Here is a 48,421-nt window from a genome sequence, read left to right as displayed (position 1 = left end):
GTAACCAACAAACAGATTCAAGAAATAGAGCATAATTTAAACTCAAGGCCCAGGAGGTGCCTTGATTACAAAACTCCATTTGAAATCTATAATGAAAAAGTTGGTGCACTTCCAAGTTGAACCTGCCGGTTTGACTTTGAAAATGAGTGCCTCCTAAGTGGTTGAAATTTAAGGTTCACATGAATAAAAAAGCGTAAGAAATAATACAGAAATAACACAGACACCCACTCCAAAACTTATCTGCCACTGGGTGTCTGCGTATTTTCTCAGATGTAGAACAGTTTTTGATTGGGTGTCCGTGCTATTTTATCCCTGGTGCGTTGGGCAAGGCGTAAGTTTAAGGCCCTGCGCAGACACAAAACCCGAGCCTCGAAGTTTCTCGAAGGGATAGCAAAGAAAAACCCGAGGTTGTTTGCCCATTGGGGGGCAGGAATGGCAGGAGCGTTTGCTTGATGGGAGCGGTATGAATTGAGAGGTTCACGTACCGTTCTGCGAGAGGCTGCGGGGGAGGTTCCCGCGGCCTAATCACCACAGTCTTCATTGGTGTCTGGATGTGGCAATGAATGAAGATGGTTGCCGTATACGCCGCGACGGTGCAGCAGAAGTGTTTGCTGGTGTAAGACATATTGCATTGAATTTATTAAAGAAAGAGACATCCTTTAACAAAGGTGTTCGCGCTAAACAGCTAAAAGCCGCTAGAAACGAGTGCTATCCAGAAAGGGTATTGAATAGCAAGTGATTTTTCATGCTCTTGCCCTGGATGGTTACCAGATTGAATTGCTTGCATGGTATATAAATACTCCTTTTGCTATGCAAGCTGTAAAACACAGCAATTAGTGCGCCAAGGTATAGATCTTTATAAATTTTTATAAAATGAGCGTTGGTACACGGATAAAATGTATGGCTAATGTATGAATACGTATCGAAACCAAAATTGAGATGGATATTTATGAAAAACCGGATTATTTTAGATCCGATGGAATAATTAATTGTTACCCTTTGCTGTTAATCCTCGTTGGTCATGATGCCAAATCTGAGCAAAAGCAAGCTTTCGTGTGGTTAGCTATCAAATAGTAGAAATGGGATGAAATATGTATGCTGACAAAGGGCACCGCAAGGATAACAAACACAAAGCGGGTGCAAATTCATTAGCTCAAAAGAAAAGTGATGTTAAGCGCGGTTTTGCGCTTGTGGATAATCGTGCAAAAATAGCAGCGCTAGGACCAACGTCACAAAACTCAGGCAATCCGCCGTTACAACAAAAACAGGTCTCAAACAACAGGACTGGTTTACCTGATGACTTGAAGCTTGGGATTGAACGCATGTCGGGTTATTCAATGGATGACGTTCGAGTCCATTACAATTCCGACAAGCCCGCTCAACTGCAAGCGCACGCCTATGCTCAGGGCAATGATATACACATCGCGTCGGGACAGCATAGCCATCTGGCCCATGAAGCATGGCACGTAGTACAGCAAAAGCAGGGGCGTGTAAAACCAACCACACAGCTGAAATCTGAACAGGGCAGCGGTGTTAGCATAAATACCGACAGCGCACTGGAAGCCGAAGCCGATGTTATGGGCGCAAAGGCAGTGCAATTGGCACATCATCAAATATGGCCTACTGGCGAAGGTGCAGTTCAAAAAAACACTTTCAGCGGCTCGGTCCTGCAAGGAGCATTCACTTATGCTGCTGCGGTATCGTTAGATAGAGCGAATAAAGCGCAGGATACCCGAACGCATGATCTGCAGGTTGACCGCATAGTGTTACCAGAATCTTTTCGTCCTCCAACACAGTACGGCGATACTCAGCAGGCTCACTCTGTTAGCTGGACGTTGCTTAAACGTGGTTACACCAATGTAAAGAACTTAGGTCTGAATGATTTTATCGATCACTATTTAATACATGACTGGCAAGCGTTGCGAACGCAACAGAGCCACATGAATCCAGGACTTGGCAGTAACGCTTATAAAGAACTAAATCGATATTTGGCAATCTATAACAATAATTATTTCAATAACCTGAAGCAGGACAACGAGTCATCGCTGGAAATTCACAATAAGATTAGACGAGCCATATCTGATTATTTTGTTGCATTGCAGCTGGCGCCTTTGTCTACTCATACAGGCTACATGGTCGATTTAGCCGGCGGCCAATTAATTGACCACCGACCAGTGTCGCACGGTGAACCTGCAGCCAATAAAAAACTCAGCAAGATTGAAGACGCGTTGGATCAGTTTTCAATGTACACAGTTGATCAAAAAAATGAGGTAGTTAATAAAGCGAAAGCATACTGGGATACCGGCGTAGGCAAAAGTGGCGGTATCAATGACCCAGGCGCCATAAATATAATCGCTCAAAAGTATGAAACGGCATTTGCACGCGCTTATCCAAAGATTTGGAGCTTATATAGCGCCGATATCAAAGCTAACGTACTGGCACCTGAAGAGGCCGCAGCACAAACTGTTGTGGGAAATTCCCCGGCACTGGCCAACGATCCCGCTGCAATTAAAGTAACAGATCAGGCTTTGGCAACTAAACCAGTTGCTTTTCATGCGCAGGTACACATTAGTGATATTCGTGCTGCAAATGCCCAGCCTGCTAAATTGTCTGTTAATGAACTCGCGATTGCGTCAATTTATTTGCCTGATGATCGACCCTTAACTCAGTACGGAGATGAGGGGCAGAAATCACACACTGTTGCATGGACCTTGACTTTAAAAGCCATCACTAAAGCGGGTTATCACGCTAACTTGAAGTCGTTTCTTTTGTATATGGAGCATCGTTGGCAGGCGTTGGCAGCACAAGATTGGGCGGACATAACAACAAAAGATAAATACGGAACATCAGGTTCATCGAAAAAAGTGAATAGGCAAAGAATTGCTTTGCTGCACAATTTAATTGCTCCCGCCATACAGGAACTGAATACCGTTGTGGGTAACGTTCAAAAGTCTGAATTAGAATGGACCCAATTGCTTCAAAATACACTTTCTCAATATGTTGAAGTGTATGCCAGTGCACCATTGACAACATATAAAGATGGGCAGGCTACCGGGCATGGAGAGCCTGATGCAAATGAACACCTCGGGGATTTGGAAGGAAACATTGGCGGACACATAAGTACAGACAAATGGAACAATAAATTCAAAAGTGAGTTTGTCTCCGGCCAGTATTGGAACAACCCCACCTTCGGCGGCGATACTGATGATATGCAAACCATTTACGCGAAATTAGCCAACAATACACCACTGAGCGGCGCTGAAGAAGCGCGCAAAAATATGATACTTGTAAGACAACTAGCGCAGAAATATCTGGATATAAAATGGAACGCTTTTATGAAACCAGGATCCGGTGCGGTAGTAAGAGCCGAGACAGATATGACGGCTGTATTACGCGAATGGGAAACGTCTTTTAAAGAAGCATATCCGAACATTTGGAGGCAATATCGAGGGATTGTAATGGAAACGGTGAACAAATACGCACTTTCTGAGTCAATTAAAGCCAGAAATGGCACCAAGGTAGATATGTCTGCCTGGATGGAACCTCATCATGCGAATGATGGGTTGAGGGATGCGCAAAATGGTGACACCGATCAAAACGGTTCAAATTCTTACAACGCCGCAAAACAAGATTATCATGATGGTGTGGTATCGATTCGTGGTGGCAATCAGGCACAGGACGGTAGTGCCGCATTCAATCAGGCAAAACAAGATTATCATGAAGGGGTAGTATCAATTCGTGGTGGCAATCAGACGCGGGACGGCTGTGCCGCGTTCAATCAGGCAAAACAAGATTACCATGAAGGCGTGGTATCAATTCGTGGTGGCAATCAGACGCAGGACGGTAGTGCCGCGTTCAATCAGGCAAAACAAGATTATCATGATGGTGTGGTATCGATTCGTGGTGGCAATCAGACACAGGACGGTAGTGCCGCATTCAATCAGGCAAAACAAGATTATCATGAAGGGGTAGTATCAATTCGTGGTGGCAATCAGACGCGGGACGGCAGTGCCGCGTTCAATCAGGCAAAACAAGATTACCATGAAGGCGTGGTATCAATTCGTGGTGGCAATCAGACGCAGGACGGTAGTGCCGCGTTCAATCAGGCAAAACAAGATTATCATGATGGTGTGGTATCGATTCGTGGTGGCAATCAGACGCAGGACGGTAGTGCTGCGTTCAATCAGGCAAAACAAGATTACCATGAAGGGTTGGTATCGATTCGTGGTGGCAATCAGACACAGGACGGCAGTGCCGCGTTCAATCAGGCAAAACAAGATTATCATGAAGGGGTAGTATCAATTCAGGGCGGTGATCATACCCAAAATGGTCCTTCTGCATTCAATCAGGCTAAGGTGGACTTTTTAGCCAATATCCATTAATAAATAGGTCTTTACCAAGAATTGTCACACTTTCTCTTTTTACAGATTAACCCAATTAAAAGAGACATCCATTCAAAACCAGCGATCAGTTGAGGTAGAAAAACAAGCTGATTAAAACAGTGAATGGTGACAATTAACTTGAAAATCACCGATCTCGTCAGACACCAAGAGAGCTCAGGCGATTAATTCGCGCTTCAAGTTCTTGAATTTTCTGCTGCTCAGACATTAAAGCCTTGGACTAAGGTGTTTCACCACCAAGGTAGCGGCTTCCCAATTTAATTCCTGTGTAAAAGTACGACGTTTTCTGGTCATAGACACCTCTCATTGAATGGTAATAATGCCACTTAAATTAGTGTCCGGTTTTATTGAATCACAACATTTGGACTTTATCTTACAATCAGCTAAGAGCGAAAAGCAGACCTTGGTATTACGATTGATTACTTTTTCCAAACATTCAAATAAAAGCCTCATATGTAAAAACTTATAAGTGGGGCTTTGTGTTTATGTTGTTTTTAATTTAACATATGATATTGCAAATAAAAATACTATTTAGGGAAATATCTAGCTTTATGAGCAAAACAATACCTTTAATTTTCTTGCTGATAGGTCTACTTTTACTATCTGTAAGTGTTTCTGCTTTCAAATCAGATATTGAGCCTTTTACGAGTAAAGCCAAGAATGCAGCACCTAATCATTCGGTCTGGCAAACACAAGGTTATGGTTACATATTAGAAGTCATCGGAGAAGATATACGTTTTTACGATATTACAAAAAACCATTGCATACTCAATAATGTCGAAACAGGTGAATATCCAAGTCGTAACTTGATTGTAGAGGGTGACTCTGCTGAATTAAATTGGTATACGGCACATCCTGTAAAACTAAAAAGGTTGAGCCGTTTACCGACATTATGTAAAAAAAGCTTGCAGTCTAATGCAGGAACTAAAAATACAAAGTTCTCAGCCCCAGAAGTATTTGATATTTTTTGGTTTACCTTTGCAGAACACTTTGCATTTAACGATGAGCTTAACTGGAACTGGCATACCAACTATAAAACTTGGCGAAATAAAATTTCAAATAGTACGAGCGAATCAGCATTGGCTGAAGTAATTGAGGAACTTATAGATGAACTAGGGGACGCTCATGCGTATGTAGAATCAGATGATGACAGCTTCTTTACTATGAACAATATTAAATGGGAGCAGTTCAGAAGTAGGGTTATTGATGAAAGGTTTTCACAACAAACTGAATTTTCATCCTTGCGTGATTTTTATCAAGCACTGAATGAAAAACGCAACAACATAATTTCAAGCTATTTTGACAATCAGCATCTTCCACAGCAATTAAACCGCAGCTTACTTTGGGCTTCATTCCCTCATGAAATACGCTACTTAAGTATTGATGATATGAGTGAATATACTGCTGAAAAAACTGTTCAAGCGGATATAAAAGAAGTAGACAGAGCGATGCAGCATATTATGCCTATGCTCACGAATGCCAAAGGTTTAGTGATCGATTTACGCTGGAATAGTGGTGGATACGACATTGTTTCACAAAGAATATTGTCCTATTTTATTGATAAACCACTACATATCGGCAGTAAATCGTACCGAACTGAAAGTGGTTTTAGCAACCCTGAAAATATTATTGTTTATCCCGCAACGTTTGACCGTTACCTAGGGCCCATTGTAGTGCTTACCAGTGGTATAACCATGAGTGCTGCTGAATCATTTTTACTTGGTCTTGCTGCCAGAGAACAAGTTACCATCATTGGAGAGCCATCTAATGGCGGTTTTAGTGATTCACTTCCTAAGCAGCTCCCAAATGGCTGGTCTTTTACTTTATCTAATGAACGTTATTTTGACCATAAAGGCGAGAGTTATGAATATCGTGGTTACCCAGTAGATAAGAACTTTGAATATTTAAACGACGCTGATTTAAAGGCTGAAAAAGATAGTGCACTCATTGAAGCAATGAAAATTCTTAAATAAAGCTTTTACTGAAGTGAGTATTTTAATTGCACTGTCGGCTGAATATTAATTAAAAACAAGGAAAAATACGTAGAGAAATACGTAGAAGAAATACGTAGACATCCAGCTTTGCCTGTTCCTTTATTGGGTGTTTGGTGAATGAATGCGAGCGCGAAGTTGAGTAAAGAAGCGATAAACTGCAGAGTCGGAACTCATTGATGAGCAGTTTCAGCTCGAACAGTAGTTATTGGGTATTTTGGGGCACAGATAAGCGCTGCCAGAGTGCGACAGTCATAATTTGAGCTCAAGGTAAAGAATACTACCCTAATAAGCGCTTACAATTAGCCAGATTGGGGCGTCGCTTTTTTTGCAGGTGTTCACAGTATTCAGTCAAGACTCGCTGTCTGCCGACTGCACTGTGGAACACTTTGGTAAATTGCGTGGTGAGCTTTAGCCAGTTTTCAGGCTCGATTTGCAGTCGAGCGAGAATAGGCTGGGCATCGCAGATATGACCTCGTTTGTCAGCTCGGATGCATCGTCCTGTGAGTTCAACCAGCTCAATATAGTATTCAAGCTCAAAGGGCAGACCTTTGGGCATGTGTTGTCTTGGGTTCCCGGCAAAGCGCTGTAGGCTCTTGGGCTGCTTTCCGTTATGAACATGTTCAATACGCTTTTTAATGCTGGTGAACTCAGAAGTCTCAGGTGTGCTGGCCATTTTGGCTCGTATAGGATTGAGGTCAACGTAGGCCATACAGGCGGCTAGTGCGGCTTCATCGAGCAATGCTTGAGACTTAAACCTGCCTTCCCAGAATCGGCCTTTGCAGCCATCTTCTTTATTGGCACGCCGGGCAATGTCTTCGTTGAGTACGCGCATAAACCAGCTAATGCTCGCCAGCCGTTCGCGATATTTGTTGAGAATATCGTCGAGCATCATACGCTCGGACGGATTAAGTTTGTTATTTTCAACGAACTTGTGCGTCAGCCAATTTCCCTTGAATAGCTTATGCCAACGAATAACAATGGCTTTGTCGGTCAATCGATTGGCTTTTTTATCATCTACATACAAAACGATGTGAGTATGGTTACTCATCACAGCGTAAGCGCAGATATCAATGCAGAAAATGGATGCAAGCAGGAGTAGCTTTTCTTCAACCCATTCACGGCGGTGTTCATAAGACCGGCCTGTTAATGGGTCTTTACCACATAGAAAGGCTCTCCTGACGCAGCGAGAGGTGCAATGATAGTATTTTGTGTCAACTAAACTGACCAGGCTTTTCCGTGCCGCTGGCATTTGTTTCGTCCTTATCCTTGGAGCAGATTTCAAGCATAGATGATGGAAGTATGGCTGACAAATTTTGGAGTGGGTGTCTACCAGACTCATATTTCCGTGCCGCTGGCATTTGTTTCGTCCTTATCCTTGGAGCAGATTTCAAGCATAGATGGTGGAAGTATGGTTGACAAATTTTGGAGTGGGTGTCTGCCAGACTCGCTGCCAGACTCGACTACCGGACTCATACTAAAAATTCCTAATAGCAAGGCGTTTGGTGCCTAAGTTAATTTTCCATTTAAACCTTTTATTGAATTTTATCGTCTAAAAAAGGATTTCAATGATCTAAAAAGGAAAACGATGAACCGATCAATAACCCAAACTATATCAATAATATTGGCCATTTCATTAATGGCAGCTCTGGCCTCTTGTAAAAGTCATGACGCAACTAATTTTGAATCAAACACGAAACATGAACTCATAGAATTTATTGATGGAAATGTAGGGCAGGTCGTATCAATTTCTGTTGTAAACGCAGAAAATACTTACCAGTATCATTTTGGGACGTTAAGTAATGGTGATACGCCTAACAACCAAACAATATATGAACTAGGCTCTTTAACCAAAACTTATACGGGGCTAGTGGTTGCTGAGGCTATTCTTGAAGGGAAAGTTGAGCTAGACAAAGATATCCGCCATTACCTCAAAGGTAACGAATACAAAAATTTGGAGCTGTCTAACCAATATATAACATTACAACACCTCTTGACTCATACTAGTGGGCTCCCAAGAGATTTTGCTGTCAGTCGCGAAGATATTGAGCAAGGCAGATATTTTGAAAAAATATCAAAATACTCCACAGACGACTACTTTGATGATCTTAAAAAAGTGAAGCTTAGCTCTACACCTGGTGAGGACTATCTATATTCAAGCGTTGGTACTAATTTAGTTGGATATATTCTGGAATCAGTTTACCAAAAACCTTTTGAATTGCTGGTTTCTGAAAAGATCACGAGTAAGTCTGGAGAGCGAGGCACGAAATTCAGACGTACAAATTTCGAGGTAAGTGAAGTTACTGTAGGTACAGATGGAAATGGCAATCAAATGCCTTTGGCTAGTGCATATTGGTTTGCTAGTGGAGGATTAACTTCAGACGTTGATTCTGTCACGCGTTATATGCAACACCAATTATCCTCAGAGCCAGAGGTGGCCATTTCTCATCAAATTTTGGATGAGAGTTGGACAGGTCATGGCTCGGCATTTTATTGGTACACAACTAAAGATGATTCAAATGAACTAATGCTCTATCAAAGTGGCGGCTCAATGGGCACATCTAGTTGGCTGGCCATTTATCCAAGTAAAAATGTTGGTATTTTCATCGTAACAAATGTAGCAGGGGACAATACTCAACCAAAGTTAGAAGTTATTTCAGATAAGGTTTTTGACTATTTGATGGCATATAACAAAGCCTCAAAGTCGGATGCGTAACAGTAGGCATAGTTCCGCTCCGCTGCATACTTGGAGGTAGTGTCGTGGCTTAGTGATATTGGCCACCCCAAAAAACACAAACATCCATTGTAATCTGTTCCTTTCATGGCGCGGCAGGTTCAATTGAAAGTGCACCTGCCTGCATTCGGAAGCTGACTTTAGGAATGAGTGTTTCCCTAACGTCAGGATTGGGTGTCTCTCGAACGCTCCTTCCGGAATGAGTGTTTCCCTAACGTCAGGATTGGGTGTCTCTCGAACGCTCCAGGGTGTCTCTCGAACGCTCCTTCCCAAACGAGTGTCTCTCGAATGTCCTAAATCCGTGGTAAAGTCTCTGAAGTTAAAGAAATATGTTGCATCAGTATCAACCCGTGAAGGATTTTTACCTGAGATGACATTCAAGCATGTCAAAAAAGAAATCACGGTTATGGTTGCAAAAATTCAGGGGTAAACTGATTAAAGGAGTTAGGGTAGATGGTAGCGAAAACGTTTCTATCATTTGTGCTATTGGGTCTCATGGCCTCACAGTCTTGCGCAGAGGAAGCTAATGTTCTTCCCGATGCCTTTGACTTGATATATGAATGTGGTGACAGTGACTTTCGTGGCAGCCTTCAGAGCCATCATACCGTTCTCGAATCGATAGAGGGAGTCGAAGCTTTTTTGAAGCTCAAATTACCAGTGTGGGCGTTTTCACTTGTTAGTGAGGTCGCCGACAGGTCTTATGATAAATACCTTAGGCGAGATGTGTCTATTGACTTGATTGAGTCTGCGCGCGTTTACTTCTTAGAAACTTTGCGCATGGAGCTGGTTAATCGAGCTAAGAGCAAGGGGCTGAAAGTGGGAGACTGTGGAATGGAAATTGCCGACGTTATAGATGGAATAAATCGTGATAAGGTATACCTGCTTCATCATAATAGTTTTCACAATTTTTTTATACGGGCGAATATCCCATCAGAAGTTGTGAACAATGAAGATGCCTCGTTTCTTTTGGTGTTAATGGCTATGCCTCAGGCTAATGCGGCATCTGGGGTGTGTAAAACTTACAGTCAATTGGGAGCAAGAGGAACTTCTCACTTTACCTACTGTAATTAACCTTACACTCAATTCCGGTAACACCTCAAAACCCCAAAAGAAAGACATGGACACATAATGTTAGTACCTCAGGAGTAGGGGTCTCCAGTTTTTATTTTGCAACTGAGTTACAACCCTGATGTAAATGCTTGCGGTATTAACTCTTCATTCGAACTCATCTAAATGTTTACGTACACGCCAACCTGCAAAACAACTTTTGCCAAATCAATACCGTTCACTGTATTATTGTCTATAACTATCTGACTCCAATCTTAAAAGCTGACCAGTAATGCATAGCAGGAAGGAGGGAGTCGAATTATCTGTTAGCCAAAAAAGGAAAATTTTTAACAATGCACATTATCTTAGGTTTGCTCGGAGCAATCATTACAATTTTAATTCTGGCTAATCGACTCAACGATTCTGGAATTGATTTGGGCTGGCTTAATCCTTTTTCATGGCACCGCCGCAGGACTTTTCGCAAAAACCACGATCTTAACCCTGTTTTCAAACTGGACTCTCCGTTGGATGTTGCTGGTTTGCTGGTAACAGGGGTTGCAAAAGTGGATGGAGATATTACAGCGACTCAAAAGTTGGCAATCCTTGAGGTGTTTGAGCAAGAGTTTCACCTTAGCCCTGGGGAAGCAAAAGATATGCTCACCTCCAGTGTGTATCTTATAGGCAATGGTCAGGAGTTTTTCTCAAACCCAGCAAGAAGTTTGGAGAGGGCTTATGACCAATTCAAACCAAATCAGGTAGATTCCATAAAAGATCTTTTACAGAGAGTTGCTGATATTGACGGTTCGCCATCTGGTAAGCAAGCTGAGTACATGAAAAAAGTTCTGAAGGGATTACCTACTGTGCGTCCATCCAAATGGTAGGGCTGCGAGATAGCGGCTTTTCGCTATCTCGTGTGCTCTTTTCCTCATTTTAGCATTTCGAATGCTTGAACCGTCCGTTTTGAATGTGTTGCTCTGACATTAATGAGCAACTCCACTCAACCCAATACAGCTCATTCGTAGATTAGCAAAGCCAGCGTTTTAGTCAGGTTATCGTTGTTTTAGTGATCCAGTATTCAAGCTTTTCGGCAACTTTGGCAGATTCTATGGGCTTGGTTATGTAATCATCCATACCTGCATCCAGGCATTTTTGTTTGTCGCCTTGCATGGCATTGGCAGTCATGGCGATGATGGGAATATCTGCCTGAAGACTTCCAGCCTGTGCCGAACGTATACAGCGGGTTGCCTCATAGCCATCCATTTTCGGCATCTGGCAGTCCATCAGTACAATAGTGTATGGAGTTGAGTCATCAGCATCGCGCAATTTATCTAATGCTTCATACCCGTTTTCGGCAATGTCAGTTGATACCCCTAAATGCTCTAAGATCCTCACAGCTACAATCTGATTTACTTTATTGTCTTCAACAAGCAAAACGCGGGTGTTTTTTGCCCAGCAAGGGGCTGAGATATCGCTATCAGTAAGGTTATTTTGAATGGCTGAAGTGTCAGGAACAGCCTCAGTATTGGCCTTTACGGTAGACAACGCCTTGATGAGGTCGCTTTGAGTTGCTGGTTTGGTGAAGTATCCGTCCAGCTGTTCTGAGCTGGATTCGATGGCTTCGAACTGTTCATCAAGCAGCGTCATCATGATCAATTTTAATCGGCTATGTTCAGCGTTTCTCCGTATCTCACAGGCCATCAGCTCGCTACTCATGGTTGGAAGTGAGCGGTTAAAAAAGACAATATCTATGGTGTTTTCCGCCAGTATTTGCAGTGCAATTTCTGCGTTCTTTGCCACACTCACCTTAACCTGCCAAAGTTCAAGTTGCTTTTTGATGGCTTGATTACTGGATGTGTCCGGGTCAACTAACAGCGCACGAATATTCATAGAATCAAATGCCGGCGCACTCTGCTGAGGCTGGTCGCTTTTGGATACCAGACAAGTAAATTCAAAGCTGCTACCAATACCCACTTTACTAGAAACGTAAACATCTCCCCCTAACAGCTGGCAAAGTCTTTTCGTTATGCTCAGCCCAAGCCCGGTACCGCCATATTTTCTGGTGGTTGACGCATCAACCTGAGTGAAGGAATCGAACAGGCTCGAGAGCATGGCTTCTGGAATGCCTATCCCGGTGTCCTGGATCTGACAACTGAGAGTGTACTGGCCATCACTGGCTGACGGGTTAAGTGAGGCAGAGATGATAATTTCGCCTTCCTCTGTAAATTTAATGGCGTTACTGAGGATATTAGCTGCAATTTGCCTGATCCTGCCAGGGTCGGAATTAATAGTGTTTACGTCAATGCCCGTCAGATCCAAAACAAGGCCGATCCCCTTTGTTTGTGCTGCAAGAGCCATGGATTCTGCAAGCTGTTCAAACAGCTGCCTGACATCAAAGTCAATGAATTCCAGCTCCAGTTTATCGGCCTCAATTTTTGAAAAATCCAGAATGTCGTTAATGAGGCTGAGTAAGGAGTGCGCACTGTTGCTGGCAATTCCCACAGAATGTTCCTGCTCGGGTGTTAACTCGCTGTGTTTAAGTAGCTCCAACATACCCAGTACGCCATTCATGGGGGTTCTGATCTCGTGACTCATGTTGGCCAAAAACTCAGATTTAAGCCGGGTGGCTTCTTCCGCTTTTTTCAGTGCTGCCTCAAGCTCCGTGGCTTGCGACTTTAATGAGGCGGTTTTCTCAGAGACCTGCTCCTCAAGCTGGATCACAAACAGCTTCTGGCGGTCTATCTCAGCTTTTTGAAATCTGGTACGTAAGTAGATCACGCTAAAGATAACCAGTGCGCACGCCAATGCATACAAAGTGTAAGCCCACCAAGTTTTCCACGGAGGCGGGGACACGTGCAGGTTAACAGACAGAATGCTTGAGCCCCATTCACCACGGCTGTTGGTTGCTTTTATCTGAAAGGTATAATGCCCGCCATCTAAGTTAGTGAAAGTTGCGCTATTACGGTTGCCTATTTCTATCCAGTTGTCATCGTAACCTTCAAGCTTATAGGCATACAAATTCTTATTAGGTGAAACAAAGTCCAGGACTGAAAATTCCAGAGAAAAAATGTCATCGAGGTATGTAAGATAAATATCAGTCACATAGGAATAGGGTTTATCCAGCTTAACGGGCTGCCCCATTTTGTTAAAACCGGTCAGGATCAGCGCAGGATCTTTTTGGTTAGCCTGCAAAGGGCGTGTACTGAAATATTCAATGCCACGCTGACTGCTGGTAAATAAGAGATCGTGCCTACCTTTTACCAGGCTATCCGGATAATAGTTTAGCCCGAGCAGTCCATTGTGGCTGTCAAAATTAGTGACTTTACCATCTGCTGGAGAAAACTTGGTGATGCCTCTGTTGGTGGTGAGCCATAAATTCCCCCGCATGTCATCCGAAATCGCACGGATCAGGTTGCTGGGCAGGCCATTTTGCATACTAAAATGCGCAAAGTTATTGGTCTGAGCCTGATAGAGGTTAAGTCCCTGCTGGGTGGCAATCCAGATCTGCCCGTCCTGAGTTTGATGAATATCCTGAACGATACTCCCCAGCAGGCTGTCTTCCCGGTAAATATTGTTTGTAAAGGGCTGAAAAATTTGTTCTTTTTCCAGCCACAGATTAACGCCATTGCCGGTGCCGACCCACATATTATGTGAATTATCTTTATAGATTGTCAGTACTTCCGGATGAGATAAGCCGTAGGAGGGACCAAGGTGTCTGAAGGTGCTTGTATCGGGGCTGTAAATATAGGCGCCATTTTTGTATGTGCCTATCCACAGATCGCCTTGCTTATCGACAGCGAGTGCTCTGATTTCTCTAAATTCTCGGTGGTTAGGGTCATCCTTGGGGTACCGAATGAGCTCAGCTTCATGCGAGTCTAAATCAAATTTCGCCAGCCCTTCATCTTGTGCAATCCACAAATTACCCTGTGTGTCGAGATGCAAAACCGGACGCTCTAACAGCCTGTTTTCATCAAACCCATTGGACTCGTTAAAAATTGGGCCAGACAGGGTGCGCAAGGTTTGCGAAGACACGTCCCATTTTAACAGGTGTGACCTTGAGTTTACTATGAGCAGATCACCATTACTGTCTGAGGTAATGCCATTGGGTGCCTGTAGTTTTGAGCTGTTAATTGACTTAAATTTGCGATGAGGTACCAGTTTGAAAATGCCATGCACCTCGTTAGTTATCCAGAGCGTTCTGGCACTGTCTTCAAAGATAATTCTCATGCCATGACTATGCTCAAGGTCTAGTTGCACTAACTCATCAGTTGAAGGGGTTTTTCTGAATACCCCTTTACTGGTAACAAACCAGATGTAACCCTCCTGATCTTCAATCATAGAATTTACCTGGCCAAGATGACTGCCATCTTGTGGTCCGATTTCCGTAAAATCAGCACTTTCTGGGTCAAATGTGAATGGACCTTGCTGTGTGCCTACATAAAGCTGGTTGTCAGACGCTTTTAAAATATGGCGGATTTCATTTGTGCCGGTTGGGGTGAGATTGGCTGAGTCGGGAAAAAAGTAATGGAAACTTTTGGTGGTTTTATCGTATAAATTTAGCCCATAGCTGGTAGCAATCCAGATGCGGTCCTTGCCGTCATTTTCTATGTCCCAGATCCGGTTATGGGAAAGACCTGTTGCCGACTCAGAAGTTTTCCTGATGTGTTCAAACTGACCTTGCCCTAAGTATCGGTTAAGACCGCTATCATAAGACCCCAGCCAGATAGTACCGTCCAGATCGTGATATAAAGACTGGATCCTGTTTGCGGAAATTGAATCGGCTTGCTTGGGGTCGTGAAGGAAATTTTCAAACTTTCCTGTTTTGGGATCATATCGATTCGCGCCACCACCCCAGGTCCCAATCCAGATGTTTCCATTCCGGTCCAGCATCAGGTTTCCGGCGTCATTATGAGACAGGCCACCAGCATTCTTGCCATCAAACTCAAACAGGGTGACTTTGCGACCATCGTAGCGCATAACCCCGTTTTCGGCCGTACCAAACCAGAGTAGCCCTTGTTGGTCTTGAATTATGGAATAAATTTCTGACGAGACAAACCCGTCTTCAGCGGTCAGTTTTTTCAATGAGTATTGATTGGCAAGTAAGGGAATATTGCCAAAGCAAAGCACAGGTATGACAGCCATCAAGACCAGGAGTGTGTGTATTACAATTGACTGTCTACCCAAATGCATGATTGGCAACCATGAAAAATACTTTAAAAGTGGAGCTCTTGTTAATAGGCTAGTTGAATTTGTGAACGATTTCTATGTATTTAGCTGTTTATGCAGTTAAAATTTTATTGTGTGAGTAAGTCTTTTTTATTCAAAAATCCTTTTACTTTAACCAATAAGATGCCTGCAAATGGCTGAGCTGCAGTTATCAGGCGTGTATTGCTCGTTGGTAAAGGGCGACTTGTCGCCCTTGCTTATACCGGCTCGTTGAGAGAGTGTTCCATCGCTTCGCGCATTTTAAATTTTTGTAGTTTCCCGGTGACTGTCATAGGGTAAGTATCGACAATACGTATGTGTTTGGGGACTTTAAAGTAGGAGAGTTTGTCTTTTAGATAATCCCGTACTGTTTCTTCATCTATGTAATGCCCGGGTTTGAGTTGTAGCCAGGCACACACTTCCTCACCGTATTTTTCATCGTGGATCCCAAATACTGCGGCATCCTGAATGTCGGGATGATGATACAATACTTCCTCTATCTCTCTTGGGTAGATGTTTTCGCCACCACGGATGATCATGTCTTTGATGCGCCCGACGATGGCAACATAACCTTCGTCATCCATCACGCCCAAATCGCCCGAGTGTAACCAGCCGTCAGCGTCTATGGTTGCCTGAGTTTTTGCGTTATCCTGCCAATAGCCCAGCATGACACTGTATCCGCGAGCACAGACCTCGCCTGGTACTCCTTTGGGGGTAAGTTCGCCACTTTCATCAACGATTTTCACCTCTGTATGGGCAATAGCCCGACCGACTGTTGTGACCCGTTTTATCAAAGGAGCCGACACGTCAGTAATATGGTTAATAGGGCTGCATTCAGTCTGGCCGTAGCCAATTAAGATGTCGGTCATGTGCATTTTGGCCTGAACATCTAGCATGACCTTTTCCGGACAGGTGGCACCGGCCATAACTCCGGTTCTGAGTGAGCTCAGGTCAAACTGATTAAACTGCTCATGTTCCAGCTGTGCGATAAACATGGTAGGTACGCCATGCAGCGCAGTACATTGCTCTGCCTCAACGGTTTGTAGTGTCAGAAGCGGATCAAAAGCATCATTGGGGAAAACTGCACAGGCCCCCTGGCTGAGACATACCAGGTTACCCAGCACCATGCCAAAGCAATGATATAGGGGCACCGGGATACAGAGTTTATCATGCTCTGTCAGTTGCATAGTCTGCGCGACCAGGTTGGCATTGTTGAGAATGTTTCGGTGAGTTAATGTTGCGCCTTTGGGGTTGCCGGTTGTCCCCGACGTAAACTGGATATTGATGGCGTCGTCGGGGTTTAATCTGGGCCCGATAGTGCGCAGGGTGTCATAATCTTGTTCTGAGGCGAGTGTAAGCAACCGCTTGAAATCAAACAGCCCTGGCGGGGCCGATTCTCCAGGTTGTGGAATAACCACAACATGGGTCAGATCTGGTAGTCTGGGAGCGTAAAGATCACCAAAAGAGCAGTCTTCCAGGCCCGGGGCAAGTTCTTTGAGCATATCGACATAGTTACTATGTTTGAATTGGGAGGCCATGATGAGCATTTTGCAGCCGGCATTATTGAGCGCAAATTCTAGCTCGGCAGGGCGGTAAGCGGGGTTCAGGCACACCATAATGGCACCAATCCGCGCGGTGGCAAATTGCACCAGCGACCATTCAAGATTATTGGGTGACCAGAGCCCAACTCTGTCGCCTGGCTGGATCCCACAATGCAATAGCGCAGCAGCCAGCTCGTCAATACGAGCCTGGTACTCACGATAGTTAAGACGCTGTTGCTGGTGGCACACAACAATCGCTTCACGGTCCCCAAACTGCTCGACAATGCGCTCCAGATAGCCGCCAATGGTTTGCTCAAGTAAAGGTGTGTCAGAGGCGCCACGATGATAGCTGAGGGTTGGCTTGATTGCTGATGTTGTCATGATCTTTTCCTTGTTGTTGTCATTGCCTGCGGGCACACCCATGAAATCACTAAAGGTGCTTAAACCGTAATAAGCTATAACCCAAAGAAATAGTAAAGTTTACCCCATTGCAAGCCAGAGCCGACGAAATGACATGAAATTAGACTAAAGGCTAAAGACTAAGGGTTTGGAATTAACATCTAACAAAAGAAACAATCACCAAAAATGATCTAACGTGCAGAAGAGAATATCGCGTTGCGTAACAAAAAGCGCCGGTGCTCTTTGAGTCACCGGCGCTTTTATGCTTTGTGGCAGCTTATGCCAAATCTTCTTTAGTATCTACGTGCTCAGTTTTATGTTGCTGCGCAATTTCTTCGCAAAGCTCGTGTTTGGAGCGTTTTTCAGCCACACGTCTTGCGGTTAACCAGTAGAAGAATAAGGGCAGGAAGAATACGGCCAGGAAAGTGGCTGCGAGCATACCACCCATCACCCCGGTGCCGACACTATGACGTGCACCCGCACCAGCACCTGAGCTCAGTACCAGCGGCACTACGCCCAGGATAAAGGCCAGTGAAGTCATAATAATGGGGCGGAATCTCAACCTTGCGGCTTCCAGTGCGGCCGCAGCCGGGCTCCAGCCTTGTTGTGTCTTCATCAGCGCGTACTCAACGATCAGAATGGCATTTTTACTGGCCAGGCCAAGCAAAGTGACCAGACCAATCTGGAAGTAAACGTCGTTGGTTAGACCTGCAACCCAGATTGAGATAAGCGCACCAAAAGTACCAAAGGGCAGTGCCAGCAATACCGAAATAGGCAGTGACCAACGTTCATACAGCGCTGCCAGGATCAAAAAGACCATTACAACGGCCAGCCCCAGTGCGAGACCGGTTGTGCCTGAGCTGCGCTTTTCCTGATACGCGGATGCTGTCCACTCAAAAGTCATATCCGGTGGCAAAACTTGCTTAGCGATACGCTCAAACTCAGCAATGGCCTGGCCGGAGCTGTAACCGGGCGCGGCATTACCCATCAGCTTAACGGCTGACAAGTTATTGTACCTTTGCAGGGTTTCCGGACCCCGGCTGTACTCAATGTCAGTGAACGCCGAAATAGGGACCATCTCACCCCGGTTGTTTTTCACATAAATGCGGCCAACGTCTTCAGGTGACATACGGAACTCAGCTTCGGCTGACAACAGCACCTGCCAGGCACGACCAAACTTATTGAAGTCATTGACGTAGTAATTACCCAGGTTAGCGGCAAGTGCGTTGAACGCCGAGTTGATGTTCACGCCCATGGCACGCGCCTGCTCTCTGTCCATATGGACTTTGAGCTGCGGCGCATCTGGTCGCCAAAGCGTCTGAATACCGGCCAGGATCGGGCTCTTTTGCGCTTCGCCCATCAGCATCTGCATGCCTTGTTTGAGTCGCTCAGGATCGGTGCCTGCCTTATTTTGCAGGTATACCTCGAAACCACCGGTGGTACCCAGGCCAAAGATGGCAGGGGGGTTGAAGGCCAGTACCAGCGCTTCGTTGATCCCGGCGGTCTTCATAAACAGCTCACCAACCAGAGATTTAGTGTCAATTTCGCGCTCATCCCAGTGTTTCTGAGTAATGAACAGGGTCGCTGCACTGTTTTTGTAACCGCCACCGATAAAGTCAAAGCCGGTAAAGGCCACCACGTTTTCATTAGCCGGGTTAGACTGCGCCGCTGCAACTACTTCTTCCACTACAGCAGCGGTACGCTCCAGTGAAGAGCCATCTGGCAGGAACACTGCGGCAATGTAAAAGCCCTGATCTTCATCCGGAACCAAAGATCCCGGTGTTTTTTGCCAGATAAACACGGTTGCGCCAACCATGGAAGCCATAAGCACCAGGCCAAGCAGGCCGCGGCGGATCATAAAGCTCACGGAGCCAACATAACGGCCGGTGACGCGCTGGAACCAGTTATTGAACCGCAAGAAAAACCCTGCAGTCTGCTTGTGCTCATGCTTGAGGATCATTACGCACAGCGCTGGTGTCATGGTCAGTGCGACTACACCCGACAGGCTCACCGAAATCGAGATGGTGATGGCGAATTGTCGGAATAACTCACCGGTTAATCCACCCAGGAATGCGATGGGTACGAACACCGAGCACAATACCAATACAATTGCGACCACCGGGCCGCTTACTTCCTGCATTGCTTTAATCGCTGCTTCACGGGCATTCAGGTGTTGCTCGTGCATGATCCGTTCAACGTTCTCTAAAACGACGATGGCATCATCGACCACGATACCAATAGACAGCACCATACCAAAGAGTGTCAGGGTATTGATGGAGTAACCAAGCATGTACAGGCCGGCAAAAGTACCCAGCAAAGAAACCGGGACTGCCAAAGTCGGAATTAAAGTCGCACGCCAGTTTTGTAAGAACAGGTATACCACTAAAAATACCAGTACCATGGCTTCAACCAGGGTGATCAGTACCTCACGAATAGAAACCTCAACAAAGCGAGTTGTATCGTATGGGATACCGTGGTCCAGTCCAACCGGAAATTGCTGACGTAGCTCAGCAATCACTGATTCTACTTCGTTCGCTACATCCAGTGCATTGGCACCTGGTTGCAGGAAAACACCCAGTAATACCGCTTCTTTACCGTTAAAAGTACCGGCAAAGTTGTAATCTTTTGAGCCCAGCTCGACACGCGCAACATCTTTAAGGCGCAGGGTCGAGCCATCCGGGTTCGCGCGGATGATAATCGCCTCAAATTCTTCAGGTGTAGACAAACGACCTTTGGCTGTCACACTGTACACCAGTTCCTGCGGCTGGCTGCTGGTTGGCGTGGCACCTATAGTTCCCGCTGCATACTGTGAGTTTTGCTCACGGATAGCTGCTGTGATCTCCTCGACAGTTACACCCAGCTGACTCATTAAATCAGGGCGGATCCACACACGCATGGCGTAATCTTTGGCACCGAAAATTTGTACACTGGTAGTACCGGGAATACGCTTAATGCGGTCAAGAATATTCATAGTCACGTAGTTGGACGTCCATAGACTGGAACGCGTACCGTCAGGTGAATAAAACGCATGAACCTGTAAGAAGCTGGATGAACCCTTAGCAACCACAACGCCCTGGCGGCGTGTCTCTTCAGGCAAACGCGCTTCAACCTGTTTGACCCGATTGTTGACGTCGACCGCGGCCTGATCAATATCGGTGCCTATCTCGAAAGTGACAGTGATAGTGGTTGTACCGGAGCTGGTACTGGTTGACTCCATATACATCATGCCTTCAACCCCTGTGATGGCATTTTCTATCGGGGCTGCAACCGTTTGCTCCAATACATCGGCAGACGCGCCCGGGTAAAAGGCGGTTACCTGAACCTGAGGAGGGGCTATTTCAGGATACTGTGCAATGGGCAGGGTGCGCATTGCTGCCAGACCTGCCAGCACAATGACGATGGAGATCACAAATGCAAATATCGGGCGATCGATAAAGTACTTAGAGAACATACAATTATTCTCCTTCACCGCTCACGGAGACAGGCATTCCCGGGAAGAAGATCCTTGCCATGCCTTCAACGATCACGGGCTGGCCGGGTGTCAGGCCTTGTCGTATCACCCACATATTTTTACCATCTAAATTTACCCATTCACCCACCTCGACAGGGGCGGGCAAAGCTACCGTCATACCTTGTTCGTTCTCTGTTGCAATATAGACAAACTTACCTGTGCCGTTATCCAATACCGCACGCTGTGGCAATACGATAGCGTTATTGCGTACCGCGCCTGACAGGCGAACGCGGACAAACTGACCCGGGCGTAGTTCACCGTCGGGGTTATTGATGCGGGCTTGGAGCTCACTGGTACCCGTAAAACGGTTGACTCGCACATCCGAGAAGTCAACTTTGCCGGAGTGCGCATAGACAGAGCCGTCCTGTAGTACCAGGGTGGCATTGAACTCGTTATTTTTGGGCAGGCTGAGCGTGCCGTTTTCGACGTCCTTACGCATGGCCAGTTGCTCTCGCTCAGAAAAGCCAAAGCGGGCGCGCATCATGCCTGTGTCGGTTAATTCACTCAGTAGTACGGTCGGGCCAGAGACATAGCTCCCCTGCGAGACAAATTCCCGGCCCATGATGCCTGAAACAGGCGCTTTTACCTGAGCATACTCAAGATCAAGCTGTGCTTCACTGAGCGCTACTTTGGCTGAATCCAGATTTGCAATGGCCACTTCGTAGGCTGATACGGCATTATCGAAATCCCGCTTCGATACTGAACGTTCGTCTTTCAGGCGCTCAAGCCGGTCTCTTTCGCGCTTTGCCTGCGCCAAATTGGCTTTGGCTGCATTGAGTTCCGCTTCGGCTTTTTCAAGCTCCAGCTGCAATGGACGAAGCTCAATGGTAAACAAAGAACGTCCGGCTTTAACATATTGGCCTTCTTCAAAGTTTCGGGACTCAATAAGCCCCGACACGCGGGCCCGGATCTCCACCTCTTTATCGCCAGCCAATGTCGCTGGCAGCTCGATATTGAATGGTACACTTTGGGTCGTGACTTTGTTGATACTAACCTGTGCGGGTGGCATAGACGGACCACCCTGGCCTTGTGGCGCCTCGGAGCAGGCGGAAATTACGAGTGCAGACAATACCGCTGTTGCCAGGTGTACTACACGACTGCTTTTGTTGGCTGGATACATGTATACTCCAAATCCTGATTAAAATTTTTTATTCCTGAAAGAGACGAATTGGACTCTTAATTCTTGGGTTTACTTTTGCAAATATTCGCTGACGTGTTCACAAACCAATCAAGTAAGTGTAGCACTGCTTTTGTAATTGCGTGTGCCGATTTAATTACTGTAGATCTGGTCCTGAAACCAGTGAACAGATTGTCTTGCGGCGCGCTGCCTACACCAAAACAGCGCAAACCGCGTCAGCATTAAAGCAACCGACTGCTGTTTACCCAAAGGGGTTTTTAGTCAGTTGTACTGTGCTTGGATGAGTCGACAATGTTGCAAGTATACGCAAGTGTATACCTAATTTTTTATTGGGTAAACGGTATAGTATACTTTTTTGATAAATTAGTATACGAAAGCGTTTACTTTCACATTGGGCCTTTTTAAGTTAAACTACTGTTAATTTCACACAGATGTTCGAGTCGATGACCCAGCTTACTGAAAAACAACAAGCAATATTAAGCGCAGCGGTAGAAGAGTTTGCTCAGCGGGGGCTGCAGGCCACCACTATGGAGGCAATTTGTAGTGCAGCAGGGGTATCCAAACGTACATTGTACAAGCATTACGCAACAAAAGAAGCTTTGTTTGATGCAGTAGTCGTTTCGTTAATTGAAAGAATACAACCAATTACGACCATTCAGTTTATCCCAAACTACGATTTTGAAATTCAGCTGCGTCACCTTGCCGACAGCGCTGTTTCCCTGCTGGCGGATGAAGACTACATCAAGCTGTCACGCATCGTTATGATTGAGTCCATGCGCTGTCAGGCTCAGGCTGACAGGCTTAACCGGAAATTCAGCCAGTGCGAGTCTGCAATGAGCCTGTGGTTTGAAGAGGCTTCCCGTGCAGGGTGTCTGGGCACTTTCTCTGCGCCATTTGCCGCTGCTTTTTTTTGGGGGGCGTTGAAGCGGCTGACGTTTTGGGATCAGGCTATCCGCTGGCAGGCCCCCCTTACTGAAGCAGACCTGGATGCTTTTGTGGATCAGGCCTGTCAGTTATTTTGTGGGGGCATAAAATATGCAATACAACAACCGACCTGATCTACATGAGCGCGACTATTCAACACCAATAAAACCGCCCGTTTGATGTGCCCACAATTTCGCATAGATACCGTTTTGTGCCAGTAGGGCATCGTGTGTGCCTTGTTCAACAATCTGGCCTTGATCCATCACTATCAGCCGGTCCATTTGTGCAATGGTCGATAAGCGGTGCGCAATCGCAATCACGGTTTTACCCGTCATCAGACTGTCTAAACTATCCTGAATCGCCGCTTCTACTTCAGAGTCCAGAGCCGCGGTTGCTTCATCCAAAATCAGAATAGGGGCATTCTTTAGCAATACCCGTGCTATGGCAATACGCTGGCGTTGTCCGCCTGAAAGCTTAACACCGCGCTCACCCACCTGAGCATCCAGCCCGGTATTCCCCTGACTGTCTTCAAGTCCTTCGATAAACTGACTCGCTTCGGCTTTATTAATGGCATCCAGCAACTCTGTTTCACTTGCGTCGGGCCTGCCGTACAGCACATTATCACGAACACTGCGGTGAAGCAGTGCAGTATCTTGTGTCACCATGGCGATGTTTGCGCGTAAGCTTTCCTGGTCAACCTGAGCAATGTTTTGCCCATCAATTACAATGCTGCCTTGCTGAACATCATAAAAACGCAGCAGTAGATTGACCAGGGTCGATTTTCCCGCGCCGGAGCGACCGACAATACCGATTTTTTCGCCTGGGGCGATTGTCAGGTTAAGCCCCTGAATGACGGCATGTTGATCGGATTGCTTTTGCCGCCTGTATGCAAAGTGCAGATCGGTAAACTTTATTTCGCCCCGGGTGACGTTTAACGGCGGAGCGTTGGGCAGATCCTGTACGTCTAACGGTCTGGCCAAGGTATTTTTACCATCAATGGCGGTGCCTATATTTTCAAACAAGCTCGAAACTTCCCACATAATCCATTGCGACATGCCATTAAGGCGCAAAGCCAGGGCAATCGTGATTGCAATGGCGCCGCTGCTGATTGCACTGAGTGACCACAGGTAGAGGGAGCCCGCCGCGACACTGAACACCAGCAGGAAATTCAGTGTCTGAATACTGACATTCAACTGGGTTGCCAGCCGCATCTGCGCATAGACGGGTTGGATAAACAGGTCCATACTTTCCCGAGCGTAGATTTCCTCTCGCTTATTATACGAGAACAGCTTGACCGTGGTGATATTGGTGTAGCTGTCAACTACGCGACCTGTCATCTGAGAGCGGGCATCGGCTTGTTTGCTGGCGACCTCTTTGAGTCGGGGAACAAAATAGAACTGCATCCCTATATACAAGGCCAGCCAAATCAGCAAAGGGATCATCAGTCTCTTGTCACTGTCACTCACCAGAGCTAGCATAGCGCCAAAGTACACAATGACATAAACCAGCACATCCAGCAGTTTCATTACCGCTTCTCGGATGGCCAATGCTGTTTGCATCACTTTGGTGGCAATTCGCCCGGCAAATTCATCCTGATAAAAAGAGATACTTTGTTTAAGCAAATAACGATGTGCCAGCCATCGGATAGCCATGGGGTAATTACCCAACAAGCTCTGATGTAAAACGGCACTATGGAAAAATACCAAACAGGGGAGGCCGACCAAAGTGATCAAGGCCATCATGGTGAGCTCCTGGCGCTTAACTTCGAACAACTCAGCAGGCGTGTACGCCTGCATCCAGTCAACCAGCGTGCCCATAAAGCCGAACAACATCACTTCGAGCGTGGCCAGGATGGCAGCCGACAGCGACATCAACAACAGTGGCCACTCCATGCCTTTGGTATAAAACCGGCAAAACGCCAGTAAGCCTTGTGGGGGTTGTGTCGCTGGTCGCGCTGGGAATGGGTCAGTGAATCGTTCGAAAAACTTAAGCATATTGCCTCCTGCATGGTAACAGTGCCGGATCGACCCTGCGCGTTGATGTGGGGTGTGTTCGTCAGTTTGCTCAGAAAAAGCACACACGCCTAGCGTACTTATAACGCAGAACACGGATGAAAACCAAGTGACAAATTGAAAAAAGTGAAATAAGAGAAAGTGTTAGCTGTGTGTAGTGGGATCAAAAAGCCCGGCATGTAAGCCGGGCGAGATGGCTATTCTGCCTGCTCGGCTTCTTCATGACCATACGTTTTACGCATGATGTATACGTAGGCGTTGTGAAATGCTTGTTCCTGATATTTTTTCAAGCCGGTATCGGCGAAATCGACCGGCACCGGGTTGCGTTTCAGCTGCTCTTTGACTTCAGTTGAAGACAATAACTTAACGTCTGTGCCTTCGATAAGCTGCATCGCTGTTTCCATTTTAAAGCCTGCCGCGCTGCCCGCGAACTTGCCTTTATGGGCACGCTGACGAATGGCAATAGAGTCAATTTTGTAATCTTCTACCAGCTTAGCAAAATCGAAGTGGAATTTGCGCATCGCATCTGTGTCCTGGCCAATATTACCAAGCGTGAAGCGCGTCTGGCGAATATCACGGATATCAAAAACGTCTTCTTCTTTGCTCAACAGGCACAGCAGGGCCTCGCTGCCGGTAATCTCTACACCGAGTGTTCTCATTGTTGGTTTCCCATTAACTGGTCAAATAAATCGTTACAGGTAAAGATCATACCACAGCTCGCCAACGCCGAGAACTTATTGCAGCATCATTTCTATGGCAATGGCGGCATGATCGGAATAGCGAATGTCTTCTTCATCCCGTTTGGGGTCCAGGTGCGACGCATAATTGTGATAGGTGAGGCGTCTGACCTTGCTGTGCTCATGGTTTGGGTTGAACTCTTTAGAGGCTAAAATATAGTCGAGCGTGTTGCCTGTACCCTGATAGTAGTGAGTAGGTGGCTTCTGACCAAAGCTGAGTTGATTGTCCGCCAGGCAAAAACTATCGAATAGTCCGACGCTGTTAAAGTCCTGATGGATAGCACTGGTCGGAAACTGCTGAGTCATAAAAGACAGTGCAGGGCTGGCAATATGGTCGTTAAAATCACCCATGACGAGTGTTGCGGCGCCTTTCTCGCGCTGTGTTTTGAGGGCATCGTAGTAAACAATAGAGGCCTCCAGCGAGCGGGAGATCTGCGACTGCATGGTGCCGACGGTCTGGTGCAATAAAGTGAGCAAGGGATCTTCGACGGAAGCATTACCCAGCATGTGGGCCATCGAATGGACGCGTTGGGATTTAAAATGCACTGCATAGACGGTTGTCAGGCCAAAATCGGGTAGCTCAAAACTGCATTTGATCGGAGTTCGGTTGAACTTAAACTGGTGTTGGTTATTGAGGTATTCCAGTAACTCGGGGCAGGGCTCCAGCGGGGTAAAGCTCTTAAAGGGGAATTTGCTGGCAATGGCGACAATGGGATTAAACAGCACATTGGGATAGACCAGATCAGGTTTAGGCGTGTCTACGGTGGCAAAATACGGTAGACCCAAATCTTCACATAAGGTAGCCAGCGTTTCGGGGCTAAACACTTCCTGAAACACAATGACGCTTGGGTCCATATGCTGGATTAGACCCGTGATAAACTGGGTTTTGGTGAGCCACTGAGTGTCGTTGTAGGATTCATCAAGCTGATAAAAAGAATAAGGGGGCGCAGCAAAGTTCAGCAAATTAAAGGATGCAAACTTGTATGTGTGTTTCTGTGCCATGGTTTTCCTCGTCATTTTACCCAAATCCCTGCTTAATCTTAGTCTTTTCCTTGCAACTCGTCACGTGAGCGGTCACAATGGTCTCCGCGTTTGAAAGTCCCCGGACACTGACAGTATATCACTGTTCAATCAATGCTTATTCGTAAAAGCGTTGATGGGCATCAAATTTAAAAGAATTAACTTAACTAATACATGTGATGCGTTGTAGGTGTCACCACTGTAAATAGGAATTATCATGCCAGTAATTACTCTCCCTGACGGCAGTCAGCGTATTTTCGAAAACCCGGTCACTACTTTAGAAGTCGCTCAAGACATCGGCCCAGGCCTGGCGAAAGCCACCATCGCAGGTCGTGTTAACGGTGTGCGTGTTGATGCATGCGACCTGATTGAACAGGACGCGCAGCTTGAGATCATCACCGCAAAAGATGAAGATGGTTTAGAGATAATCCGTCACTCGTGTGCGCACCTGATTGGCCACGCGGTTAAGCAGCTTTTCCCTGAAGCCAAAATGGCAATCGGTCCGACCATTGATAACGGTTTCTACTACGACATCGACATGGAGCACTCGCTGACTCAGGAAGACCTCGATGCCATCGAAAAGCGCATGCTTGAACTTGCTAAAACTAACTATGACGTTATTAAGAAGAAAGTAAGCTGGCAAGAGGCACGCGACGCATTTGAAGCGCGTGGCGAAACCTACAAAATGGAAATCCTGGATGAAAACATCGACAAAGATGACCGTCCAGGCTTATACCACCATGAAGAATATGTGGACATGTGTCGTGGTCCACATGTGCCAAACATGAAATTCTGCCAACACTTCAAAATTATGAAAGTGGCTGGTGCATACTGGCGTGGTAATGCAGAAAATAAAATGCTTCAGCGTATCTATGGTACTGCGTGGGCAGATAAGAAGCAGCTTAAGGCTTACCTGAAGCGTCTGGAAGAAGCTGAGAAACGCGATCACCGTAAAATTGGTAAAGCACTGGATCTGTGGCACTGGCAGGAAGAAGCGCCGGGCATGGTTTTCTGGCATAACGACGGTTGGAGCATCTACCGTGAGCTTGAAGACTTCGTGCGTGAGAAACTGCGTGAGTATGCTTACGAAGAAGTTAAAGGCCCGCTGATGATGGACCGTGGTCTGTGGGAAAAATCAGGCCACTGGGACAAGTACGCTGATGCGATGTTCACCACAGAGTCTGAAAAGCGTGAATATGCCATTAAGCCAATGAACTGTCCGGGACACGTGCAAATCTTCAACCAAGGCTTGAAGTCGTACCGTGACTTACCATTGCGTATGGCCGAATTTGGCTGTTGTCACCGTAATGAGCCTTCGGGCGCACTGCACGGTCTGATGCGTGTTCGTGGTTTTACACAGGATGATGCGCATATCTTCTGTACTGAAGAACAGATCATGGATGAAGTATCAGCTTGTATTAATATGATCTATGATACATATTCAACGTTCGGCTTTGAAAAAATTGTCGTAAAACTGTCTACGCGCCCTGAAAAGCGCATCGGTGACGACGAAATGTGGGACAAAGCAGAAGAAGCGCTGGCTGATGCACTTAAAGCGAATGACATTGAGTTCGACTACTTGCCGGGCGAGGGCGCGTTTTACGGCCCTAAGATCGAGTTTACCTTGTACGACTGTCTTGAGCGTGCTTGGCAATGTGGCACAGTACAGCTAGACTTTGCTTTACCGGGCCGCTTGGGCGCGACGTATGTGGCGGAAAACAATGAACGTAAAACACCAGTGATGATCCACCGTGCTGTTTTGGGCTCACTGGAGCGTTTCATTGGCATCCTGACAGAAGAGTATGCGGGTTTATTCCCGACCTGGCTTGCCCCTAAGCAAGTGGTGATTATGAATATCACCGACAAACAGGCGGACTATGTGCACGAAGTTGTACAAAAACTGAATAAACTTGGAATAAGAGCCTGTGCTGACTTGAGAAATGAAAAGATTGGCTTTAAAATCCGCGAGCATACTTTAAAACGTATCCCTTATCTCCTTGTTGTTGGTGACAAAGAAGTAGAACAACAAGAAGTTGCGGTAAGAACACGCAAAGGTGAAGACCTGGGCAAGTTCTCTGTTGATGACTTCATTGCTAAGATCAGCGAAGAAATTAAAGACAGACGTTAATTTAACAAACCTGTGCGAAGGGCTTATCAACTAACATAAAACGCTTTTCGCACAATATATTTTTGACTTTTTGGAGGAACGTACCATTAGAGGCGGCAAAAAAGGGCAAACTACTGCTCAGAAAAATCGTATCAATGAAGAAATCACAGCGAAAGAAGTTCGCTTAATTGACGCTGAAGGCGAACAGGCAGGCGTAGTTTCAATTAGAGAAGCAAGAACGCTTGCGGAAGAAGCCGGCCTGGACCTGGTTGAGATCAGTCCGAATGCAGAGCCACCAGTCTGTAAAGTAATGGACTACGGTAAGTTCCTTTTTGAAAAAGCAAAACTACAAAAAGAACAAAAGAAAAAGCAAAAACAGATCCAGGTTAAAGAAATCAAATTCCGTCCTGGCACGGACGAAGGCGATTATCAGGTCAAACTGCGTAACCTTCGCAAATTCCTTGAAGCGGGCGACAAAGCGAAAATCACCATTCGTTTCCGTGGCCGTGAAATGGCCCACCAGGAAATTGCCATTGAAATGCTTAATCGTTTGAAAGCGGACCTGGAAGAGGTGGCTCAGGTTGAGTCATTCCCGAACCGGGTGGAAGGCCGTCAAATGATTATGATGATGGCGCCTGTTGCGAAAAAGTCTTAATTAAGGCATAATACGCGCCGATTTGACGATCGACAGAATTTAACTCAGGTTTCAAGTGCGTACGCCACCTGAGTTAACCGGTACCTAAGTAAAGGTCACTTATGGCTTTTCACCGGAATTAGGGTGCATACCAGGCCAAAAAAGTGATGTTTATCATCCGCCTGATTGCATAATGTTAACGCAATATCATTTGGAGTTATTGCAATGTCTTACAAACTAAAGACACACAGAGGTGCTGCTAAGCGCTTCAAAAAGACTGCTTCTGGCGGTTTCAAGCGTAAACAGTCGCATCTTCGTCACATTCTGACTAAGAAATCTTCTAAGCGTAAACTTCACCTACGTAACAAGACTATGGTTCATAAGAATGACCTTGGTCTTATCAATCGTATGTTACCATTCGCTTAATAGAGGATATCAGAAATGGCAAGAGTTAAACGCGGTGTTATCGCACGTGCACGTCACAAAAAAGTATTAAAGCAAGCTAAAGGTTACTACGGAGCACGTTCACGTGTTTATCGCGTAGCTTTCCAGGCAGTAACTAAAGCAGGTCAATACGCTTACCGTGACCGTCGCGCTAAGAAACGTACTTTCCGTCAACTATGGATTGCACGTATCAACGCTGCTGCACGTCAAAACGGCCTTTCTTACAGCCGTTTCATCAATGGCCTTAAAAAGTCATCTGTTGAAATCGATCGTAAGATCCTAGCTGATATCGCAGTATACGACCAAGTAGCTTTCGCAGCACTAGTTGCTAAAGCAAAAGAAGGTCTTGCAGCTTAATTCTCTTAAGCTAAGCGATTGAAAAGAAAAGGAGCCAATGGCTCCTTTTTTTGATCCAGTCACTACTGTATGCAGTGATATTATCTATTTTTCAGCAAAATTTTATCCAACCAGGCTGAGCTGAGCAGACGTTTTAGATACCCCATCAGATAAGTCGGGAAGGTCACATAGTATCTTGGCTTGGCGCGTTTAGCGCTAAGGGCATGCAGTAATTTGTCATAGACAGCCTCTGGCCCCAGCGTGAATTTTTGAGGTGCAGATTGTGCATTCAGACGAGTTAACTGAGCCTCATATTCGGCCTTGTGCACGCTGCTACCTATTTCAACGTGTTGCTCAAATGCAATGCGCGCATTACGACGAAACTCGGACAGAATTGGACCAGGCTCTATCAGACTGACCTGAATATTTGACCCGCTTAGTTCCATACGGAGTGTATCGGTTAACCCCTCCAGTGCGAATTTACTTGCATTGTAAGCACCGCGGTAAGGTAAGGCTACCAGCCCCAGAACTGAAGAGTTCTGAATTACTCGACTGTCACCTCCGTGCTGTCTCATATGGGCAACAGCCAAGCGTGTCAGTGTGTGCCAGCCAAATAAATTAGTTTCAAACTGAGCGCGCAATACATCGGTAGGTAAATCTTCAACGGCACCGGGCTGACCATATGCCCCATTGTTGAATAGCGCGTCTAGCTGACCGTCGCATAATGCCACGGCTTCATCAAATCCTGTTTTGATAGAGGACTCATCAGCCAGGTCTAAAATGACACAGGGGATCCCGCTTTCCCGAAAGCGCTCTAAGTGTTGAGGATTACGCACCGATGCGACGACACGAAACCCAGCTGTATGGAGTGCTTGGGCGCAGTAAAAGCCGATCCCGGTTGAGCATCCGGTGATTAAAATCGATTTTGTCATGTGTTTATCCATGTTTTGTCGCTTGGCCAAAAGTCAGCTCGCGATTAACTGTGAATTTTTGTAGAATCACCGCACATTGTAAGTTGTTAATTTAAATATTGATATAATCATCATATCGATAGATAGAAATAAAGATTGTTTATGAATTTAGGCATTGTTTTGCTAAGTGCAACAGTAAATCTGAATAGTCATTTACCGCCGCTTCAAGACTGGCAAGGAAAAAGCGTTAGTCTTATGCAAGAGCAGGGGCCGCTTACCACAGATTTTGAACTGAGCAAGGGCTTGGAAAGTCCTGATTATGCAAAAACGATGGCATTTGTAGACCGTTTGGTTGCCGCTAATCCAACCCAGTTTAAAGCGGTAACGATAGGCAAAAGTGATGCTGGCCGAGATATAAAAATGCTGGTTGCCTCGCAGGTTAATCAGTTCAGTCCTGCGATGTTAAAAAATAATAACAAGCCGACTTTGTTGATCCAGGCTGGGATTCATGCGGGTGAAATAGATGGCAAAGATGCCATGTTTATGTTGCTTCGGGATATTGCCACAGGTAAACGTCGCGATATTTTGAACAAAGTCAATATTCTGTTTATTCCTATCCTTAACGTGGACGGACATGAACGGCGCAGTGTCTACAACCGCATTAATCAGCGCGGGCCAAAGGAGATGGGATACCGTACGAATGGGCTGAACTTAAACTTAAATCGTGACTATACTAAGCTCGACACGCCAGGCGTACGGGCTGTCATGAATGTCATTAATCAGTATCAACCCGCAATGTATTTAGATTTGCATGTAACGGACGGTGCTGACTATCAGTATGACATTACCTATGGCTTTAATCCGAGTTTCGCCAGTGAATCTCCAGCAGTTGCAAAAGTGTTGGAGCAGCACTTTACACCGATGATTGATGAAAAGTTGCGTCAGCAAGGCCACGAGCCCGGACAGCTGGTGTTTGTGATGGATAAGCGGGACTTCAAACAAGGACTGGCTGGCTGGGTTGCCAGCCCCCGTTTTTCTAATGGATGGGCAGACATTAAGGCTTTACCCAGCATTTTACTAGAGAATCACTCCCTCAAGCCTTACAAACAGCGTGTGCTGGGCACCTATGTATTTGTTGATGGCGTGATTGATGCTTTGACAGAACATCAACAAGCATTGGCTAAGGCTGTCGAGACAGAGAAACATTTTGTGCCTGATGAGTTGGTAGTAGAGCGAGGTTATAGCGAAAAGCCGGATTTGATCACCTTTAAAGGTATCAGCTATAAACGCTTTGAAAGTGCGCTGTCCGGTCAAATGGAGGCAAAGTATCTCGGGAAGCCTGAGTTTTATGAGCAGTTACCCGTATACTGGCAGAAAGTAGAAAAGCGCAAAGTAAAAGTGCCAAGTGCATTTTATATCCCACCAGCGTATACAGGTACAGTCGACAAACTCAAACTGCATGGTATTGCTGTTGAGCAGTTGAATACAGATGTGCTGGCAGACGAGCTGGTCCAATTCTCCATTACGTCATATGAATTTGCTAAGTCGCCATTTGAAGGCCGTTTTCGTGTCAGCGCCCAGTTTGAACAGCAAGCCGTATCATCGTCTCTGAGTCTGTCTGGGTGGTACAAAGTGTCTACACAGCAGGCCGGTGGCGAGTTGGCAACGCATTTATTGCACCCAGAAGCGCCAGATTCATTGTTCGTCTGGGGTGACTTTCCGGGGGTATTTCAGCGTACAGAGTACGTTGAAAATTATGCACTTGAACCATTTGCTCGGAAAATGTTAAAAGACAACCCAGCTATGGCGCTGGCGTTTGATAAAAAAATCAGCGAGGATAAGGCCTTTGCAGGTGATCCTAAGGCTAGAATGGAGTGGCTCTACAAGCGCACACCTTATTATGATCAGGCATACCTAAAGTACCCGATCCTCATGTCCTTTAAGGAAAAGTAGATGCAGGTAATTACGATACCCGTCACACCATTTATGCAAAATTGCCGTATCATTTGTTGCCCTGACACAGGTGTGTGTGCAGTGGTTGACCCGGGAGGCGATGTTGATAAAATATTGTCTGCTATAGAGGAACGCAAACTCAATGTTGAAATGATTTTGCTTACTCATGGCCATTTGGATCATGTTGGTGCGAGCGAAACATTATCAAATGCATTGGGGGTTGAAATTGTTGGACCACAGCGCGATGATAAGTTTTGGTTTGACGCATTACCTATGCAAGCTCAGATGTTTGGCTTTGCACCACACGCGACGTTTTTTCCTGCGCGTTGGCTTGAACATGGTGAAAGTGTTGAGCTTGGCAAGCTAAAACTGGAAGTTCGCCATTGCCCGGGACATACACCTGGGCATGTGGTGTTTTATGAGCCCCAAAGCGCTTCTGTGCTGGTTGGGGATGTATTATTTAAAGGATCTGTAGGTAGAACGGATTTTCCGAAAGGAGATGCCGCGCTATTAAAACAGTCAATAGAAACTCAGTTATTCACTTTGCCAGAGGCGACGCGGGTAATGAGCGGTCACGGGGAAGACACCTCGGTAGGCTATGAACAGCGCCATAATCCTTTTATGAGCGGGCGGTTTGGCTGATAACTGAGGCTATCAGCACTGTATTCATTTAACTAATTAAAAATTAAGAAAAATATGTCATTAAATCAGGTTGATCGTCAAATACTAGCGTTGCTACAGCAAGATGCAAGTTTATCTACGGCAGAGATTGCCGATAAAGTCGGGTTATCGCAATCACCTTGCTGGCGCCGAATTGCCAAACTGGAGCAAGATGGATACATCAAAGGTAAAGTTGCTTTACTCGATGAGAAACAGCTCGGTTTTGATATGCTTGTTTATGCCCACGTAAAATTGTCCAATCATGGCCGAAATAACCTTTCTGAGTTTGAAAAGCTGATCATGAGTTACGATGAAGTCACAGAGTGCTATACCATGGCTGGTACTATGGACTTTATGCTACGTATTATTTCTCGTGGTATAGAAGGCTATGAGCAATTTGTCAGAGATAACCTGCTTAATCTTGAATATGTTCAGGAAGTACATTCAAACGTCACGATGACGTGTGTCAAGCGGACCACAGCCCTGCCAATCTGATTGTCATACATCAGACCTGAAACTCAACTATAATGTATCACATTTGTTAAAAGCGCTGGATTTTGCTAGGATCCAGCGCTTTTCTGTCGTAGTAATAATCTTGGGGATTTAAATGTTTAATCTAATAGGCAAAGCGCCCAGCTCTGCTAAGAACGACATACTGTCAGGATTGACCGTCGCTCTGGCGTTGGTACCTGAAGCTGTCGCATTTGCGTTTGTCGCGCATGTCGACCCATTAGTTGGCTTATACGCTGCATTCATCGTGGGTTTAATCACCTCTATTTTTGGTGGTCGTCCGGGCATGATATCTGGTGCAACCGGTGCGCTTGCTGTGGTTATGGTTAGCCTGGTGATTGAACATGGTGTCGAATATCTGTTTGCAACCGTACTGCTTATGGGGGTTTTACAGATCCTTGCGGGTGTGTTTAAGCTGGGTAAATTTATTCGCATGGTACCGCACCCCGTAATGCTGGGCTTTGTGAACGGTCTGGCTATCGTTATCTTTTTGGCTCAGCTCGGCCAATTTAAGATTATGGATGAGTCTGGCACATTGCAATGGATGCAAGGGCATCAGCTTTACATTATGGCTGGCCTGGTTGCACTGACTATGGCAATCATCCATTTTCTGCCAAAGCTAACAACCGCAGTGCCTTCAAGCCTTGCGGCAATTTTGGTGGTGACAGGCTTGGTGATTGGCCTTGATCTGGATACACGAAACGTACTGGATTATCTTAAAGATATGAGCGGTAACGTGAATGCAACCATTGCCGGTGGCTTCCCTGAGTTTCATATTCCTCAGGTTCCCTGGACCTGGGAAACGTTTACGATTATTTTCCCGTATGCGCTTATCCTTGCGGCAATTGGTCTGATTGAATCACTCTTAACACTGACCCTGATTGATGAGATCACGGAAACGCGCGGCCACTCTAATAAGGAGTGTATAGGTCAGGGCGCTGCAAATATGACCTGTGGTGTGTTCGGGGCTATGGGCGGATGTGCGATGATTGGTCAGTCCATGATCAACATTAACTCAGGTGGTCGCAGTCGTCTTTCTGGTATTACTGCTGCTGTCTTATTGCTTGCCTTTATTCTGTTTGCGGCAAGTTTAATCGAAATGATCCCACTGGCTGCGTTAGTCGGTGTGATGTTTATGGTTGTACTGGGGACGTTTGAATGGTCAAGCTTCCGCCTGATGAAGCGCATTCCAAAGAGTGATGCGTTTGTAATTGTCCTTGTTTCTGGTGTCACAGTGGTGACCGACCTTGCTATTGCAGTATGTGTTGGTGTGATTGTATCGGCACTCGTGTTCGCCTGGGAACATGCAAAGCATATCTATACCAGCAACTACATTGATGAACAGGGCTCAAAAGTCTACGAGTTACATGGCCCACTGTTCTTTGGCTCCGTTAAAAACTTTGCTGAATTGTTTGATGTCGCGAATGACCCTGCGGATGTGATCATCGAGTTTAAGCATAGCCGTGTTGCTGACCACAGTGCAATTGAAGCGATAGATGCACTTGCAGAAAAATACACTAAGGCGGGTAAAAAGTTACACTTACGTCACTTAAGTCAGGATTGTCAGCAGTTGCTGGCAAAAGCGGCAGATCTGGTGGAAGTGAATGTGATAGAAGATCCAAAGTATAAAGTTGCGTCAGACAAGTTAGCGTAACCTGATTGAAAGAAGCCCCTTACAAGGGGCTTCTCATTTCTCTAATTGAGCTAGTCACGCTTTAGTGTTTCAACAGGACGGCTTCGCACTGCATTGAAAGCAACCATCTGAACTGTTATACCCGCCAGCGCCAAACAGGCAAACGAACTGACTGCAAATACACTAACAGGTAGCTCAATTCGATAGACATACTGATTGAGCCAGTCGGTGAGCAAAATAAACGCTATGGGCAATGCGATAAGGGTTGCAAGCAGCACCAGAACGCCAAAGCGTAATTGGAACAACCCATAAATTTGCCAGTTTTTTGCGCCCATAATCTGGCGTATTGCTATTTCCTTCAGGCTTTGTAACAGGGTAAACGAAGCCACTGCGTACAATCCGGTAACAGACATCACCATTGCGATGAGTGTAAATAGCTTTAGCAATTGCAGGTGCTGTGCCTGGTTGTGGTATTGTGCGTCGAATAAACTTGCCAGCCACTCATACTTAAATGCTTTGCTGCTGTCTAATTCGAGCCAGGTCTGCTCTAGCTGTTGCAGCACATCTGGATTAAACCCTGCTTTCAGTCTGATTGCGATCCACCTAAGTGCCAGATCTTCGGGTTTCTCAGACAAAATATAAACCATAGGCGGAACATGCTGACTCGCATCAACGTGATGCGTATCTTCGACCACACCGATAATCTGATGACGATGCAATCCTTCGCTAACACTGCCGAGTGTCAAATAGCGACCTATTACGTTATTGGGGTCAGCATTCAATCTGGCCGCCAATGTTGCATTAATTATCAGATTCCCGCGAGTATTAGCTGTATTCTGTTCATCTTCAAAGTATGGATCTCCGGGAGACTGGCGCGTAAAAACCCGACCGCTCAGAAGCGCAATACCCATAGTCCTGAAATAGTCATAGCTAACCGGGTTATTGCCAACCCATATCTCATTACCAGGCGCTTCATGAGTTCGTACAATCGCTGATGTACGCGTCGCTTTGGTAGGGATCGTGTGTGACATACTCAGGGAAATGACATCGTCGTACCTTGATACCTGACGCTTGAAATCCTGATAAACGGTAGCACCGCGGTTGATGATGAGGACATTTTCTCTGTCATAGCCTTGCACCATTGTACTAAGATGATCCATCTGTTGACTCACCACTGTGCTGGCGATCAGTAGCAATGTTGCGATGATAAACTGAATGACCATGAGTATACGGCGAAAGAGTGTTGCTCCGTGACCTGTATCTACTACTCCCTTCAATACCAGTGCAGCGTTCATGCGACTAAGAAACAAAGCTGGGTAGCCTCCCGCGAGAAGGGTAACGCAAAGCAAGGTGAGTATCAGCGTAAAAGCATGCTCGAAGGTAAGGGAAAGCGTGATTTGTGCCCCCATCAATTGATTAAATGCGCCCAATAGCAGAGCCGTTAAAGCGAGTGCAGCTCCCAGAGCCAACAGCGTTATAAATAAAGACTCAATCAGATAATGTAAAGCTAGCTGGCTTGGACTTGCCCCTAGTGCTTTTTTAACTCCTACTTCTCTTGCTCGTCGCAAAGAAGCGGCAGTGGCCAAATTGGTGAAATTGATACAGGCCAGAGTTAATAACATAAAAGATACCAGTACAAAGGTGTTTACCATTTCTTGGCTGCCGGGTGGGATCAGGCTACGGGTTGCTGTAGCATTTAGATAGACATCCAATAAAGGTTCGAACATGACTCGGTAGCGCTTATAAGACGATAGCCCTTCAACGCGTTGCTGATAATAGTCACTGATATTTGCAGTCAGTGACGGTATTGCGGTTGCTTGCGTGATTTTTGCAAATGTGATGGTCGCGTTGAAATTCCATAATGTTTGCCAGCGTTCATTTGGCAATTGCTGAAAATAGTTCTGGATCGGCAGAATTATCTCATTCGGGATGGTGGATGGGGCACCTGAGTATCTTATTACAGCGGATACCTGGTAGGGTTTACCGTTAATGTTAAGCCGTTCACCAATCACCTGAGTACTGCGTGAAAAGTATTTCAGCGCTTGTGCTTCGTGCATGACCACTTTATCAGGAGCCTGCAGTGCCGTGTGAACATCTCCCTCAATCAGGGTGTAGTCAAAGAATGAGAAAAAATTCTCGTCAACGAATAGCGCACGTTCAGCAAATACACCAGAAGCATTACTGATAGATATAGTGCTGACTGAAATGCGCGTTACCTCAGTGACTTCCGGGAAGTTACTGGTAAGCTCCTCGGCGAGCCGAAGAGGGGTGAGCGTTTGGGGACGATTGTCATCTCTAATCAGGTTAATTCGGTAGATATTCTCTGCATTTTTGAAATGCGCATTAAAGTTGTGTTGATGGGAGACATACAATTGGATCAACATAAAACAGGTTAGGCCGATGACTAAACTGAGTAACTGAATGACCGCGGTGCGTTTGCTGCGCCACATATTGCGCCATGTCATAGTGAGCAAAAGGCTAATCACTTAATACCTCCTGCTTGTTCACTGTACGCTGAGCAGAAACCAGGCTGTCTTGTTGTATTTTGCCATCCATAAGTCGAATAACCCGAGTGCCATATTGAACTTGCTCCTGAGCGTGCGTCACCATAACGATGGTTGTTCCCTTCATGTTGAGCTGGCGAAGTATTTCCATGACTTGTGTTGAGTTTTGGGAATCCAGGTTACCCGTCGGTTCATCGGCCAGGATCAAATCAGGTTGAGTGACTATCGCACGTGCTATCGCAACTCGCTGTTGCTGGCCCCCAGAGAGCTTTGCCGGCAAGTGAGTGCGACGGTGTGCGATGTCCAGGCGGTGGAGCACCTCTTCGACCCGAGCGGTTCGTTGTGCTTTGTTGAGCTGCTGATAATGTAATGGCAGTGCAATATTCTGCTCTACAGTAAGCTCGTCTATTAGGTTGAAATTCTGAAAAATAAACCCAATGTGTTTTTTCCTCAGCTGCGCCTTTGTTATTGAAGATGCGGCGGAAAGTTCAGTGCCATTGAACACAAAGCTACCTTCATCAATGTCATCCAGCATGCCCAGAATATTGAGCAAAGATGACTTGCCGCAACCAGATGGCCCTAAAATCGAGATGAACTCGCCATGGCTGACCGACAGCGAGAGCTTGTCCAGCGCGACGGTTTCGATATGTTCCGCAATAAATGAGCGGCTGACATTATTTAGTTTGATCATATGTGTTCTACCTTAAGGGATAATAGAAAGGTGCTCTGCGTCGGCAAAGCGGCTATATGAAGACGTTATCAGTCGCTCATTGATACTGATGCCTGATACGATCTCCACCTGAGTGGGGTTACGACGCCCCAGGGTGATTTGGCGCTTGTGTGCACTGCGCCCATCTTCACTCACTACAAACGCCCAGGCGCCAGCTGTGGACTGTATAAATGCGCCATTTTCAACGACCAGTTGAGCCGTCTCTGAGCTCAGGTTTAGCGCCAGTGGCAGGCTCTGTCCAAGTCTTAGTGCGGGTAGTTCAGAGGGCGTTTGGACATGAAAGTCGACTTTAAACCGGCCGTTTTCGATGCCCGGATAAATTCTGGCCACGGTCAGCGCAATCGTTGATTGCCCGCTCGTTATCGTAGCGGTATGTGCCATTGAGATTTGATCTATATAGAATTCATCAATATGGGCACTGATTTTGAATTTGTCTATCAGATCGACCTGGCCAAGTCGCTCACCAGGCGTTTTAGATTCACCAACCCGGGCATTCATAAATGTCAGTTGCCCATCGCGCGGGGCGCGGATAGTAAGTTTGTCCAGGCTGGCTTGCGATATCTTGAGGTTAGATTGCAAGGTAGCAATGCTTTGAGATAGCTGGGTGAGCTGTTGCTGTTGTAACAATGCTTCTTTTTGCTGGCTTTGTTTTACCGTTTCACGGTATGTCATTTGATAGTTAAGCTCATCCCTGAGTATCTCGACTGTTCGTTGTGGCACCAAGGCTAGTTCATAAAGCTTTTGCTGACGCGCTAACTCCTTTTCCAGTTTAATAATGGCAAAATCTAGTTCGATGATGTCACGTGCTAATGCAAGCTGGTTTTGTTCAACGGCCAGACGCGTGTTGCGCATGTCGTTAATCTGCTCTGATACTTCCGCTTCGCGAGCTAACACCCTGAGTTGCAGATCGGTATTGCTGAGCTTGAGCAGTGCCTGACCCTGATGCACCTGCTCACCCTCACGGACATACAAGGCCTCTACGCGTCCGCCATCAATTGCATCTATAAAGATGGTATCTTGTGGTTCAACAACACCGCGTAACGGCAGGTAGTGGGTAAAGCTGGTGCGATGTGCGGTACTGAATTCAAGTGTGTTCCGACTGATGTCATAGGTTTTCCCCGACATCTGAAAGTGGCTACTGAATACCTGAATGCTTGTGGCTGATACCGCGATGAAAGCAATGACAAGCGACGTAATAACGGCGCGTCGTCTGCTTAACAATTTGGGTTGGACGGGTTTATCCATACTGGCTCCTGATCCTGTGAATGAAAACGCTGATCAGTATTGTTAAACTGCAAAGGGGAGTCAGGAACAAACCAGGAAAAGGAGTGATGGCGCAAGGAAAAGTGATGACCACCAGGAGTGGTCATAACTAAAAGTAATAAAATTAAATGCTTAAGTTTAGTTAAGATACAGAGGTTGTATCTCCTACAAAAAATGTTTCACTGTACGTCGAGTGTTCTCATGACATCTGCTGTGGTGCGTTGCAGATGTGTATAGATTATTCCATGTGCCGAGAGCTGATAATCTGCACTATCAATCTGTTGTGGCCAGGTTCGTTTATCCGTTGATACCATAGAGAGGTGTGCATGACTTCGATCGTCCTTAACACAATGTAAGCCATTTTTGCTACGCTGCAGCGTAAGCCGTCGATTGGGCAGGTGCGTTGTACAATACAATGGCAAAGCTGAGGTCTCTCCACTTGACTCTGTGTGTTTGTATACCTGGCCTGTTTTTCGGTGTAACAAGTAAAAAGCGTCATCGTGTTTACTGTAAATTCCACCCATAAACTCGGGGAAAATAGGCTCAGATTCAAGCGTCGTCAAATCGAAACGTACCAGCTGCCAGCGATTGTTTCTGGTAGTGGAAAACAGCAATTGATTATCAGAATGCCAGCTGACCCCCCTGATAGCCATACCGGTGACTGGCAGAGCGACAGTTTCCAGTGTAGTGATATTTGAGAGAAGAAGCTGATTGTCACCCAGGCTGAGCAACCGATTACCATCGGGAGAAAATGCGAGCTGGTAAAATCGATGGGGGGGGTTACTGGAAGTTAGCGGAACAGGCTCCGCCAGCGGTTGCGTTATATCCCCCAGATACACTTGTGCGTGTGTTGAGCGTTTTGAGACAAAGGCATAATGTGATGACGTGTCTGCTATCGTCGGCAGGTAATCCATAACCGATGAATTTGCCAGGGGGAGTGTTTGGTTGTCAGAACTGCGCAGTAAATAGATATCTCGATCCAGAAGGTAAGACACAAAGGTGAAATCTGTTCCATTGTTTATTCTGGCCGGATGTTTGACGCGCGCTGTATTGCTAACGACAGTTGCCAATTTATCGCCTTGCACAGTACTTTGCCACAGCTCATAAGCCGGGTGTGGGGCTGGGTGGATCAAACTTTGACTGTCATGATGCCAGATAGCTGAGCGCATCAGGTAGTCAAGTTGTGCGGTTTGGGTGAGCTTTGACGAGGATAAGTCGAGCGTGTAAATACGTGTTTTTGGGCCAAATTCACTGTTTAACATCACCAACGAATGTCCGTCAGGTGAAAGGTCAAAGGCGTAGTTTCCACGGCCATTGGTAATTGGCTGATTCACGATCGACTTTTGCCTCTGGGTTAAATCAATCTGGAAAATTTGATAGCCGAACTCTTCAGATGTGCGATCATTGAAGTAGAGTTTCGTTCCATCTATTGAAAACGCGAGGTCGGGCTTACTTTCGTTGCCACATGTGCTCAGTTTTTGCCATTGTGATTGCGTACGTAAGTGCGTCACACGAGTCAGGTAAATACCACATGTTTGCGGTGTATGCATGACAAATGCAAGCTGCTCACTATCAGGTGACCAACTTGGTCGACTAAACTGCGCAAGCGGGATTGATAGCTGCTGCTGGGAATGTGTACTGACATTTTCGACGATGAGCACATTCAGCTGGTTTATCTTTTTGACATAAGCGAGCGCTTTGAGATCTGGCGACAGACTGGGGTATAACTCTTCGCCCTGTGCTCGCGTATAGGGTGTAACTTGTTTGTTTTTACTCAGCCCAGGTAACGAATAAGGATAGTACAGGAACATTCCGGTCACGAAAATGGCAGCAGCACACAAGGCAATAGCAGATAAAATGGGCCGCTTAATTCTGATTATGCTGGATAGAGGCTGATGTCTGCTTGCATGGGCAGAGAAGGGTTCTGTTTGTATGGGCACCTGATCTGTTTCATGAAATGAAGTGATCATTCGATATCCCTTGCGCGGCACGGTCAAAATGAAATTGGGGGACTTGGGATCATCGCCCAGTGCTTTGCGCACCTTGACCAGGGTTCGGCTAATGGCATTGTCTGTTACTAGTGTGCCTTGCCACACTGTATCCATTAGTTCATCTTTGCTGATCACGCGCTGTTGATTGCACGCCAGGTAGTAAAGCAAATCGAATACCTTTGGTGCCAGCGTCACTGAGACACCATCACGGATCAGTATCTGGTTATGGGTATCTATGATCAGGTTTTCAAATCTCAGGTATCTCAAAATAGGCTCCTGCCTGGCACACAATGGTATTATTGTTATCTTTGTACACGCCAACCTATGAGTTGGAATATTCAGATAGTACGCTAGTTTATAGGTTGACGTAAATCCGGATACTTTCATTCTCCTCAATTGTGTAGTTTTAACCCTTTAAAATATAAAGAAATAAAATCTTGGTCACAGTGGAGTCACAGACTCGTCCTGAGAATTCCTGAATAAATCAGCGTTACTTCATGTGTCATTGAGTACGAGCCGATAAGGTGAGCAGACATTAAACCCAAATAAGGACTTTTATGATGTATAGATTCCATCGTGCTCATTTTCAGGTATTAGTTAAAATGCTTGTTTTGTTTGCCTTGATTATGACTTCTTCTATGCCCGCTTTATCTGCTGACGCGCGCAAAGGTAAAATTCTTTTTGTTATCTCCGGGGATAAGCATGGCTTTTGGCTACCTGAAGTTGTGGGCCCATACCGGGTGTTATACGACGCTGGGTTCGAGATCGAGCTAGTCAGCAGTACCGGTATGCCAGGATACCCCAGAGGGCGACTGGCAGAGGCACAAAGACGTTGGCTGGATAATTCGCCTCTTAAGCAACAGCTTAGTGAACCAAATGATTTAGAAACGCGCGATAGTCGTGACTATCTTGCTGTTTACTACGCAGGCGGGGCTGGACCAATGTTTGATCTGACGGCACATGCCTCAGCAAAGAAGCTTACAGAAGCCATATATAAAGCGGGTGGTATAATTGCTGCGGATTGTCACGGCACTGTCGCCTTATTGAACTTACAGGATGAAAGTGGTCACCGGTTGATCTTAAACAAGCGGATTACTGGCAAAGCGAACAGCGAAGAAGGGTGGTTTGCTCGCACACATTATCCATTTTTGATTGAAGATGAGGCAACAAGGCTTGGCGCTATATTTGTTGCTGCTAAAAAAGGTCAGGTGAATGTTGTTGTAGATGGTCAGTTTGTCACAGGACAGAATCCGGTGTCGGCAATACCTATGGCTGAGGCACTATTGGTTGCATTAGGGCAATTGAAGTGATTGTTTCACCTACACTCAGGCAGTTAAAATTTACTCGTTTGTCACTAAGGTCATGACTGTCAGTTGTAACTGGTAAAATCGGCGGATGAGGTAAAGTGAATGTGATGGAAGATCCAAAACATACAATTGAATCAGGCAAATTCACATAACTTTATATACAGAAGTCCCTTTGCGGGGCTTCTGTATATTTGGCTGAATTGTTTATTTCTTACTACACTTGCCCGGTTTTGCAAGTTTCAGGGGGGTGATATCCTCTTGCCCCTCTCCTTCGCTAACCTGTTTAAGGTTGGCACCACCGACAAAAACGCCAAGTTTGATATATTGTTCAATATAGTAATTCTTGCCTGATTCAGTATCAATGAACAGGTCATTTGGTGAAAACTCAGATTCAGTTGTAATCTTAGTGCCTTTTCCTGCTTCAACCTGCTTATAGAAGAACACATTAGGTGCAGATTCACCCACGCACTCGTCATTGACCCAAATGTCCTTTTTTAACGCTCCACCGACAGAAGAATCTCGGTAGATGTACAAACCGGCATAACCATCTTTAGGCGCTTCGTATTGTTTCGCTCGACTGGATGCTTCTTCTGACTCTAGCGGCACACTGGCACACCCGGAAAACAGTGAAACCAATACAGCTGTGAACGCAATTTTTTTATACATAGTAACTCCATTAAATGTACTAAATTAAAAAGTAAAATGCTGATTTATTGTGTTTTTCAGTATGTAGCAAATTACGAAACAAATTCTCGGTTATTTCTATTCTAGGGTCAATATAAATATTCCAATAACTCTCCGTCTTTTACTCCTGAGCCTGGTTGTAATTTGTTAGCTGTAAACAGATGAAAATAGTGCTTACTGCTGAGAACAAAAAGCTGAACCGAAGGAGGGCTGTTGATCGTTCAAAGGGGCTTACTTGTCGGTTAGTGTTTGGGTTGCAGAGCTGGTAGGATCAGATGGTGTTTGTAACTGCTTATCCATAACCCGAGTAACAGTATCAAACAGTGCCTGCATATCAATTGGTTTAGCGACAAAATCGTCAAATCCAAGTGACAGATACCGGCTGACATCCTCAGGAAGTACATTGGCTGTGATAGCGATGAGTGGCTTGTTGTAGTCGGTATTTTTTACCTGTTGGCAAACTTCTATGCCATCCATTACTGGCATTTGAATGTCAACAAAGAACAAGTCGGGCTGTGTGTCATAAAAACAATCCATGGCCAGCTGACCGTTGTTGGCGAGGGTAAGGTTAGCGTGGGTCTTTTTCATCATCGCTGCAAATATTTGTTGATTAATCAGGTTATCCTCAGCAAGTAAGACATTTACGCCGCGCAAATCAGGGGTTTCCGGTTTCGCTTCAGTGGATAAGCGTTGCGATGTCGGCTTGGCACTTAACAGAGGCAGGTTAACTCTAAACTTGCTACCTTCACACGCCACACTACTAACAGTAACTTCACCCTGCATAAGTTCGACCAGTTGTTTAACTATTGCCAGTCCGAGCCCTGACCCCCCGTATTTACGTGTGGTTGAGCTGTCAGCTTGGTGAAAGTGTTTGAACAGGCTGGCGACCTGAGTTGGCGTCATGCCGATCCCAGTATCACAGACCTCAATGACCAGCCGCTCTTTGTTTCCCTGCACGTTCAACCTCACCTGACCTTGTTCGGTAAATTTAATCGCATTTGACAACAAGTTACGCAATATTTGTTTAAGTCGCAGCGGATCGGCAAGCCTGACAGACAAGTGTGGCTTTAGTTCTGAAGTGAGTTCTAGCACGACTTGTTTATCACGTGCCAGACGTTGGTATTCCTGAACTACTTCCCGGCACAGTTTTAATATGTCTACCGCAAGCACTTCAAGGTTAAGCTTACCAGCCTCCATTTTTGAAAAGTCGAGTATGTCATTAACCAGGGCAAGCAGGGTCTGTGAGGAGGTGTAGCCTTGCTCTACGAGCGATTTTTCTTCTTGATCATGATTGTGTTGTCTTAGTAGCTGGAACACCCCCAGAATCGCGTTCATGGGCGTGCGGATCTCATGGCTCATAGTGGCTAGAAACTGCGCTTTAGCCAGTTCTGATTGCTCTGCGCGTACTTTCTCCTGTTTAAGCTGTGTCACTTGAATATTGACGGTACTCACCAGTTCGTTAAGCGTCTTTTGTAGTGTTTTGAGCTCTTCGTATTCCAGGTTAGCATTATTTTGTTGATAATTACCTGAAGTCAGCGATGTGCAGTATTTTTCAAGCTGCTTCATGGGGCTTGTTACCTTACGGCTCACATAGGCTAGATACCAAAAGAGTATGATTAATACACCTAGTGCAAGTAGTGCGCTTCTGATAATGGCGTAGAGGATCTCTCGAGTATATGCGCTGTGCTGGTGAGACAGTGAGAGAGACAAGCTTAATCCGTCATGATTGCGCTCATAAATCGGATGTGTAGCGTTAAAGCCTTCTTCAAACTCTTGGCCTTCACGAAACCACATTTGTTGATCTGAAAAGACAGTCAAAGATTCATAATCTGCCAGCTCAATGGCAAGTTGGCTTACATCAAGTTCGAAAAACAGCACGCTGGTATAGCGAAAGGGGTCGATGAGAGAAGGCAGGGTTTGACGTAGTGGCACGGCAATGAATAAGGTTCCTCCGTTTGTATCGATAATTCCAAGCTCTTTATTGCTGATCAGCAGTTTACGTACCATCAACTCTCGTGAATTATCATTGATCACTGAGTTGGCGTGCTCCAGGACCGAGGGTGTAGCCCAGTGCAGGGTGTAAAGCGGGTAACCTTCGACTATATAGGGTGAACCGTCACTGATCATCACACTTTTTACCAGAGGGGATGTGTAGACCAGATCGCGCATTTCCTTGAGCGCATATTGCGTATATAGAAGATTGAGAGGCAGTTCTGCCAGGATCCGGTGATCACTGTAATGAGCAACCTGAAAAGTAAACTCGGCGAGCCTGTTTTTGATGTCTAGAGACAGGGTCGTTACGCGTTGTGCAACCGTGTCTGCAGCAATTTTATTGGCTTGGGTCCAGGCACTGTAAGCAAAGTGAGCCAGGGCAATGGTTAGCAAAGCCAAAACCATTGCGCCCACTTTAAGTTGTAACTCACTGACTAGGCTTTTTTTCTTGCTCATAGCTAATCGACTTCTCGACAATATGTTGCATAAAGTGGGCGGCCTGATGTTCGTCTAGTACACCAGCCAGGTGGCGTGTCAGGCCCTTTAACATCGCCTCCCAGACAAAGGCCATTTGTGCTTCGTTAGGCATAGGCTGAGCATACTCCAGCGTCGATATGAGTGCTTCTACTTGCGCAATTCCTTGTATCTTGAGCATTTCTAATGCGCGTTTGTCGACTGGTAGCACATTTATGGAAGACCATAAATTAGTTTGTACTGGCAGAGATTGCAAAAATTCGGACAGTGTTCTGAGCTCGGCTCTTTTGGTTCCAGTTAAGGCGTTGTCAGGAAACGCAATAACATGAGACGAAAAGTATGAGCGCATAGGTTCACCATGGAGGCTGGGTAACTGTGCGACACCGAGCTTATCACCAAAATGTTCTGAGAAACGTTGAAACATCCAGGAACCATTGATGGTGTAGGCAACTTCACCGGTTAAAAATTGTTCCACGGTGCAATCGTAGTCACATTCTACATCCAGCCACGCCTCGTTTTTAAGAGACTTATACCAACGCAGTGCGCTCACCATGGCGGGTGTATCTAAGTTAGCGTTGCCATTTACAATCAGTGATGTTCCGAAAGTACCTAAAAATGCTCTATACCAGTACATTTCATAATAGTTCCAATTGATTTTAAGCGCCTGCTTCTTTTGTTGTGCGCGAAGTTGCTGCCAGCTCTTTGCGGGATCGCTGACAACTGCACGGTTGTAGTACAGCATCAGCTGGTTACCAAATACGATCGGTACCCCAAGCGTGGTGCCATTGGCTTTGATGTTCAAACGGACCTGATCAATCAAATGCGTTGACAGCCAGTGATCTGGCACTTCGGACAAGTTGAGCGCTGTCAGCCCCATATAGTCTGCGGGTACTATGATACCGTCAGGTAGGGCGTTATTACTGGCCCTTAAAAGTAGCTCAGATTTTAAGGAGTTGTTCTCGAATTCAACGACTTTAACCCGAATACCGGTTTTCCTGGTGAATTCTGTAAACAGAGGATTGAAGTCATAATTTTCCAGACCAATGGCAATGGTCAATGAATGAGGAGGTGGCGGCTTAGCATGTGCTATACAGCTGCACAGGCTTGTTATCAACATGAACAAGAAAGTGGTAGATAACCTGCCAAGCATGACCTTCCTTAGAATGGGATTTGCTAACTAATTTATAGCAAATTCTCGGGTCAGAGCAAACCCGTTCAATAAACTCTCGCATAAACATGACTCTTACTAAAGGCGAAATGCGCATTGTTACAGGCTGTTGAGGTACAATAATAAGAGGTATTTTAGAGCCGTGATGGGAGGCTAATAACGGGAGTTGGTACGACCGAGTGGAGCCGAATCACTGACTGCTGGACCGGGCCATAGAGAGTGGTGGTGCTCTAACCAACTTAGCTACGATTGTACTTAGAGATGGGGTTTGATTTATCAAATAAGTTGGTACGACCGAGTGGATTCGAACCACCGACTGCTGGACCGGGCCATAGAGAGTGGTGGTGCTCTAACCAACTTAGCTACGATTGTACTTAGAGATGGGGTTTGATTTATCAAATAAGTTGGTACGACCGAGTGGATTCGAACCACCGACCCCCACCATGTCAAGGTGGTGCTCTAAC

At 45.9% G+C, this 48,421-nt stretch carries 31 protein-coding genes and 2 pseudogenes; 16 read left to right on the top strand and 17 right to left on the bottom strand.

Annotated elements, in window-relative coordinates; all coding sequences use genetic code 11:
- Positions 1-535 precede the first annotated feature (535 nt).
- Both NH568_RS22785 and NH568_RS22780 read left to right on the top strand, forming a co-directional pair.
- A pseudogene (locus tag NH568_RS22785) lies at positions 536-739 on the top strand (ISAs1 family transposase); the annotation flags it as partial.
- Between the two features lie 352 nt (positions 740-1,091).
- A complete protein-coding gene (locus tag NH568_RS22780) occupies positions 1,092-4,382 on the top strand; it encodes a DUF4157 domain-containing protein (protein WP_253110693.1) in 3,291 nt (1,096 codons plus the stop codon).
- A 175-nt stretch (positions 4,383-4,557) separates the two neighbouring features.
- Here NH568_RS22780 and NH568_RS22775 read toward each other — a convergent pair.
- Positions 4,558-4,694 (bottom strand): annotated as a pseudogene (locus tag NH568_RS22775) (IS3 family transposase); the annotation flags it as partial.
- Positions 4,695-4,951: 257 nt separating this feature from the next.
- Here NH568_RS22775 and NH568_RS22770 point away from each other — a divergent pair.
- Positions 4,952-6,373, top strand: coding sequence for a S41 family peptidase (locus NH568_RS22770; RefSeq protein WP_253110691.1), 1,422 nt, complete (start codon positions 4,952-4,954; stop codon positions 6,371-6,373).
- 298 nt (positions 6,374-6,671) lie between these two features.
- Here NH568_RS22770 and NH568_RS22765 read toward each other — a convergent pair whose 3' ends face one another.
- Complete coding sequence (locus NH568_RS22765) at positions 6,672-7,643, bottom strand: transposase (protein ID WP_253110688.1); 972 nt, start codon at positions 7,641-7,643, stop codon at positions 6,672-6,674.
- A 336-nt stretch (positions 7,644-7,979) separates the two neighbouring features.
- Here NH568_RS22765 and NH568_RS22760 point away from each other — a divergent pair, with 336 nt between their 5' ends.
- The 3 genes from NH568_RS22760 (at position 7,980) to NH568_RS22750 (ending at position 11,053) form a co-directional block, all read left to right on the top strand.
- Positions 7,980-9,107 carry a serine hydrolase domain-containing protein gene (locus tag NH568_RS22760; protein WP_253110685.1) on the top strand — a complete coding sequence of 376 codons (1,128 nt, stop codon included), beginning with the start codon at positions 7,980-7,982 and terminating at the stop codon, positions 9,105-9,107.
- Positions 9,108-9,578: 471 nt separating this feature from the next.
- Positions 9,579-10,196: a hypothetical protein gene (locus tag NH568_RS22755; RefSeq protein ID WP_253110682.1), complete on the top strand. Its 618-nt coding sequence runs from the start codon at positions 9,579-9,581 to the stop codon at positions 10,194-10,196.
- Between the two features lie 329 nt (positions 10,197-10,525).
- Positions 10,526-11,053, top strand: coding sequence for a TerB family tellurite resistance protein (locus NH568_RS22750; protein ID WP_253110676.1), 528 nt, complete (start codon positions 10,526-10,528; stop codon positions 11,051-11,053).
- 163 nt (positions 11,054-11,216) lie between these two features.
- Here the strand turns inward: NH568_RS22750 and NH568_RS22745 are convergent, their stop codons facing one another.
- The 4 genes from NH568_RS22745 to NH568_RS22730 all read right to left on the bottom strand — a co-directional run bounded on the left by NH568_RS22745 (position 11,217) and on the right by NH568_RS22730 (position 21,945).
- The gene (locus tag NH568_RS22745) at positions 11,217-15,311 is read right to left on the bottom strand and encodes a hybrid sensor histidine kinase/response regulator (RefSeq protein WP_253110673.1); all 4,095 of its coding nucleotides are present in this window, start codon (positions 15,309-15,311) and stop codon (positions 11,217-11,219) included.
- 281 nt (positions 15,312-15,592) lie between these two features.
- Entirely contained in the window at positions 15,593-17,296 is a 1,704-nt protein-coding gene (locus tag NH568_RS22740) for an AMP-binding protein (RefSeq protein WP_253110671.1), read from the bottom strand.
- Between the two features lie 295 nt (positions 17,297-17,591).
- Positions 17,592-20,765 carry a multidrug efflux RND transporter permease subunit gene (locus NH568_RS22735; protein WP_253110668.1) on the bottom strand — a complete coding sequence of 1,058 codons (3,174 nt, stop codon included), beginning with the start codon at positions 20,763-20,765 and terminating at the stop codon, positions 17,592-17,594.
- Between the two features lie 4 nt (positions 20,766-20,769).
- Positions 20,770-21,945: an efflux RND transporter periplasmic adaptor subunit gene (locus NH568_RS22730; protein ID WP_253110664.1), complete on the bottom strand. Its 1,176-nt coding sequence runs from the start codon at positions 21,943-21,945 to the stop codon at positions 20,770-20,772.
- Between the two features lie 461 nt (positions 21,946-22,406).
- Between NH568_RS22730 and NH568_RS22725 the strand changes: the two genes are divergently transcribed.
- Positions 22,407-23,021, top strand: a complete 615-nt coding sequence (locus NH568_RS22725) for a TetR/AcrR family transcriptional regulator (RefSeq protein ID WP_253110661.1) — start codon at positions 22,407-22,409, stop codon at positions 23,019-23,021.
- Positions 23,022-23,036: 15 nt separating this feature from the next.
- On the opposite strand, the gene NH568_RS22720 is transcribed toward NH568_RS22725, so the two are convergent.
- The 3 genes from NH568_RS22720 to NH568_RS22710 form a co-directional block, all read right to left on the bottom strand.
- A complete protein-coding gene (locus NH568_RS22720; RefSeq protein WP_253110660.1) occupies positions 23,037-24,881 on the bottom strand; it encodes an ABC transporter ATP-binding protein in 1,845 nt (614 codons plus the stop codon).
- Positions 24,882-25,096: 215 nt separating this feature from the next.
- Complete coding sequence (locus NH568_RS22715; RefSeq protein ID WP_125717620.1) at positions 25,097-25,558, bottom strand: DUF3010 family protein; 462 nt, start codon at positions 25,556-25,558, stop codon at positions 25,097-25,099.
- A 75-nt stretch (positions 25,559-25,633) separates the two neighbouring features.
- Positions 25,634-26,638, bottom strand: a complete 1,005-nt coding sequence (locus NH568_RS22710) for an endonuclease/exonuclease/phosphatase family protein (protein WP_253110658.1) — start codon at positions 26,636-26,638, stop codon at positions 25,634-25,636.
- A gap of 235 nt (positions 26,639-26,873) precedes the next feature.
- On the opposite strand from NH568_RS22710, the gene thrS reads away from it, so the two are divergent.
- From thrS to rplT, 4 genes are all read left to right on the top strand, one after another.
- Entirely contained in the window at positions 26,874-28,784 is a 1,911-nt protein-coding gene (gene thrS / locus NH568_RS22705; RefSeq protein ID WP_253110656.1) for a threonine--tRNA ligase, read from the top strand.
- Between the two features lie 70 nt (positions 28,785-28,854).
- Positions 28,855-29,418, top strand: a complete 564-nt coding sequence (gene infC / locus NH568_RS22700; protein WP_138553418.1) for a translation initiation factor IF-3 — start codon at positions 28,855-28,857, stop codon at positions 29,416-29,418.
- A gap of 204 nt (positions 29,419-29,622) precedes the next feature.
- A complete protein-coding gene (gene rpmI, locus NH568_RS22695) occupies positions 29,623-29,823 on the top strand; it encodes a 50S ribosomal protein L35 (protein WP_010387195.1) in 201 nt (66 codons plus the stop codon).
- A 15-nt stretch (positions 29,824-29,838) separates the two neighbouring features.
- Positions 29,839-30,198 carry a 50S ribosomal protein L20 gene (gene rplT, locus NH568_RS22690; RefSeq protein WP_010387194.1) on the top strand — a complete coding sequence of 120 codons (360 nt, stop codon included), beginning with the start codon at positions 29,839-29,841 and terminating at the stop codon, positions 30,196-30,198.
- Between the two features lie 80 nt (positions 30,199-30,278).
- Here the strand turns inward: rplT and NH568_RS22685 are convergent, their stop codons facing one another.
- Positions 30,279-31,109, bottom strand: a complete 831-nt coding sequence (locus NH568_RS22685; protein WP_253110654.1) for an SDR family oxidoreductase — start codon at positions 31,107-31,109, stop codon at positions 30,279-30,281.
- 141 nt (positions 31,110-31,250) lie between these two features.
- Between NH568_RS22685 and NH568_RS22680 the strand changes: the two genes are divergently transcribed.
- The 4 genes from NH568_RS22680 to NH568_RS22665 all read left to right on the top strand — a co-directional run bounded on the left by NH568_RS22680 (position 31,251) and on the right by NH568_RS22665 (position 35,865).
- A complete protein-coding gene (locus tag NH568_RS22680) occupies positions 31,251-33,041 on the top strand; it encodes a M14 family metallopeptidase (protein WP_253110652.1) in 1,791 nt (596 codons plus the stop codon).
- Positions 33,042-33,683, top strand: coding sequence for an MBL fold metallo-hydrolase (locus NH568_RS22675; protein WP_253110650.1), 642 nt, complete (start codon positions 33,042-33,044; stop codon positions 33,681-33,683). It begins immediately after the preceding gene.
- Positions 33,684-33,737: 54 nt separating this feature from the next.
- Positions 33,738-34,196 carry an Lrp/AsnC family transcriptional regulator gene (locus tag NH568_RS22670; protein ID WP_046004338.1) on the top strand — a complete coding sequence of 153 codons (459 nt, stop codon included), beginning with the start codon at positions 33,738-33,740 and terminating at the stop codon, positions 34,194-34,196.
- A 112-nt stretch (positions 34,197-34,308) separates the two neighbouring features.
- Positions 34,309-35,865 carry a SulP family inorganic anion transporter gene (locus NH568_RS22665; RefSeq protein ID WP_253110648.1) on the top strand — a complete coding sequence of 519 codons (1,557 nt, stop codon included), beginning with the start codon at positions 34,309-34,311 and terminating at the stop codon, positions 35,863-35,865.
- Between the two features lie 50 nt (positions 35,866-35,915).
- On the opposite strand, the gene NH568_RS22660 is transcribed toward NH568_RS22665, so the two are convergent.
- The 4 genes from NH568_RS22660 to NH568_RS22645 all read right to left on the bottom strand — a co-directional run bounded on the left by NH568_RS22660 (position 35,916) and on the right by NH568_RS22645 (position 42,599).
- Positions 35,916-38,330, bottom strand: a complete 2,415-nt coding sequence (locus tag NH568_RS22660) for an ABC transporter permease (RefSeq protein ID WP_253110645.1) — start codon at positions 38,328-38,330, stop codon at positions 35,916-35,918.
- Positions 38,323-39,039 (bottom strand): ABC transporter ATP-binding protein, encoded by a 717-nt coding sequence (locus NH568_RS22655; protein ID WP_253110640.1) that lies wholly within the window; start codon positions 39,037-39,039, stop codon positions 38,323-38,325. Before NH568_RS22655 ends, NH568_RS22660 begins: the two co-directional genes overlap by 8 nt.
- Positions 39,040-39,051: 12 nt before the next feature.
- Positions 39,052-40,323 carry an HlyD family efflux transporter periplasmic adaptor subunit gene (locus NH568_RS22650; protein WP_253110637.1) on the bottom strand — a complete coding sequence of 424 codons (1,272 nt, stop codon included), beginning with the start codon at positions 40,321-40,323 and terminating at the stop codon, positions 39,052-39,054.
- A 197-nt stretch (positions 40,324-40,520) separates the two neighbouring features.
- Entirely contained in the window at positions 40,521-42,599 is a 2,079-nt protein-coding gene (locus NH568_RS22645) for a winged helix-turn-helix domain-containing protein (protein WP_253110634.1), read from the bottom strand.
- A gap of 290 nt (positions 42,600-42,889) precedes the next feature.
- Here NH568_RS22645 and NH568_RS22640 point away from each other — a divergent pair, with 290 nt between their 5' ends.
- Positions 42,890-43,642: a type 1 glutamine amidotransferase domain-containing protein gene (locus tag NH568_RS22640; RefSeq protein WP_253110632.1), complete on the top strand. Its 753-nt coding sequence runs from the start codon at positions 42,890-42,892 to the stop codon at positions 43,640-43,642.
- A 201-nt stretch (positions 43,643-43,843) separates the two neighbouring features.
- Here the strand turns inward: NH568_RS22640 and NH568_RS22635 are convergent, their stop codons facing one another.
- The 3 genes from NH568_RS22635 to NH568_RS22625 all read right to left on the bottom strand — a co-directional run bounded on the left by NH568_RS22635 (position 43,844) and on the right by NH568_RS22625 (position 47,939).
- Complete coding sequence (locus NH568_RS22635; protein ID WP_253110628.1) at positions 43,844-44,305, bottom strand: DUF2846 domain-containing protein; 462 nt, start codon at positions 44,303-44,305, stop codon at positions 43,844-43,846.
- A gap of 249 nt (positions 44,306-44,554) precedes the next feature.
- Positions 44,555-46,771, bottom strand: a complete 2,217-nt coding sequence (locus NH568_RS22630; protein ID WP_253110625.1) for an ATP-binding protein — start codon at positions 46,769-46,771, stop codon at positions 44,555-44,557.
- Positions 46,743-47,939: an extracellular solute-binding protein gene (locus NH568_RS22625; RefSeq protein ID WP_253110619.1), complete on the bottom strand. Its 1,197-nt coding sequence runs from the start codon at positions 47,937-47,939 to the stop codon at positions 46,743-46,745. Before NH568_RS22625 ends, NH568_RS22630 begins: the two co-directional genes overlap by 29 nt.
- Positions 47,940-48,421: the final 482 nt, after the last annotated feature.

This window comes from Pseudoalteromonas sp. XMcav2-N, from assembly GCF_024124545.1.
Lineage (GTDB): Bacteria > Pseudomonadota > Gammaproteobacteria > Enterobacterales > Alteromonadaceae > Pseudoalteromonas.
Note: the sequence above shows the minus strand (reverse complement) of the source record. Positions and strands in the feature narration are given on the sequence as shown.

Coding starts and splice junctions, on each gene's coding strand:
- NH568_RS22635 (WP_253110628.1), bottom strand. CDS start 44,305: ATGTATAAAAAAATTGCGTTCACAGCTGTATTGGTTTCACTGTTTTCC.
- NH568_RS22730 (WP_253110664.1), bottom strand. CDS start 21,945: ATGTATCCAGCCAACAAAAGCAGTCGTGTAGTACACCTGGCAACAGCG.
- NH568_RS22755 (WP_253110682.1), top strand. CDS start 9,579: ATGGTAGCGAAAACGTTTCTATCATTTGTGCTATTGGGTCTCATGGCC.
- NH568_RS22725 (WP_253110661.1), top strand. CDS start 22,407: ATGACCCAGCTTACTGAAAAACAACAAGCAATATTAAGCGCAGCGGTA.
- NH568_RS22750 (WP_253110676.1), top strand. CDS start 10,526: ATGCACATTATCTTAGGTTTGCTCGGAGCAATCATTACAATTTTAATT.
- NH568_RS22670 (WP_046004338.1), top strand. CDS start 33,738: ATGTCATTAAATCAGGTTGATCGTCAAATACTAGCGTTGCTACAGCAA.
- NH568_RS22625 (WP_253110619.1), bottom strand. CDS start 47,939: ATGCTTGGCAGGTTATCTACCACTTTCTTGTTCATGTTGATAACAAGC.
- NH568_RS22685 (WP_253110654.1), bottom strand. CDS start 31,109: ATGACAAAATCGATTTTAATCACCGGATGCTCAACCGGGATCGGCTTT.
- NH568_RS22770 (WP_253110691.1), top strand. CDS start 4,952: ATGAGCAAAACAATACCTTTAATTTTCTTGCTGATAGGTCTACTTTTA.
- NH568_RS22735 (WP_253110668.1), bottom strand. CDS start 20,765: ATGTTCTCTAAGTACTTTATCGATCGCCCGATATTTGCATTTGTGATC.
- NH568_RS22780 (WP_253110693.1), top strand. CDS start 1,092: ATGTATGCTGACAAAGGGCACCGCAAGGATAACAAACACAAAGCGGGT.
- NH568_RS22720 (WP_253110660.1), bottom strand. CDS start 24,881: ATGCTTAAGTTTTTCGAACGATTCACTGACCCATTCCCAGCGCGACCA.
- NH568_RS22745 (WP_253110673.1), bottom strand. CDS start 15,311: ATGGCTGTCATACCTGTGCTTTGCTTTGGCAATATTCCCTTACTTGCC.
- NH568_RS22665 (WP_253110648.1), top strand. CDS start 34,309: ATGTTTAATCTAATAGGCAAAGCGCCCAGCTCTGCTAAGAACGACATA.
- NH568_RS22650 (WP_253110637.1), bottom strand. CDS start 40,323: ATGGATAAACCCGTCCAACCCAAATTGTTAAGCAGACGACGCGCCGTT.
- NH568_RS22640 (WP_253110632.1), top strand. CDS start 42,890: ATGATGTATAGATTCCATCGTGCTCATTTTCAGGTATTAGTTAAAATG.
- NH568_RS22740 (WP_253110671.1), bottom strand. CDS start 17,296: ATGACAACATCAGCAATCAAGCCAACCCTCAGCTATCATCGTGGCGCC.
- NH568_RS22715 (WP_125717620.1), bottom strand. CDS start 25,558: ATGAGAACACTCGGTGTAGAGATTACCGGCAGCGAGGCCCTGCTGTGC.
- thrS (WP_253110656.1), top strand. CDS start 26,874: ATGCCAGTAATTACTCTCCCTGACGGCAGTCAGCGTATTTTCGAAAAC.
- NH568_RS22675 (WP_253110650.1), top strand. CDS start 33,042: ATGCAGGTAATTACGATACCCGTCACACCATTTATGCAAAATTGCCGT.
- NH568_RS22710 (WP_253110658.1), bottom strand. CDS start 26,638: ATGGCACAGAAACACACATACAAGTTTGCATCCTTTAATTTGCTGAAC.
- rpmI (WP_010387195.1), top strand. CDS start 29,623: ATGTCTTACAAACTAAAGACACACAGAGGTGCTGCTAAGCGCTTCAAA.
- NH568_RS22680 (WP_253110652.1), top strand. CDS start 31,251: ATGAATTTAGGCATTGTTTTGCTAAGTGCAACAGTAAATCTGAATAGT.
- NH568_RS22630 (WP_253110625.1), bottom strand. CDS start 46,771: ATGAGCAAGAAAAAAAGCCTAGTCAGTGAGTTACAACTTAAAGTGGGC.
- rplT (WP_010387194.1), top strand. CDS start 29,839: ATGGCAAGAGTTAAACGCGGTGTTATCGCACGTGCACGTCACAAAAAA.
- NH568_RS22655 (WP_253110640.1), bottom strand. CDS start 39,039: ATGATCAAACTAAATAATGTCAGCCGCTCATTTATTGCGGAACATATC.
- NH568_RS22760 (WP_253110685.1), top strand. CDS start 7,980: ATGAACCGATCAATAACCCAAACTATATCAATAATATTGGCCATTTCA.
- NH568_RS22765 (WP_253110688.1), bottom strand. CDS start 7,643: ATGCCAGCGGCACGGAAAAGCCTGGTCAGTTTAGTTGACACAAAATAC.